The organism is Cognatiluteimonas telluris, from assembly GCF_011320095.1.
GTDB classification, from domain to species: Bacteria; Pseudomonadota; Gammaproteobacteria; order Xanthomonadales; family Xanthomonadaceae; genus Cognatiluteimonas; species Cognatiluteimonas telluris.
This window is the reverse complement of record NZ_JAANOY010000001.1, coordinates 1-57,671: the sequence shown is the minus strand read 5'-3', so window position 1 is coordinate 57,671 and position 57,671 is coordinate 1. Positions and strand designations below refer to the sequence as shown.

General features: G+C 67.4%; 47 protein-coding genes and 3 tRNA genes. 33 read left to right on the top strand and 17 right to left on the bottom strand.

Going from position 1 to position 57,671, the window contains the following annotated elements:
* The first annotated feature begins 124 nt into the window (after positions 1–124).
* The 5 genes from petA to G7B67_RS00230 all read left to right on the top strand — a co-directional run bounded on the left by petA (position 125) and on the right by G7B67_RS00230 (position 4,174).
* Entirely contained in the window at positions 125–760 is a 636-nt protein-coding gene (gene petA / locus G7B67_RS00250) for a ubiquinol-cytochrome c reductase iron-sulfur subunit (RefSeq protein WP_166206015.1), read from the top strand.
* Between the two features lie 3 nt (positions 761–763).
* The gene (locus G7B67_RS00245; RefSeq protein WP_166206012.1) at positions 764–2,035 is read left to right on the top strand and encodes a cytochrome b; all 1,272 of its coding nucleotides are present in this window, start codon (positions 764–766) and stop codon (positions 2,033–2,035) included.
* Positions 2,036–2,042: 7 nt separating this feature from the next.
* Entirely contained in the window at positions 2,043–2,801 is a 759-nt protein-coding gene (locus G7B67_RS00240) for a cytochrome c1 (RefSeq protein WP_166206010.1), read from the top strand.
* A 168-nt stretch (positions 2,802–2,969) separates the two neighbouring features.
* Positions 2,970–3,605, top strand: a complete 636-nt coding sequence (locus tag G7B67_RS00235) for a glutathione S-transferase N-terminal domain-containing protein (protein WP_166206007.1) — start codon at positions 2,970–2,972, stop codon at positions 3,603–3,605.
* Between the two features lie 134 nt (positions 3,606–3,739).
* Complete coding sequence (locus G7B67_RS00230) at positions 3,740–4,174, top strand: ClpXP protease specificity-enhancing factor (RefSeq protein ID WP_166206004.1); 435 nt, start codon at positions 3,740–3,742, stop codon at positions 4,172–4,174.
* Positions 4,175–4,282: 108 nt separating this feature from the next.
* On the opposite strand, the gene G7B67_RS00225 is transcribed toward G7B67_RS00230, so the two are convergent.
* Complete coding sequence (locus tag G7B67_RS00225; protein WP_166206001.1) at positions 4,283–4,639, bottom strand: DUF3301 domain-containing protein; 357 nt, start codon at positions 4,637–4,639, stop codon at positions 4,283–4,285.
* A 101-nt stretch (positions 4,640–4,740) separates the two neighbouring features.
* Between G7B67_RS00225 and G7B67_RS00220 the strand changes: the two genes are divergently transcribed.
* On the top strand, positions 4,741–5,523 hold the full coding sequence (locus tag G7B67_RS00220) for an FHA domain-containing protein (RefSeq protein ID WP_166205998.1): 783 nt from the start codon (positions 4,741–4,743) through the stop codon (positions 5,521–5,523).
* Positions 5,524–5,612: 89 nt separating this feature from the next.
* Here the strand turns inward: G7B67_RS00220 and nadC are convergent, their stop codons facing one another.
* The gene (gene nadC / locus G7B67_RS00215; RefSeq protein WP_243412183.1) at positions 5,613–6,491 is read right to left on the bottom strand and encodes a carboxylating nicotinate-nucleotide diphosphorylase; all 879 of its coding nucleotides are present in this window, start codon (positions 6,489–6,491) and stop codon (positions 5,613–5,615) included.
* Entirely contained in the window at positions 6,488–6,757 is a 270-nt protein-coding gene (locus G7B67_RS00210; RefSeq protein ID WP_166205995.1) for a Trm112 family protein, read from the bottom strand. Before G7B67_RS00210 ends, nadC begins: the two co-directional genes overlap by 4 nt.
* 64 nt (positions 6,758–6,821) lie before the next feature.
* Here G7B67_RS00210 and purE point away from each other — a divergent pair, with 64 nt between their 5' ends.
* Positions 6,822–7,355, top strand: a complete 534-nt coding sequence (gene purE / locus G7B67_RS00205; RefSeq protein ID WP_166205992.1) for a 5-(carboxyamino)imidazole ribonucleotide mutase — start codon at positions 6,822–6,824, stop codon at positions 7,353–7,355.
* Positions 7,356–7,395: 40 nt separating this feature from the next.
* Complete coding sequence (locus G7B67_RS00200; protein ID WP_166205989.1) at positions 7,396–8,541, top strand: 5-(carboxyamino)imidazole ribonucleotide synthase; 1,146 nt, start codon at positions 7,396–7,398, stop codon at positions 8,539–8,541.
* An 89-nt stretch (positions 8,542–8,630) separates the two neighbouring features.
* Here G7B67_RS00200 and G7B67_RS00195 read toward each other — a convergent pair whose 3' ends face one another.
* Positions 8,631–9,209, bottom strand: coding sequence for a superoxide dismutase (locus G7B67_RS00195; protein ID WP_166205986.1), 579 nt, complete (start codon positions 9,207–9,209; stop codon positions 8,631–8,633).
* 207 nt (positions 9,210–9,416) lie between these two features.
* On the opposite strand from G7B67_RS00195, the gene grxD reads away from it, so the two are divergent.
* The 4 genes from grxD to ppnN are packed head-to-tail and all read left to right on the top strand — an operon-like array spanning position 9,417 to position 12,569.
* Positions 9,417–9,737, top strand: a complete 321-nt coding sequence (gene grxD, locus G7B67_RS00190) for a Grx4 family monothiol glutaredoxin (RefSeq protein WP_166205983.1) — start codon at positions 9,417–9,419, stop codon at positions 9,735–9,737.
* Between the two features lie 47 nt (positions 9,738–9,784).
* Entirely contained in the window at positions 9,785–10,516 is a 732-nt protein-coding gene (locus G7B67_RS00185) for an SDR family NAD(P)-dependent oxidoreductase (protein WP_166206811.1), read from the top strand.
* Positions 10,513–11,115 carry a YhgN family NAAT transporter gene (locus G7B67_RS00180; RefSeq protein WP_166205980.1) on the top strand — a complete coding sequence of 201 codons (603 nt, stop codon included), beginning with the start codon at positions 10,513–10,515 and terminating at the stop codon, positions 11,113–11,115. The genes G7B67_RS00185 and G7B67_RS00180 overlap by 4 nt, the downstream gene beginning before the upstream one ends.
* A gap of 56 nt (positions 11,116–11,171) precedes the next feature.
* Positions 11,172–12,569: a nucleotide 5'-monophosphate nucleosidase PpnN gene (gene ppnN / locus G7B67_RS00175; protein ID WP_166205977.1), complete on the top strand. Its 1,398-nt coding sequence runs from the start codon at positions 11,172–11,174 to the stop codon at positions 12,567–12,569.
* A 6-nt stretch (positions 12,570–12,575) separates the two neighbouring features.
* Here ppnN and G7B67_RS00170 read toward each other — a convergent pair whose 3' ends face one another.
* Positions 12,576–13,022 (bottom strand): type IV pilin protein, encoded by a 447-nt coding sequence (locus G7B67_RS00170; RefSeq protein WP_166205975.1) that lies wholly within the window; start codon positions 13,020–13,022, stop codon positions 12,576–12,578.
* A gap of 41 nt (positions 13,023–13,063) precedes the next feature.
* Here G7B67_RS00170 and G7B67_RS00165 point away from each other — a divergent pair, with 41 nt between their 5' ends.
* From G7B67_RS00165 to G7B67_RS00150, 4 genes are read left to right on the top strand one after another with little or no spacing between them, the layout of a single operon-like run.
* The gene (locus tag G7B67_RS00165; RefSeq protein ID WP_166205972.1) at positions 13,064–13,789 is read left to right on the top strand and encodes a prepilin-type N-terminal cleavage/methylation domain-containing protein; all 726 of its coding nucleotides are present in this window, start codon (positions 13,064–13,066) and stop codon (positions 13,787–13,789) included.
* A complete protein-coding gene (locus G7B67_RS00160; RefSeq protein ID WP_166205969.1) occupies positions 13,786–14,595 on the top strand; it encodes a PilW family protein in 810 nt (269 codons plus the stop codon). The genes G7B67_RS00165 and G7B67_RS00160 overlap by 4 nt, the downstream gene beginning before the upstream one ends.
* 12 nt (positions 14,596–14,607) lie before the next feature.
* Positions 14,608–16,407, top strand: coding sequence for a pilus assembly PilX family protein (locus G7B67_RS00155; RefSeq protein ID WP_166205966.1), 1,800 nt, complete (start codon positions 14,608–14,610; stop codon positions 16,405–16,407).
* Positions 16,408–16,419: 12 nt separating this feature from the next.
* Positions 16,420–18,837 (top strand): type IV pilus modification PilV family protein, encoded by a 2,418-nt coding sequence (locus tag G7B67_RS00150; RefSeq protein ID WP_166205963.1) that lies wholly within the window; start codon positions 16,420–16,422, stop codon positions 18,835–18,837.
* 58 nt (positions 18,838–18,895) lie between these two features.
* Here the strand turns inward: G7B67_RS00150 and G7B67_RS00145 are convergent.
* Positions 18,896–18,972 (bottom strand) — tRNA-Asn (locus tag G7B67_RS00145).
* Between the two features lie 47 nt (positions 18,973–19,019).
* On the bottom strand, positions 19,020–19,559 hold the full coding sequence (locus G7B67_RS00140; protein ID WP_166206808.1) for a GspH/FimT family pseudopilin: 540 nt from the start codon (positions 19,557–19,559) through the stop codon (positions 19,020–19,022).
* 373 nt (positions 19,560–19,932) lie between these two features.
* Here G7B67_RS00140 and uvrB point away from each other — a divergent pair, with 373 nt between their 5' ends.
* The 16 genes from uvrB (at position 19,933) to G7B67_RS00060 (ending at position 41,523) form a co-directional block, all read left to right on the top strand.
* Positions 19,933–21,963: an excinuclease ABC subunit UvrB gene (uvrB, locus tag G7B67_RS00135; RefSeq protein WP_166205960.1), complete on the top strand. Its 2,031-nt coding sequence runs from the start codon at positions 19,933–19,935 to the stop codon at positions 21,961–21,963.
* A 186-nt stretch (positions 21,964–22,149) separates the two neighbouring features.
* Positions 22,150–22,224: transfer RNA gene (locus G7B67_RS00130), tRNA-Val, on the top strand.
* 273 nt (positions 22,225–22,497) lie between these two features.
* Positions 22,498–24,402, top strand: a complete 1,905-nt coding sequence (thrS, locus tag G7B67_RS00125) for a threonine--tRNA ligase (protein ID WP_166205957.1) — start codon at positions 22,498–22,500, stop codon at positions 24,400–24,402.
* A 53-nt stretch (positions 24,403–24,455) separates the two neighbouring features.
* Positions 24,456–24,980, top strand: coding sequence for a translation initiation factor IF-3 (infC, locus tag G7B67_RS00120; RefSeq protein WP_207780847.1), 525 nt, complete (start codon positions 24,456–24,458; stop codon positions 24,978–24,980).
* 282 nt (positions 24,981–25,262) lie between these two features.
* Complete coding sequence (gene rpmI / locus G7B67_RS00115) at positions 25,263–25,460, top strand: 50S ribosomal protein L35 (RefSeq protein WP_072756407.1); 198 nt, start codon at positions 25,263–25,265, stop codon at positions 25,458–25,460.
* Positions 25,461–25,471: 11 nt separating this feature from the next.
* The gene (rplT, locus tag G7B67_RS00110) at positions 25,472–25,831 is read left to right on the top strand and encodes a 50S ribosomal protein L20 (RefSeq protein WP_166205954.1); all 360 of its coding nucleotides are present in this window, start codon (positions 25,472–25,474) and stop codon (positions 25,829–25,831) included.
* Between the two features lie 197 nt (positions 25,832–26,028).
* Positions 26,029–27,039: a phenylalanine--tRNA ligase subunit alpha gene (gene pheS, locus G7B67_RS00105; RefSeq protein ID WP_166205951.1), complete on the top strand. Its 1,011-nt coding sequence runs from the start codon at positions 26,029–26,031 to the stop codon at positions 27,037–27,039.
* Between the two features lie 111 nt (positions 27,040–27,150).
* Positions 27,151–29,541, top strand: a complete 2,391-nt coding sequence (pheT, locus tag G7B67_RS00100) for a phenylalanine--tRNA ligase subunit beta (protein WP_166205948.1) — start codon at positions 27,151–27,153, stop codon at positions 29,539–29,541.
* Between the two features lie 45 nt (positions 29,542–29,586).
* Positions 29,587–29,904 (top strand): integration host factor subunit alpha, encoded by a 318-nt coding sequence (locus G7B67_RS00095; RefSeq protein ID WP_166205945.1) that lies wholly within the window; start codon positions 29,587–29,589, stop codon positions 29,902–29,904.
* Entirely contained in the window at positions 29,897–30,253 is a 357-nt protein-coding gene (locus G7B67_RS00090) for a MerR family transcriptional regulator (RefSeq protein ID WP_166205942.1), read from the top strand. The genes G7B67_RS00095 and G7B67_RS00090 overlap by 8 nt, the downstream gene beginning before the upstream one ends.
* Before the next feature lie 117 nt (positions 30,254–30,370).
* A tRNA-Pro gene (locus G7B67_RS00085) sits at positions 30,371–30,447 on the top strand.
* Between the two features lie 251 nt (positions 30,448–30,698).
* Positions 30,699–37,301, top strand: a complete 6,603-nt coding sequence (locus tag G7B67_RS00080; RefSeq protein WP_166205939.1) for a hypothetical protein — start codon at positions 30,699–30,701, stop codon at positions 37,299–37,301.
* A gap of 129 nt (positions 37,302–37,430) precedes the next feature.
* Positions 37,431–38,639: a TIGR03032 family protein gene (locus G7B67_RS00075; RefSeq protein ID WP_243412182.1), complete on the top strand. Its 1,209-nt coding sequence runs from the start codon at positions 37,431–37,433 to the stop codon at positions 38,637–38,639.
* 5 nt (positions 38,640–38,644) lie between these two features.
* Complete coding sequence (locus tag G7B67_RS00070) at positions 38,645–39,109, top strand: EF-hand domain-containing protein (protein WP_166205933.1); 465 nt, start codon at positions 38,645–38,647, stop codon at positions 39,107–39,109.
* A 44-nt stretch (positions 39,110–39,153) separates the two neighbouring features.
* Positions 39,154–39,687, top strand: a complete 534-nt coding sequence (locus tag G7B67_RS00065; protein WP_166205930.1) for a hypothetical protein — start codon at positions 39,154–39,156, stop codon at positions 39,685–39,687.
* 168 nt (positions 39,688–39,855) lie between these two features.
* Positions 39,856–41,523, top strand: a complete 1,668-nt coding sequence (locus G7B67_RS00060) for a M4 family metallopeptidase (protein WP_166206802.1) — start codon at positions 39,856–39,858, stop codon at positions 41,521–41,523.
* Positions 41,524–41,632: 109 nt separating this feature from the next.
* Here G7B67_RS00060 and dxs read toward each other — a convergent pair whose 3' ends face one another.
* The 10 genes from dxs to G7B67_RS00010 all read right to left on the bottom strand — a co-directional run bounded on the left by dxs (position 41,633) and on the right by G7B67_RS00010 (position 54,619).
* Entirely contained in the window at positions 41,633–43,552 is a 1,920-nt protein-coding gene (gene dxs / locus G7B67_RS00055; RefSeq protein WP_166205927.1) for a 1-deoxy-D-xylulose-5-phosphate synthase, read from the bottom strand.
* Positions 43,553–43,619: 67 nt separating this feature from the next.
* A complete protein-coding gene (locus tag G7B67_RS00050; protein WP_166205924.1) occupies positions 43,620–44,723 on the bottom strand; it encodes a hypothetical protein in 1,104 nt (367 codons plus the stop codon).
* 64 nt (positions 44,724–44,787) lie between these two features.
* A complete protein-coding gene (locus G7B67_RS00045; protein WP_166205922.1) occupies positions 44,788–45,459 on the bottom strand; it encodes an HNH endonuclease in 672 nt (223 codons plus the stop codon).
* Positions 45,460–45,601: 142 nt separating this feature from the next.
* Positions 45,602–47,392, bottom strand: coding sequence for an acyl-CoA dehydrogenase C-terminal domain-containing protein (locus G7B67_RS00040; protein ID WP_166205920.1), 1,791 nt, complete (start codon positions 47,390–47,392; stop codon positions 45,602–45,604).
* Between the two features lie 75 nt (positions 47,393–47,467).
* Positions 47,468–47,947, bottom strand: coding sequence for an LEA/WHy family protein (locus tag G7B67_RS00035; protein ID WP_207780835.1), 480 nt, complete (start codon positions 47,945–47,947; stop codon positions 47,468–47,470).
* Between the two features lie 66 nt (positions 47,948–48,013).
* Positions 48,014–48,649 carry a response regulator gene (locus tag G7B67_RS00030; RefSeq protein WP_166205918.1) on the bottom strand — a complete coding sequence of 212 codons (636 nt, stop codon included), beginning with the start codon at positions 48,647–48,649 and terminating at the stop codon, positions 48,014–48,016.
* Between the two features lie 36 nt (positions 48,650–48,685).
* Positions 48,686–49,426 carry a sensor histidine kinase gene (locus G7B67_RS00025; RefSeq protein ID WP_166205916.1) on the bottom strand — a complete coding sequence of 247 codons (741 nt, stop codon included), beginning with the start codon at positions 49,424–49,426 and terminating at the stop codon, positions 48,686–48,688.
* Positions 49,423–52,824 carry a serine/threonine-protein kinase gene (locus G7B67_RS00020; RefSeq protein WP_166205914.1) on the bottom strand — a complete coding sequence of 1,134 codons (3,402 nt, stop codon included), beginning with the start codon at positions 52,822–52,824 and terminating at the stop codon, positions 49,423–49,425. Before G7B67_RS00020 ends, G7B67_RS00025 begins: the two co-directional genes overlap by 4 nt.
* A complete protein-coding gene (locus G7B67_RS00015) occupies positions 52,821–53,696 on the bottom strand; it encodes an FHA domain-containing protein (protein WP_166205912.1) in 876 nt (291 codons plus the stop codon). The genes G7B67_RS00020 and G7B67_RS00015 overlap by 4 nt, the downstream gene beginning before the upstream one ends.
* Before the next feature lie 53 nt (positions 53,697–53,749).
* On the bottom strand, positions 53,750–54,619 hold the full coding sequence (locus tag G7B67_RS00010) for a DUF6689 family protein (protein ID WP_166205910.1): 870 nt from the start codon (positions 54,617–54,619) through the stop codon (positions 53,750–53,752).
* Between the two features lie 234 nt (positions 54,620–54,853).
* Between G7B67_RS00010 and G7B67_RS00005 the strand changes: the two genes are divergently transcribed.
* Positions 54,854–57,340, top strand: a complete 2,487-nt coding sequence (locus tag G7B67_RS00005) for a S8 family serine peptidase (protein WP_243412181.1) — start codon at positions 54,854–54,856, stop codon at positions 57,338–57,340.
* Positions 57,341–57,671 lie beyond the last annotated feature (331 nt).

Here is a 57,671-nt window from a genome sequence, read left to right as displayed (position 1 = left end):
GGGCGCGCAAACATTGTCGGCCGATTCAGCGTTCCGTTACACTTCCCCGTCTTTGCGGCGCTGGCCGCCTGCGCACTGCGCGGGGCCGGTGAACAGTCGAATAGCGGTCTTTGCGGAGTGCCTGATGGGCAGTGATGCGGTCGATGATCATCTGGAAAACCAGGGCCGGCGCCGGTTCCTGACCGCCACCACGGCGGTGGTGGGCGCGGTCGGGGTCGGATTCGTGGCGGTTCCCTTCATCAAGTCGTGGAATCCGAGCGCCAAGGCCAAGCTGGCCGGCGCGCCGGTCACGGCCGACATCAGCGCCCTGGCCGAAGGCCAGCGCCTGGTGTTCGAGTGGCGCGGGCAGCCGATCTGGATCGTCAAGCGCACCAAGCAGATCCTCGACCTGCTGCCGAGCCTGGATCCGCGCCTGCGCGATCCCAAGTCGGCAAATGCCGACCAGCAGCCCGACTACGTCCTCAAGGGCGACTACCACTTCCGCTCGATCAAGCCGCAGATTTCCGTGCTGGTCGGCATCTGCACCCACCTGGGCTGCGCGCCGGAAATGGTCGCCGAGATCAAGCCCGAGCCATTCGATCCGGACTGGAAGGGCGGCTATTTCTGCCCCTGCCACAAGTCGCGCTACGACATGTCCGGGCGCGTGTTCGACGGCGTCCCCGCGCCGTTCAACCTGCTGGTGCCGCCGCATCACTACGCCGACGACAACACGATCGTGATCGGCGTGGATCCGGGCGCCGCCAAGACGGGAGCCGCATAAGCCATGGCGAATATCCTCACGCGCACCGCCACGGACGTGATGGACTGGGTCAACGCGCGCGCGCCCGGCATGATGCCGGCGTACCGCAAGCACATGACCGAGTACTACGCGCCGAAGAATTTCAACGTCTGGTACTACTTCGGTTCGCTCGCGCTGCTGGTGCTGGTCAACCAGATCGTCACCGGCATCTTCCTGACGATGCATTTCAAGCCCAGCGCGGCCGATGCGTTCTCGTCGATCGAATACATCATGCGCGACGTGGAGTGGGGCTGGCTGATCCGCTACATGCACACGACCGGCGCCTCGCTGTTCTTCATCGTCGTGTACCTGCACATGTTCCGCGGGCTGCTGTACGGCTCCTACCAGAAGCCGCGCGAGCTGGTGTGGCTGCTGGGCATGGTGATCTACCTCGTGCTGATGGCCGAAGCCTTCATGGGCTACGTGCTGCCCTGGGGCCAGATGTCGTTCTGGGGCGCGAAGGTGATCATCTCGCTGTTCGGCGCGATCCCGGTCATCGGCCAGGGCCTGACCGAATGGATCATGGGCGACTACCTGCCCAGCGACGCCACCCTCAACCGCTTCTTCGCGCTGCACGTGATCGCGCTGCCGCTGGTGCTGCTGTTGCTGGTGGTGCTGCACCTGGGCGCGCTGCATGAGGTCGGGTCGAACAACCCCGACGGCATCGACGTCAAGAAGGGCCCGAAGGGCAACCGCTGGTCGCCGACGGCGCCGGCGGACGCGATCCCGTTCCATCCGTACTACACGGTCAAGGACCTGGTCGGCGTCGGCTTCTTCCTGCTGCTGGCGGCGTTCATCATCTTCTTCGCGCCCACCTTCGGCGGCATGTTCCTGGAGCACGACAACTTCACCGAGGCCAATCGCCTGGTGACGCCGGAGCACATCAAGCCGGTGTGGTACTTCACCCCGTACTACGCGATGCTGCGGGTGATTCCGTCGTTCTTCGCGATCAAGCTGTGGGGCGTGCTGGTGATGTTCGGCGCGATCGTGATGCTGTTCCTGGTGCCGTGGCTGGACAAGAGCCCGGTCAAGTCGTATCGCTACCGCGGCAAGCTGTCGTGGGCGATGCTGGGGATGCTGGCGTTCTGCTTCCTGTGGCTGGGCAAGATCGGCTCCGGCCCGGGCACGGATCCGTCCGAAGTCATCATCGGCCGCCTGCTGACCTTCCTCTACTTCGCGTTCTTCATCACCATGCCGCTGTGGACCCGGTTCGACAAGACCAGGCCGATGCCGGAACGGGTGACGACGCATGACTAAGTCCGCCATGCCCAAGATCCTTTCGACGTTTGCCCGCCTGTTCGCGACCGGCACCCTGGTCGGTGGCCTGCTGCTGGCCTCGCCGGTGTTCGCGGCGGAGGGCGGCGACCTGCCGCACGCCGGCACCGACCTGTCCGACACCGCATCGCTGCAGCGCGGCGCGGCGTTGTTCATGAACTACTGCTCGGGCTGCCACTCGCTGAAATACCTGCGCTACTCGCGCATGGCCGACGACCTCGGGCTGACCGAGGAGCAGGTGCAGGACAACCTCAACTTCACCGGCGCCAAGTTCGGCGAGCACATCCAGGTCGCCCTCAGCGAGGATGAAGGCAAGCAGTTCTTCGGCAAGATGCCGCCGGACCTGAGCCTGATCGCCCGCGTGCGCGGCAGCGACTGGATCTACAACTACCTGAAGTCCTTCTACCTGGACGAGACGCGTCCGGTGGGCTGGAACAACACGGTCTTCCCGAACGCGTCGATGCCCAATCCGCTGTGGCAGCTGCAGGGCCTGCAGCACGCCGAATACGGCAAGGCCGACGCCAGTGGCGAACGTCCGGTCGAAAAGCTGGTGCTCGCGCAGCCGGGCAGCCAGGACGCCGCGCAGTTCGACCAGACCGCGCGCGACATCACCGCTTTCCTCGAGTACGCCGGTGAGCCGGTCGCCCTCAAGCGCCAGACCATGGGCGTGTGGGTGATCCTGTTCCTGGCGTTCTTCACGTTCCTCGCCTGGTTGCTGAAAAAGGATTACTGGCGCGACGTGCACTAGCACCAGCCTCGCCATCCGGTCGCGTGTTCAATGCAGCGCAACCGGGGGAAGCGCGCCTCTTGCGCTTCCGGGGATGGGCGAGGGTGCCGGGGAAACCGTGGCGACCGTCTGCAAGGGGCAGGCGGCGTCGATGCGATTGGCGGATTCCAATCGCAGGAGATGCCGATGATGGCTACGAGTCCGCGCATGCGTAACGCCCTGACCCTGTTCTCTTCCGTCGACGACGTGTTGTGCCACCGCGTGCGCCTGGTGCTGGCCGCCAAGGGCGTCACCTACGACCTGATCCCGGTCGATCCGCAGAACCCGCCCGAAGATCTCATCGACCTCAACCCCTACCACTCGGTGCCGACCCTGGTCGAGCGCGAGCTGGTGCTGTACGCCGCCTCGGTGGTCAGCGAATACCTCGACGAACGCTATCCGCATCCGCCGCTGATGCCGGTCGACCCGCTTTCGCGCGCGCGCCTGCGGCTGGCGATGCTGCGCATCGAGCACGACTGGGTGCCGCAGGTGCAGGCGATCCAGCTGGGCAACAAGCAGCAGGCCGAAGCCGGACGCAAGCGCCTGAAGGAACTGCTGATCGCGGCGGTGCCGCTGTTCAAGGCCAGCAAGTTCTTCCTCAATCCGGAGATGAGCCTGGCCGACTGCGCGATGGCACCGATCATCTGGCGTCTGGATTCGCTGGGTGTCGGGCTGCCGAAGGACGGCAAGGCGATCGAGGATTACGGCAACCGGATCTTCCGCAATCCCGGGTTCACCCGCAGCCTGACCCCGCAGGAAAAGAACCTGCGCGAAGTCCCGGCCTGAGGCCGCGGCAGCCCGGCTCGCCTGGCTCTGCAGGCCCGCCTTGGCGGGCCTTTTTTCTTGCCTGGCCGTGATCCAGCACCCGGATCGGTACCCGTTTTCCGACGCTGGCCCCGGCGTCCCTTAAAATCCCCCGCATGACCGATGACGTCCCCAGCATGTCCAGCCACCGCCCGTACCTGCTGCGGGCGCTGTACGAATGGATTTCGGACAACGAAATGACGCCGCACCTGCTGGTCGATGCCGGCCAGCCCGGCGTGCAGGTGCCTCCGCACACGATCCGCGACGGCAAGGTCGTGCTCAACATCGCCGCCCGGGCGGTGGCCACGCTGGAACTGGACAACGACGCCGTGCGCTTCACCGCGCGCTTCGGCGGCGTGAGCCATCCGGTGAGCGTGCCGATCTCGGCGGTGCTGGCGATCTACGCCCGCGAAACCGGCCAGGGCATGGCCCTGCCCGAGGACACCGGGCCGACCGACGCCGGCGACGAGCCGCCGATGCCGCCCTCCGGTCCCGACGGCGACGAGCCCGCGCCGCCCAAGCGTGGCGGCCACCTGCGGATCGTCAAATAACCCCGACGTCGCTGCCGCATGGGCCACGGCCCCCGGTAGGAGCGGCTTCAGCCGCGAGCTGTTTCCTGCACCCCCGAGCGCCCCAAACGCTCGCGGCTGAAGCCGCTCCTACGAATCGCTGCCATCCAGGTCGTGACGGCGCTCGAAAGACACCGTCGGGGTCGCCCGCACCGGCCCGCTGAATCCCACCAGCCGGTCCCCGCGCAGCACCAGGCGGCCGATATGGCGGTCGCGGCCGTCTTCCGAGTACTCGAAGCGGAACGTCCGCTCGAAGCCCAGCCGCCCATCGTCATCCCGGCACAGGCGCAGGCCGTTGGCGTGCACGGTTTCGTCCAGCCATTGCACGCCGGCTGCCCGGCAGGCATCCCGGCCCACCTGGTCGGCGCGTTCGGCGGCGGCACGCGAGGCACTCCACAGGGCAAAGCCCAGCGCCAGCAGGATCATCAGCAGCAACATGGTCGGCATGGAAGGTAGGTGCGGGCGCCGCGGCTTGACGGCAAGTAAACTTGCCACGATCTTCACATCCGCGCCCACACCCTCCGCCCGTCTCCTGTCGAGCTTGCCGCATGAAACTCGTCTTCCCAGGTGGTGAACACCCGCAGGTCCTGCTTGGCCCGGGCGTCAACCGCGTCGGCTCCGATCCGCACGCCAACATCGTCATCGACCGCCCGGGCGTGCTGCCGCAGCACTGCGAGCTGCACGTCACCGCGCACGGCGTGACCCTGCACGTGCCCACCGGCACCACGGTGAGCGTCAACGGCCGCGCGGTTGACGGCCTGATCGCGCTGCGCCCGGACGACAGCGTCGCCTTCGACCACGTGCTCGCGCGGCTGGCGTCGATCGAAGCGGCGTCGCCACTCACGCGCGGCGTGGCCCATTTCCCGACCCCTGCCAACGACGATCCCGGCGCCACCGCGGTCCGCCCGGTGCTGCCGAAATTCGTCCTGCGGGGCGTTTCCGGCCAGGGGTTCGGCCGCAGCTATCCGCTGGTCGGCCCCACCGTCGTCGGCCGCGCGCCCGAATGCGCGCTGCGGCTGGACGAGTCCGGCCTGTCCCGCCAGCACGCGCGGCTGGTGCCCACCGACGATGGCGTGCAGGTCGAAGACCTCGGCTCGACCAACGGCAGCTTCATCAATGGCAAGCGCGTGCAGCGCGACCTGGCGCGGCCGGGCGACGAGATCGGCTTTGACACCCTGCGGTTCCGTCTGACCGCGCCGACGCAGCAGGAGTCGCCGACGCCAGCCATCGCGCCCACCGTCGCCAAGCGCCGCAGCCTGTCGCCCTGGCTGTGGGTGAGCGTGGCCGGTGCCGGGCTGGTGGCGATCTGGCTGGTGGCGCTGCTGCGCTGAGGCGGCGTGATGGGCGGTTCCGGGCCACGGAGCGTTCGCGTCCGGGCACCAGGCAAGCCGCCGCGGGATGACCCTCCAGCCACCGACGCTCAGGCGGGTGGAGGACCCAGTTTCATGGACAGGTCGATCGCGCTGACGTGCTTGGTCAGCGCGCCCACCGAGATGTAGTCGACGCCATCCTCCGCGATCGCGCGCAGGCCGTCGAGGTCGACGCCGCCGGAGACTTCCAGCGGGATCGAGCCCGCATGGGGCGCCGCCGCCGCGATGCGCACCGCTTCGCGGCGGGTCGCGATGTCGAAGTCGTCGATCAGGATCCGGTCGCAACCGGCGTCGAGCGCCTGTTGCAACTGCGCGAGCGTCTCGACCTCGACGATTAACGGCAGCGCCGGCCACATCGCGCGCGCCGCCTGGATCGCCGCCGGGATCGAACCCGCGGCGCGCACGTGGTTCTCCTTCAGCATCACCGCGTCGTGCAGCCCCATGCGGTGGTTGCAGCCGCCGCCGGTGCGGACCGCGTATTTCTGCGCCATGCGCAGTCCGGGGATGGTCTTGCGGGTGTCCAGGATGCGGGTGCCGGTGCCGCGCACCGCATCCACGTAGCGGACGGTCGTGGTCGCCGTGCCGCACAGCGTCTGCAGGAAGTTCAATGCCGTGCGCTCGGCGCTGACCAGGGCGCGACTGCGCCCGCGCAGGGTGGCAAGCACCGTCCCGGCGGCGACCCGGTCGCCTTCGGCCACGCGCCAATCGATGCGCACGTCGGGATCCAGCGCGCGATGGCAGGCGTCGAACCACGGCCGCCCGCAAACCACGGCATCCTGCTTGCACAGCAGGTAGGCGTCGTCCGCCGCATCGGGCAGCAGGGCCGCGGTGACGTCGCCGCTGCCGATGTCCTCGGCCAGCGCGCGCAGCACATCCTCGCGGACTGCGTCCGGATCCGGCGCGCCGATGCTGTCGTCGGACGTGCTCACGGCGGGGGAAAATCCGGCACCTGGCCCAGCGCGATGCCTTCCTCGACCAGCAGCACCGGGATCCCGTCATCGATGCGGTAGGCGAGCTTGCGGTCGCGGGTCACCAGGGCCTCGCGCAGCGCCGTCGTCTGCGCGGCACCGTCGACGCGGCGGATGGTGCCGCCGGCGATCGCCTGGTTCAGCGCGCCCAGCCCGCGCGCCTCCAGCAACGCCAGCGGCTGGCGCGTGGCGGGGCAGGCGAGGATGTCGAGCAGTTTGCGATCCATGGCGAGTCAGTACCGGACACGTGCGACAGGCCGGTAGAATACGTGTTTGCGACCGGGGACGACCATGGCTGCCAACTCGACACGCACCGCGCAGGACGGCAACGCCGGCATCACGCCGCGCGTGGGCGTGGTGATGGGTTCGCGCTCGGACTGGGAGACGATGCAGCACGCCGCCGCGATGCTGGACACGCTCGGCGTGGCGTACGAAGTCCGGGTGGTGTCTGCGCACCGCACGCCCGACGTGCTCTTCGACTATGCCGCGTCGGCGCAGGCGCGCGGCCTGCGCGCGATCATCGCCGGTGCCGGCGGCGCGGCGCACCTGCCGGGCATGCTGGCGGCCAAGACGATGGTCCCCGTGCTCGGCGTGCCGGTGCAGTCGAAGTCGCTCAACGGCATGGATTCGCTGCTGTCGATCGTGCAGATGCCGGCCGGGATCCCGGTGGCGACCTTCGCCATCGGCAATGCAGGCGCCAGCAATGCGGCGATCTTCGCCGCCGCGATGCTGGCCGCCGACGATGCCGGCATCGCCGCCGCGCTGGCGGGCTTCCGCGCCCGTCAGACCGCCGATGTCGCCGCCAACGACGATCCGCGCAAATGACACCGGGCACGTCCTTCCGCCGCACGACCCGCGCCCGCGCATGACCACGGTCGGCATCCTCGGTGGCGGGCAGCTGGCCCGCATGCTCGCGCTCTCCGGCGCGCCGCTGGGCCTGCGCTTCCTGGTCATGGACGTGACCGGCGACGCCTGCGCCGGGCAGTTCGCACCGATGGTGGTCGGCGACTACCGCGATGAAGCGGCACTGGCCGAGTTCGCATCGCGGATCGACGTGGCCACCTTCGACTTCGAGAACGTCCCGGCCGAGTCGGCGCAGTGGTTGAGCGCACGGGTGCCGGTATTCCCCAGCCCGCGCGCGCTGGCGACGGCGCAGGACCGGTTGGCGGAAAAGACGCTGTTCCGCGAACTCGGCATCCCGGTGCCGGCGTTCGCCGCGGTCGCCTCGCGCGCGGAGCTCGATGCGGCCATTGCCGGGATCGGCGCGCCGGCGGTCCTGAAGACGCGGCGGCTGGGCTACGACGGCAAGGGCCAGTTCCGCCTCAAGGCCGCCTCCGATGCCGATGCCGCATGGGCTGCGCTCGGTCCGCAGGCCGAAACGGTGGGGCTGATCCTGGAAGCCTTCGTCCCGTTCGACCGCGAGTTGTCCGTGGTCGCCGTGCGCGGCCGCGACGGCGAATTCCGCGCCTGGCCGCTGACCGAAAACTGGCACGTCGACGGCGTCCTCTCGGCAAGCCTGGCGCCGGCGCGCGTGGATCCCGCGCTGGCCGCGACCGCCTACGACTACGCGCGCCGGCTGGCGACCGCGCTGGATTACGTCGGCGTGTTCGCGCTGGAGCTGTTCTGCAAGGGAGGCGGGTTGCTGGCCAACGAACTTGCCCCGCGCGTGCACAACTCCGGGCATTGGACGATCGAAGGCAGCGAGAGCAGCCAGTTCCAGAACCACCTGCGCGCCGTGCTCGGCCTGCCGCTGGGTGATACCCGCATGGTGGGCACGGCGTGCATGCTCAACTGGATCGGCGCGATGCCCGATCCCGATGCAGTGCTTCGCGAAGCGGGTGGCCATTGGCACGACTACGGCAAGTCATCGCGCGCCGGCCGCAAGGTCGGCCATGCGACGCTGCGCGAGGATTCGGCGCCGGCGCTGGCCGAAGCGCTGTCCCGCATCGGTGCGGCGCTCGATCGTCCGGCGCAGGTCGCCCCCGTGATCGCGCGCCTGCGCGAAGGCTGAGCGTCGGGTCGCGGTGCGCCGCGCCGGGCGCCACGCGTTCCAAACGAAAACGGCCGGTTTCCCGGCCGTTTTCGCAACTTCGAAGGCCTTCAGCGCAGGTTCGACGCCGCGAAGTCCCAGTTGACCAGGTTCCAGAAGCCCTCGACGTACTTGGGCCGCGCATTGCGGTAATCGATGTAGTACGCGTGCTCCCACACGTCGCAGGTCAGCAGTGCGGTGTCGTCGCTGGTGAGCGGGGTGACCGCGTTGGGCGTGCTCACCAGCGCCAGCGAACCGTCCTGGCGCTGCACCAGCCAGGCCCAGCCGGAGCCGAAGGTCTTGACCGCCAGGTCGCTGAACTGTTCCTTGAACCTGGCGAAGCTGCCGAACGACTTGGTGATCATCTCGCCGAGCTTGCCGGCCGGTTCACCGCCGCCGGAACCGGTGAGGCAGTTCCAGTAGAACGTGTGGTTCCACACCTGCGCGGCGTTGTTGAACATCGCGCCCTGCGACTTGCGAATGATCTCCTCCAGCGGCATCGACTCGAATTCGGTGCCGGCGATCATCTTGTTGAGGTTGTCGACGTAGGCCTTGTGGTGCTTGCCGTAGTGGAAGTCGATCGTTTCGCCGGAGATGTGCGGCTCCAGGGCGGTGCGTTCGAAGGGCAGGGGAGGAAGCTCGATGGCCATGGTGGGGTTCCTTGTTGGAGGGGCGCCCCAAGCTGCGCGGTGGCTGGAAACGCCGCCGCCGTCGAGCCGTTCCGTGGCCGTGTACCGCGGAAAACAGCCGATCGCCGCTGGGGCAAAGGCTTACAATGACGGGCTTGCAGCGTTCATTCTAACCCCTGCCCGTCACCGGCCGATCAAGCCGCGGCGGGCCTTGCCGGAGATCGTGCGATGGCAGTGCTGGACCAGATCCGCGAACAAGTCGAGAGCCACCCGATCGTGTTGTTCATGAAAGGCACCCCGCAGTTCCCGATGTGCGGGTTCTCCAGCCGCACCGTGCAGGCGCTCAAGGCCGCCGGCGCGACCGGGCTGCATTCGGTCAACGTGCTGGAGGAGCCGGAGATCCGCGCCAACCTGCCGCGCTATTCCAACTGGCCGACCTTCCCGCAGTTGTTCATCAACGGCGAACTGATCGGTGGCTGCGACATCACCCTTGAGCTTTACGAATCCGGCGAGCTGGCGCGCATGATCACGGAGATGCAGAAGGCGTGAGCGCGGCGACTCCGCTTGCAGACGCCGGCGTGCTCGACCGGCGCGTCATGCTGGTGTCCGGTGCGCATGGTGGCCTTGGCCAGGCGGCGTCGCTGGCCTGCGCGCGCGCAGGCGCCACGGTCGTATTGCTCGGCCGCAAGGTACCGAAATTGAACCGCCTGTACGACCGCATCGTCGCCGATGGCGGCCACGCGCTGCTGTATCCGCTGGATCTCGAAGGCGCCTCGCCCGACGACTACGCCGAGCTCGCCCAGCGCATCGGCGATGAACTCGGCCGGCTCGACGGGGTGCTGCATTGCGCGGCCACCTTCCGTGGCCTGACGCCGTTGCTGCACACCGATCCGGCCGCCTTCGCGCGCGCCTTGCACGTCAACCTCACCGCGCCGTGGTGGCTCACGCAGGCCTGCCTGCCGCTGCTGATGCAGGCCAGCGACGCCGCCGTGGTCTTCGCGCTCAACGACCTGGCGCAGGTGCGGCAGGCGTACTGGGGTGGCTACGGGGTCGCCCAGCACGGGTTGTCGGCACTGGTGGCGATCCTGCACGCCGAACTCGCCAACAGCCCCGTGCGCGTGAGCGGCCTGCAGCCGGGCCCGATGCGCACCGGTCTGCGGGCCATGGCCTTCGTCGAGGAAGACGACCAGGTCGCGCGCGAGCCGGCGCTGTATGCCGACGCCTGCGTGCAGCTGTTGTCGCCAGCGGGCAGCGTGCACCGCGGCACGGTTTGGAAGGCCGATGGCGTGGCATCCCCGTTCCCGGTCCTGGGTGCGCGGCCCACGTGACGATCGCGTCCGCCGCGCTGCTGCTGTTCCTGATCCTGGACCCCCTGGGCAACATCCCGGTGTTCCTGAGCCTGCTGCGCACCTTGCCGCCGCAGCGCCAGCGTGTGGTGCTCGCGCGCGAAATGCTGATCGCGCTGGGCGTGCTGATGCTGTTCCTGTGGGGCGGACGTTATGCATTGAACCTGATGCACCTGCGCCAGGAGTCGGTGTCGATCGCCGGCGGCATCGTGCTGTTCCTGATCGGCCTGCGGATGATCTTCCCGCCGCCGGAAGGGCTGATGGGCGAACTGCCGGAAGGCGAGCCGTTCATCGTGCCGATGGCGATCCCGCTGGTCGCCGGCCCGTCGGGCATGGCCGCGGTGATGCTGATGGGCAGCCAGGAACCCACGCGCATGGGCGCCTGGAGCCTGGCGCTGATGATCGCCTGGGTGGCGACCGCGGCGATCCTGTTTTCGTCCACCTATCTCTACAAATGGCTGGGCTCGCGGGTGCTGACCGCGATCGAGCGGCTGATGGGCATGGTGATCGTGGCGATCTCGGTGCAGATGTTCCTCGACGGACTCACCGCCTACATGCGCCTGCCGCCGGTGGGCGGCTGACGCGGCGCACGCCCCGCGCGCGCTAAAGTCGGCGCCAGCCTGCAAGGATCCCAGTCATGGACAGCGCCGCGATCGAAGCCATCCACACCACCTCGCTGCCGACCCTGGACGTCAGCATCTATCCGCGCGGCGGCCTGGACGTGCTTTCGCGCGAGGAAGTCATGCGCCTGCGAGACGCCTCCGCCGGCGGCATGCACGACCTGCTGCGCCGCTGCGCGTTGGCCGTGCTCACCACCGGCAGCACCGCCGACGATCCGCGCGCCGCGCGCGAGCTGTACCCGGATTTCGACATCCTGGTCACCCAGCAGGACCGTGGCCTGCGGCTGGATCTGAAGTCGGCACCGGCGATGGCCTTCGTCGATGGCCAGATCATCCGCGGCGTCGCCGAGCTGCTGTTCGCCGTCGTGCGCGACCTGGTCTACACCTCGGTCGAACTCGCGCCGGACTACGCCAGCGAACTGGGCACCTCGGCCGGCATCACCGACGCCGTCTTCCGCCTGCTGCGCAACGCGCGCGTGCTCAAGCCGCAGGAGCCCAACCTCGCCGTGTGCTGGGGTGGCCACTCGATCAACCGCGACGAGTACAGCTATACCAAGCAAGTCGGTTACGAACTCGGCCTGCGCGGCCTGGACATCTGCACCGGCTGCGGGCCGGGCGCGATGAAAGGCCCGATGAAGGGCGCGACCATCGCGCACGCCAAGCAGCGTCGGCACCCGCGCCGCTACATCGGCATCACCGAGCCCGGGATCATCGCCGCCGAGTCGCCCAACCCGATCGTGAACCACCTGGTGATCATGCCGGACATCGAGAAACGGCTCGAATCGTTCGTGCGCATGGGCCACGGATTCGTGGTGTTCCCCGGCGGCGTCGGCACCTGCGAGGAGATCCTCTACCTGCTCGGGATCCTGCTGCGCGACGAGAACGCGCACCTGCCGTTCCCGCTGGTCTTCACGGGCCCGACGTCAGCGGCACCGTACTTCGAGCAGATCGACCGCTTCCTGCGCCTGACCCTGGGCGAAGCCGCGACCAGCCGCTACCGGATCGTGACCGGCGACGCCGGCGAGGTCGGCCGGCTGATCAAGGAAGGCATCCAGAAGGTGCGCGAATACCGCGTCGCCCAGCGTGATTCGTTCTACTTCAACTGGTCGCTGGACATCCCGCTGCCGTTCCAGCAGCCCTTCGTCCCGACCCATGAGGCGATGGCGGCGCTGGACCTGCACCACGGCCGCAAGCCCTCGGAACTCGCCGCCGACCTGCGACGCGCCTTCTCGGGCATCGTCTCGGGCAACGTCAAGGAGGAAGGCATCCGCGAGATCGAACAACACGGCAAGTTCCGCATCCACGGCGACGCCGACATGATGCAGGCGCTCGACGCGCTGCTGCGCGCCTTCGTCGACCAGCGCAGGATGAAGATCGCGGGGGATTACAAGCCGTGTTACGAGATCGTCGCCTAGCGGGAATCAGTTCCAGCAGCGATTGGTCGTCGGCGTCTTGGCGATGCTCCCGCAGGTGTTGGTCAGGACCATGCTTGCGCAGTCGCCGTCGGCGGTCTGGGTGCCCTTCGCCGCTGCGGTCAGCTTGAAGCAGGATGCCGTGGTGCACGTACACGTCGCGGTAGTGGTCGCCACGTTGGTGACCGTGAAATTGTAGTAGGGGCTGGCACTGTTGTAGGAAGTGGCGGCCCCGGCGCTGCCCAGCAGCGTGCCCAGCGTGGAGGCATAGGTGGCGTTGCTCGCCCGCCAGCGTTCCTGCCTGAGCTGGAGATCGCTCAGGCTCTTGACGGCATCAGCGCGGTGGCTCCTGCGGATCTGCTTGGTGAACGCCGGAATGGCGACAGCGGCGATGATCGCCACGATCGTCACCACGATCATCAGCTCGATCAGGGTGAATCCTCGGACACGGCGCATGGCAGACTCCCCGGGTTTGCGGGAGGATGCTATCACCATGGGTGGACGCCGCCAGGGGCGGCGGGGGGCCACCTGTCCCGGGGATGCTTCCGTTGGTCATGTTTCCGCTTGCGGCCTGGGGGCCGTGCTTGTCCAATCGCTGGGCCGACAGGAGGCAGCAGATGCGCGGTTCGCCAAAAAACGTGACCGGGGTAACACTCATCGAATTGATGGTGACGGTGACCGTCCTCGCGATCCTGGTGGCGCTCGCGATTCCTTCGTTCGTCGACTTCCGCGAGCGCGTGGCCGTCCGGGGAGCAGGCGACCAACTCGTGTCGTTCTTCGCCAATGCCAAGCTGGAAGCGCTCAAGCGGGACCGGCCGATCACCGTGAACATCCGCAAGTCCGGCACCAACATGTGCATCGGAGCGACGACGGTCGCCGCCGGCTGCGACTGTTTTGCCAAGACGGCGGCCGCGGCGTGCGACGTTGGCCAGTTTCCGACCAGTTCGGATGCGTCCGACCAGGCCGAATGGCGCGGCATCACGATGGTCGGCCAGCCGACCCTCGGCCCGACCGATGACGACGACGTCGGGCTGGCCACCATCGATCCCAAGCGCGGCTACCTGACCGACGGCATGGATGTCGGTGGTGCCACCATCCAGTCTTCCGCCGGCCATTTCCGTCTGCGCCTTTACGTCGATCGCTGGTCACGGCCCTACCTGTGCGCGCCGACCGATTCGCCCCGGATTCTGTCCGACTACACCACCAGGACCTGCGCGCCATGAATCGATCGCCGAAGCGGATGGGCGGATTCTCGCTGCTGGAGATGATGGTCGCGCTGGTGGCCGGGATGATCGTCGTCGGTGCCGTGCTCGCATTCACCGTCGCCAGCGTCCGCGCCAACTCCGATTACGTCCGGGCCACGCGCCTGATGCAGGAGCTGCGCAACATCACCAATTTCATCACGACCGAGCTCAAGCGCGCCGGATACGACGAGGATGCGATGAGCTACGTTGGCAATCCCACGTCCACTGCCGTATCGGCGTTCGCACCCATGCTGATCGACACCACCGCGGGCGCGAACTGCATCATCTACGCCTACGATCGCGATCCTGGCAGCGCCGGTGTGATCGACGTGGGGAATGCCGAGATCAGGGGCATCAGGCGCAAGACCGCCACTGTCGACGGCGCGACGGTAGGCGTCATCGAGGTGGCGGAAAGCAGCGACGCGGTGACGCCTGCCTGCGATGGCGACCAACCGGACTACAGCGAATATCCGGTGACCTGCAACACGGATAGCGGTTGGTGCCCGCTCAGCGATCCCAAGATCATCGACATCACCGACACCAACGGGGCCGAGGCATTTGCGATCAACATCGCCGGCACCGCGAACCAGTCCAACGGCAGGCGGACATCCATCGGCGGCTCCACGTTCAATGCCCTCGAGCAGCGCGAGTTGCAGATCACGCTGATCGGACGGCTGCGCAGCGATCCCACGACGTCCAAGACGGTGCGCTCCAACATCAAGGTGAGGGCGGACTGCCTGCGCCCCAACACCACCGCAAGCTGCGATGTCGCACCGGCACCCTGACGGGAACAGACCATGAAGCCCACAGTCAAATCGCTCCTCTCGCGCCTGCCCCTGCGACAGAAGGGCATGGCGACCCTGACGGTCACCATCATCCTGCTGGTGATCGTGACCATCCTGGTGCTGTTTTCGGCCAATGTCGGCTTCTTCGAACAGAAGACCACGACCAACGAGAACCGCGCGCGCATCAGCCAGCAGGCGGCCGAATACGCGCTCAACGTCGCTGGCGAATACCTCAAGGCCAATCGAGCCAAGATCATCGCCAACGACACCGCGAAAGGCGGCTGGCTGCCGCCGAGCACGGCCGCGCACTGGGTCAAGTGTTCGGATGTCGGCGCCGTGCTGGCCGATTTCCCGGCGGGGCATCCCTGCAGGTCAGAGCGTGTCGACTCGCGTCGTGCGCAGCTGTACTTCTGGACCAAGGACGGGACCAAGACTGGATCGCAGCTGCTCGCGGACGATCCGTCCTACGCCGCCATGATCCCCGCCGCCGTCCGGGTCGAGAACGGGATGGGTGGCACGTCCGCATTCGCCGCCACCTCCAACGTACGCGCGCTGCTGTGCCGGCTGGATACGAGCCTGACGCCGGCGGAGTGCAGGATCACGCCGACCGCCGGGAACCGCGTGGCGCTGACGCTCATCGCGGATGCGTCGCTCACCAACGAGGATGGCGCCACCGGCGCGGTCAAGGCGACCTGGGCCAGTTACAGCGCGTTCGTACCTTCGGCATCGGTGCCGCTGGTTGCGAGCGGGTTGGTCCAGGGCCTGGGTAACGGCCAGATCGTCGCGAACTCCGATTCGGCGTCCAATGGGACCAATGTGGTCGCTTCCATCTGGTCGCCCAACAACGTCAGTGTCGATGGGTCGGGCGGTGGAGCAGGCAGTTTCATCACCTGCCAGTTCAGCGAATTCACCGGGCAGCTGTCCGGCCTGCCCGAAATGACGATGCTGGACGTCAAGAATGATTGCCCCTCGGCGACCGGCAACAGTCCGCCCTGTAATTGCCCAAAAGCACCTAATCCAAACCTGACTTCAAAGGAGGACTGGTCAGGACATGGTACCGGCGGCGGCAGCACCTTGCACAAGGGCAACGACATCCTGGATGTCGCTGACTGGACCAAGGAAGTGAAGTGCGATTCGAGCAAGAATGAAATCACCGACAAGTGCAGGACGCTTCCGGACATCACCTTCTTCCCGGGCCTCAATAGTGCCGGCGTGCGAATGGATGATGCCGACGTCGACTCGGACGACTCGATTTTCGAATACATCTTCAACGTCGATTATGAAGTCGTCTGGGACAAGAAGACGGACGGATCTGCCGGCACAAATCCCGACGGCGCGACGATGCAGAACTGCGGCACGACAGCCGACCAGAATTGTGTCGAGTACGCGATGACCGAGGAATTCGCCGCCACGGAACTGACCGATTGCTCATCGCTCGGCAGTGGATCCAGCGGCATCTACTATGTGTCTGGCCCCTGTGCGTCGCTCGCCACGCAGATCGGCAGCCCCGACAACCCGGCGATCGTCGTGATCAACCAGGGCGGGACCAGCATCGACCTCAAGAAAGGGCTCGTGATGTATGGAATGCTGTTCCTGCATAGCGACAACCCCAAGACCAACCCCGTGGATGTCGGTGGGACCAACGCCCAGGTCTACGGCGCGCTGGTGGTTGAAGGGAACATCAAGATGACGGGTGGTTTCACCATCGTTTACGACAGCACGTCGTCGAGCGCCAATACCAACGAGATCCCGAGCAGTGCCAAGTTCGGTCTCGTGCCGGGTTCGTGGCTGGACGCCAAGACTTCCTTCTGAGGACGTGACGCCATGAAGACCCATTCGCGATCGACGCGTCCATCCGGCTTCAGCCTGCTCGAAGTGCTGGTTGCGGTCGTCATCCTCAGCTTCGGTCTGCTGGCGCTGTCCGCGCTGCAGGGCTCGTTGTTCAAGAACTCCTCCGAGGCCAAGGCGCAGTCGGCCGGGCTTGCGCTGGCGCAGGAGAAGCTCGAATACCTCCGTGGCTTCCAGGACATGGCCACCTACCTGGCCATCGACACCAGTGCGGCCGCGGAATCGATTCCCGAAGGCGGGGTCACCTATAGCCGCACCTGGACGGTCGATCGCTGCGCGTTGAAGACCGCCACCTCGGTCTTCGATTGCGATGTTGCCAATACGGGTGCGCTGGATTCGAAAACCTATACCCAGAACAACGAGTTCAAGAAGATCACCGTCAACGTCACCTGGTCCGACGCGCAGGGTGTTGGCCAACGGGTGTCCCTCGAGGAGGCCGTGGCCGCCCTGGATCCCAGCGACAGCGCCAAGATCGGCAAGCTGACGACCGGGACGCTGCCGCGTGGCCCGCAGGTGCGCATCTATGACCCGTCCAAGCAGCAGCAGGGCGTAATCCCGATCGCCATCAGCGAGGGGACGGACACCGCCGCGACCAACCCCAAGCCGCTGGTCAATGGCAGCAGCGCCATCGAAACCCGCTTCGACGTCCTGACCTACACCGATGCGACCGACGATGGCACGGCCCTTGCACAGGCCCGTACGGAGACCTCGCTGGTGGGCTGTTCGTGCAACACGGCGACGGCTGCGACCAGCGGCGCCAAGCGTCCCAGCTACTGGGATGGAACCCGCTATACCGAGCCGGAAGATGCCACCGCGGTGATCGGTGCCAGTTATGTGCCCCCGGCAGGCGCGGATTCCTCCGCCACCACGCAGAGTGCCCTGTGCACGATCTGCTGCCGTGACCACCATGATCCGTCCAGCCTCCCGGCGGGTGCCGCGAAGTTCGACCCGCGCCGCAGCACGCACAGCCATTACCTGCTGAATTCGACGACCGGCGCGTTGACCGGTCCCGTGACCAGCGGCAAGTACACCGAGGCATGCCGCGTCATCCGCGTGAACGGCCTGTTCCGAGTTGCCGCCGACATGTACGACGACTACCAGAACTTCCTCGCGACCAAGAACGACAACTCCACCACGGGCTACCTGCCGACCACCACGGCCACGACCAATTACCAGAACTTCGTCAAGGCGTACCTCGACCTGCGCATCGTCAACCAGGCTTCGCAGTCGAACTGGAACGACGTGCTGCCGATCAGCAACGGCGCGGCCGTGACCAACCTGGAGACCACGAATTCCATCTATTACACGCAGCCCGATGCGATCGACTTCCAGGCCTCGGACACCGCCAAGTGGCTGCACCTGCGTGGCCTGTACATCGATTACCTCGAGGACAAGGCCAGGCAGGCCATCGCCGACGCCAAGTCCACCTGCACCGCGGCGGACGGATCCGCGCCAAGCACCTCGGACCTGGAGTCATGCGTCCTCAAGGTGCTGCCGTTCACCTCGATCAACCTGACCGAGCTTGGGAAATACACCCCCAAGGAAGGCGACCAGATCGTCGTGGCCAACAACAACTTCCTCGACACCCTGTCGTCCAGCGCACCGGTCCGAGGCAAGGTCACGCGCGGCACCAGTCCGACGGCAAACCAGGTCACCAACGCGCTGGGCATCCTGCGCCGCTCGAATTCCGGCTTGACGACGCTGATAGGCGGCATCGATTCTGACGATGCAACCGCGGATGCCGACTCGGACGGCATCGGGGATACCCCGGCGACCTGGACGGCGACCCAGCCATACAAGATCGTGGGTTCGGGCTCGTCCGGCGGCTCGACCGGCGGCACGTTCTACGGCAACTTCTATGTCGGATCCAGCACGACCGCCTATCCATTCACCGCGAACGTGCTGACGCCATTCATCAACAGCAGCCTGTCGGGCGTGACCTGCAACCCGGCAACGGCGGGGAATACCTATACCTGCACGTCGTCCAGCGCCCTGGGTGTCGGCCAGACGTTGACGGTCGGCAACTACAACTACCAGACCGCCGGCACCAGTTCCGACGCGCTCAGCTGCTTCGATGGCACCACCACTACGGCGTTGCCTGACGCGCAGAAGCCTTACGCAACAAAGGTATGCCGCAATTACGCGGTGACCAGCGTGACGCTGAACGGAGCGGTGATTTCACCGACCTTGACCCAGAACGGAACGGATGGATCCAAGGCTGAAACCACGACGATCAGCTCGCCGCTCATCAACAACACGGATGTCGTTGGTATCATTTTCGGCACGCCGGTCGACACCACTCAGCCATCGACCTGTTCTTCCTCGAAGGTGTGCAAGGGGAACAGCAGCAATTGCACGATCACTTACAGCGTGACGGCGGACGACTGCCCCTGATGAGGCCGGACCAAACAAAAAGCCCGCCGAAAGGCGGGCTTTTTGCTGGATCCTGATCTGGCGCCCGAAGTTGGACTCGAACCAACGACCCCCTGATTAACAGTCAAGTGCTCTAACCAGCTGAGCTATTCGGGCGGGGGCGTCATTGTGCCGAGGCCGCCCGCGTCACGCAACCGGCGGCATCACATCGGCTGCATGCAGGCGTCCGCGGCGGCGGCGCTGGGCACGCCCGTGCGCAAGCGTCCGTCGTTGGCCAGCACCAATGTCGTGGCCCTGGCCCGGCCGCGCCCGTCGCACAGGGTGAAGGTGACGTTGGATCCGGCGTTGCCGCCATTGGGCTGGAACACCAGCCGCGTGCGCCCGGCCGTGCTGCGCAGGTGGACCTTGCCATCGAGCGGCTTTTCAAGCTGCAGCAGCGTCTCGTTGGCCCCGCGCTGGCGGTTGCCGTCGATATCGGCATAGGCGATCCAGCCATGGCTCCAATCCGGGGTGCCCCGGCAGCCGCTGGCGTCTCCGGGACAGAGGACGACTTCGCTGCCGGCCAACGTCGCGTGGGTGATTGAGCGCGTCAGGGTGGTAGCCAGGTCGGCCTTCGCGGAGATGGCATGGGCGCTTTCCAGGGCGGCACTCCACGCCGGGACCGCGATCCCGACCAGCAGGCACCCCACGACCAGCACGATCATCGCTTCGATCAACGTGAATCCAGCATTCCGGCCCGGCATGTCGCGCTTCCTTGCGCAGATGGAGGGCACACCTTAGGCAGCCCACGCGATCGCCGCGATCGGCGGCCTGGTGTGTTCCCGGTAGGAAACCACCGCGCGAGCGCGTGGGGGGCGGCGGCGACAGCCTGGAAGATGCCTGCAGCGCCGGCGACGATCACGGCAAGGACATGGGTCCGGCGACGGGTCCATGGCGGGGTCCATGCGGGCGGCTCCGGGGGGCAGGCCGCGCCGGTCGGCTTCGCCATCACCTGGCCCGGCCGAGCCGAGGGTGGACGGATCGAGCGCGCATTCGCATCCCCCTTGCCGACAGCACCCAGTCAGGCTGCCCCGGCCGGTCGGGATAAACTGACCGATCCCCCATGTTCCGCCGCCGATGACCGACCTCATCCACCCCGCAGGCTTCCAGCTGGTCTCGCCCTATTCACCGGCGGGCGACCAGCCGCAGGCGATCGAAAAACTCATCCGGGGTTTCGAGGCCGGGCTGGCGCGGCAGACGCTGCTCGGCGTCACCGGCTCCGGCAAGACCTACACCATCGCCAATGTGATCCAGGCGGTGCAGAAGCCGACCCTGGTGATGGCGCCCAACAAGACGCTGGCGGCCCAGCTCTATGGCGAGTTCCGCTCGTTCTTCCCGCACAACGCGGTCGAATACTTCGTCAGCTATTACGACTATTACCAGCCCGAAGCCTACATTCCGTCGTCCGATACGTTCATCGACAAGGACAGCTCGGTCAACGAACACATCGAGCAGATGCGGCTGTCGGCGACCAAGGCGCTGCTGGAGCGGCGCGACGCGATCATCGTCTGCACGGTGTCGGCGATCTACGGCCTGGGCGACCCCGGCGAATACCACAAGATGGTCCTTCACATGGTGCGCGGCGAGCGCATCGACCAGCGCGAACTGATCCGCCGCCTGACCGAGATGCAGTACACGCGCAACGAGATGGACCTGACGCGCGGCACCTACCGCGTGCGCGGCGAGACGGTCGACATCCATCCGGCCGAATCCGACGCCGAGGCGCTGCGGATCGAACTGTTCGACGGCGAGATCGAGAAGCTGACGCTGTTCGACCCGCTCACCGGCGAGACCCTGCGCACGCTGCCGCGCTACACCATCTACCCGAAATCCCATTACGTCACGACCCGGCGCACGGTCCTGGATGCGGTCGAGGCGATCAAGATCGAGCTGCGCGAGCGACTGGAAGTGCTGTATTCGCAGAACAAGCTGGTCGAGGCGCAGCGGCTGGCCCAGCGCACCCAGTTCGACCTCGAGATGATGGCTGAGGTCGGCTACTGCAACGGCATCGAGAATTACTCCCGCCATCTCACCGGGCACATGCCGGGCGAGCCGCCGCCGTGCCTGTTCGACTACATCCCGCCCGATGCGCTGCTGGTCGTCGACGAGTCGCACGTGACCGTCCCGCAGATCGGCGCGATGTACAAGGGCGACCGCTCGCGCAAGGAAACGCTGGTGGAGTTCGGATTCCGGCTGCCGTCGGCGCTGGACAACCGGCCGCTGAAGTTCGAGGAATGGGAAGGACGCGCGCCGCGCGCGATCTTCGTCTCGGCGACGCCGGGGCCGTACGAACTGCGGATGTCGGAAGGCGAGATCACCGAGCTGGTCGTGCGGCCAACGGGGCTGATCGATCCGGAGGTCGAGATCCGGCCGGTGGCGACCCAGGTGGACGACGTCCTCGGCGAAATCACCCTGCGCGTGGCGATGGGCGACCGCGTGCTGATCACCACGCTCACCAAGCGCATGGCCGAAAACCTCACCGAATACCTGTCCGAGCACAACGTGCGCGTGCGCTACCTGCACTCGGACGTGGACACGGTGGAGCGCGTGGAGATCATCCGCGACCTGCGGCTGGGGAAATTCGACGTGCTGGTCGGCATCAACCTGCTGCGCGAAGGCCTGGACATGCCGGAGGTATCGCTGGTGGCGATCCTGGATGCGGACAAGGAAGGCTTCCTGCGCTCGACCGGATCGCTGATCCAGACCATCGGCCGCGCGGCGCGCAACCTGCGCGGCAAGGCCATCCTCTACGCCGACCGGGTCACCAACTCGATGCAGAAGGCGATCGAGGAAACCGACCGCCGGCGTGCGAAGCAGGTCGAGTACAACACCGAGCATGGCATCACGCCGCAGTCGATCGCACGCACGCTGGTCGACATCTTCGAAGGCGCACGCAGCGAGCCGGGCGAGAAGAAAGGCCGCGGCAAGGCGCGACGGGTTGCCGAAGGCGGCGAGGACTACGCCGTGATGTCGCCGTCCCAGCGCAGCGTGCGGTTGCGCGAACTGGAGCAGCGCATGTACCAGCATGCCCGCGACCTCGAGTTCGAGGACGCCGCCAGGATCCGCGACCAGATCCGGCGCCTGAAGGACGCCAGCCTCGCCGGTTGAGCCGGCGCGCCGCGCGGGCAGGTGCCCTGGATTGCGCCGGATGCGGGATGCCCGCGCGACCGTCGCCGCGGCATCGGGATGTCGACTGTGTGCCCGCCAGACCCCGGAAGGGCGGGCGGCGCCGTCGGCCTCGGTTGTCCGCTGCCGCCGCCATCGGCTAGACTGCGCGCCCGCAAGGGGATCTGCGGGCGGTTAGCTCAGCGGTAGAGCACTACCTTGACATGGTAGGGGTCACAGGTTCGAACCCTGTACCGCCCACCACGCAGCGATGCGTGGCGGCTTCGGCAGACATCAATCCAGACAGGTGGCCCGCGGAAACGCCGGCCGAGCGTGCGACATGAGCACTACCACGGCCCACTGCTGATCCGTCCACGAAGGCTGAACTGTCCAGGCGCCCTCGTGGCGCTTTTTTGTTGTCTCGCTGCCGGCGATGACGGGTGCGATGAGTCGATGGCCGCGCCGCCGCGCGCCAGGACAATCCAGGCTCAACGCACCGTCCGCTGCCCACGTCGATCCCATTAGAACATCGGACCCATGATCGCCATCACGCTCCCCGACGGCTCGCGCCGCGAATTCGACCAGCCCGTTTCCGTTGCCGAAATCGCCACGTCCATCGGCCCCGGCCTGGCCAAGGCCGCGCTGGCCGGCAAGGTCGACGGCAGGCTCGTCGACACCAGCTTCCGCATCGACCAGGACGCGGCGCTGGAGATCGTCACCGACAAGCATCCCGACGCACTCGACGTGCTGCGCCATTCAACCGCGCACCTGCTCGCGCAGGCCGTGCAGCGGCTGTACCCCGGTGCGCAGGTCACCATCGGCCCGGTGATCGACAACGGCTTCTATTACGACTTTGCCTTCGAGCGCCCGTTCACGCCGGAGGACCTGCCGGCGATCGAGGCGGAGATGCAGAAGATCGTCAAGGAAGCCATGCCGGTCTCGCGCAGCGTGAAATCGCGCGACGAGGCGACGCAGTTCTTCCGCGGCATCGGCGAGGAGTACAAGGCGCAGATCATCGAGTCGATCCCCGCCGACCAGGAGCTTTCGCTCTACACGCAGGGCGAATTCACCGACCTGTGCCGCGGCCCGCACGTGCCCGGTACCGACAAGCTGCGCGCGTTCAAGCTGATGAAAGTCGCGGGCGCGTACTGGCGCGGCGACCACAACAACCAGATGCTCAGCCGCATCTACGGCACCGCCTGGTTGAATGACAAGGACCTCAAGGCGTACCTGACGCAGCTCGAGGAAGCCGAGAAGCGCGACCATCGCAAGATCGCCCGGCAGCAGGACCTGTTCCACCTGCAGGAAGAAGCGCCGGGCCTGGTGTTCTGGCACCCGAAGGGCTGGTCGGTGTGGCAGGTGGTCGAGCAGTACATGCGCAAGGTGTACCGGCAGACCGGCTATGGCGAGGTCCGCTGCCCGCAGATCCTCGACGTCGAGCTGTGGAAGAAGTCAGGGCACTGGGACAACTACAAGGACAACATGTTCTTCACCGAGTCGGAGAAGCGCACCTACGCGCTCAAGCCGATGAACTGCCCGGGCCACGTGCAGGTGTTCAACCAGGGGCTGCACAGCTACCGCGACCTTCCGATCCGCTACGGCGAGTTCGGCGCCTGCCATCGCAACGAGCCATCGGGCGCGCTGCACGGGATCCTGCGCGTGCGCGGCTTCACCCAGGACGACGGCCACGTGTTCTGCACCGAGGACCAGATCGAGTCCGAGGTCACCGCCTTCCACCAGCAGGCCATGAAGGTCTACGCCGACTTCGGCTTCACCGACGTCCAGCTCAAGCTTGCGCTGCGTCCGGAGCCGCGACTGGGCGACGATGCGACCTGGGACAAGGCCGAGGCGGCGCTGCGCAATGCCCTGCGCGCCTGCGGCGTCGAATGGGAGGAGCTGCCGGGCGAGGGCGCCTTCTACGGGCCGAAAATCGAATACCACCTGCGCGACGCCATCGGCCGTACCTGGCAGCTGGGCACGATGCAGGTCGATTTCATGATGCCGGGCCGGCTGGGCGCCGAATACGTCGACGAGACCAGCCAGAAGCGCCACCCCGTCATGCTGCACCGCGCCATCGTGGGCTCGATGGAGCGCTTCATCGGCATCCTGATCGAGCACCACGCCGGCAATTTCCCGGCCTGGCTGGCACCGGTCCAGGCCGTGGTCCTGAATATCACCGACGCCCAGGCCGATTGGGCCGAGGAGGTCCGGAAAACCCTTGCAAATCAAGGCTTCCGCGTCGCCGCCGATTTGCGGAACGAGAAGATCGGCTATAAGATCCGCGAGCACACGCTGCAGCGGGTGCCATACCTGCTGGTGGTCGGGGATCGCGAGAAGGACAATGGCGCAGTGGCCGTGCGCTCGCGTTCGGGGGAGGATCTGGGGACGATGTCCGTCTCCGATTTCGCCGCGCGTTTACATGACGAGCACGTCCCTAGCTGAACACTTGGCCCGGCCGCGTCGCGACCGGCACGTTCCACTCCGGAGATCGCAACATCAGCACCCCTGAAAAGCAGAACCGCAAGAACAACGAAATCCGCGTACCCCGTGTGCGCGTGATCGGCAGCGATGGCGAAATGGTCGGCGTGCTGTCGCGCGACGAAGCCCTCGCCAAGGCCGAGGAGGAAGGCCTGGACCTGGTTGAAATCCAGCCCAATGCCGATCCGCCGGTCTGCAAGATCATGGACTTCGGCAAGTTCCGCTTCGAGCAGCAGAAGAAGGCCAACGAAGCCAAGAAGAAGACCCGCCAGGTCGAGATCAAGGAAATGAAGTTCCGCCCCGTCACCGACGAGGGCGATTACCAGATCAAGCTGCGCAACATGCGCCGCTTCCTGGAAGAGGGCGACAAGATCAAGGTCAACATCCGCTTCCGTGGCCGCGAGATGAGCCACCAGGAGCTCGGCCGCGAGATGGCCAACCGGATCGAGGCCGACCTGGGCGAGGACATCGTCATCGAATCTCGTCCGCGCCTGGAAGGCCGGCAGATGGTGATGATGATCGCCCCCAAGAAGAAGACCTGACCTGGGCGGCTCCCTCCTCCGCGCAGCGGGGGAGGGTTGGGGTGGGGGCGGCGACATGCGACAAACCCCGGCAAACCCGCTGATTCCCAAGGTTTTATTTGCAACCTGGCCGTCTGGCCCGCATAATGCGCGGCCCGGTTCGCCGGGTGCTGTACCCGCACTACCAGGAACCTGTCGTCAATCCTTGGGGATCAACGACTTACGACCGGCAAGGGCAGGACGGAAAGCGTGGTCCATGACCACCGCCCAGCCAGTGACAGAAACGACAAGGACCCTCCCGCAATGCCCAAGATCAAGACCAATCGGGCGGCGGCCAAGCGCTTCCGGAAGACCGCTTCCGGCAAGTACAAGTGCGGCCACGCCAACAAGAGCCACATCCTCACGAAGAAAGCGACCAAGCGGAAGCGCAACCTGCGGCAGACGAACCATGTTCGTCCCGAGGATGCAGGCCGTCTGGACCGCATGCTTCCGTACCTGTGAGGAGATAAGACATGGCACGAGTCAAACGTGGTGTACAGGCGCGTCGGCGCCACAAGAAAATCCTGAAGCAGGCCAAGGGCTACTACCACGCCCGCCGCAAGGTCTTCCGCGTCGCCAAACAGGCGGTGACGAAGGCCCTGCAGTACGCCTACATCGGCCGCAAGCAGCGCAAGCGCCAGTTCCGCACGCTGTGGATCGCGCGCATCAACGCCGCCGCCCGCATCAACGGCATCAGCTACAGCCGCTTCATGAACGGCCTGATGAAGGCCGGCATCACCCTCGACCGCAAGGTGCTGGCGGACATCGCCGTGCACGACGCCGCGGGTTTTGCGGCGCTGGCGGAAAAGGCCAAGGGCGCGCTCGCAGCGTAAGTTCGTTGCCGCCCACGGCGTTCGCGTCGTGGTCGTGACAATGCAGTACACGCATGGGGAAGGGCGCAAGTCCTTCCCCATGTTCGTTTTCGGGGGCCATGGCTTGATCGACCGGGCCATGGATCCAGTTGCAGGGAATGTTTGCCGTCATTCCCGCCTGCGCGGGAATGACGATCTCGTCGCCGGAGATCGTCGCAATGAGTGACATCGAGTCATTGATCCAGCAATCGCTGGCGGACATCGCGGCAGCGACGTCGCCTGACCTGCTGGAATCCCTGCGCGTCGCGCTGCTCGGCAAGAGCGGCACCGTCACCGCGCAACTCAAGGCGCTGGGCACGCTGCCGCCCGACCAGCGCAAGGCCGCCGGCGAGGCGATCAACCGCGCCCGCGACACCCTCGGCGCCGCGCTCGCCACGCGCAAGGCCGAGCTCGACGCCGCCGCCCTCGACGTGCGCCTGGCGACCGAATCCATCGACGTCACGCTGCCCGGCCGCAACGCCGCCCGCGGCGGCATCCACCCCGTCAGCAGCACCCTGGCGCGCATCGTCGACATCTTCGCCCGCCTGGGCTACGAGCTCAGCGATGGCCCGGAGATCGAGGACGACTGGCACAACTTCGAGGCGCTGAACTTCCCGCCGCACCACCCGGCGCGTGCGATGCACGACACCTTCTACTTCGAGGATGGCCGCCTGCTGCGCACGCACACCTCCGGCGTGCAGGTGCGCTACATGCAGGACCTGCTTGCGCGCGGCGGCCAGCCGCCGCTGCGCATGATCGCGGCCGGCAAGGTCTATCGCAGCGACAGCGACCAGACCCACACGCCGATGTTCCACCAGGTCGAAGGCCTGCTGGTCGACGAGCACGCCAACTTCGCCGACCTCAAGGGCACGCTGGCCGAATTCGTGCGCGCGTTCTTCGAGCGCGATTTCGCGATGCGCTTCCGTCCGAGCTACTTTCCCTTCACCGAGCCTTCCGCCGAGGTCGACATCGCGTGGCAGCAACCCGACGGCAGCATGCGTTGGCTTGAGGTGCTCGGCTGCGGCATGGTGCATCCGAGCGTGCTGCGCAACATCGGCATCGACCCGGAACGCTACACCGGCTTCGCGTTCGGCCTTGGCGTGGAGCGCTTCGCGATGCTGCGCCACGGCGTGGATGACCTGCGCAGCTTCTTCGACAACGACGTTCGCTTCCTGCGCCAGTTCGCCTGACCGATCGCCACGTTAGCCCGGGTAAGCGCAGCGCACCCGGGGGTTGTTCCGCACGCTGCTGCAACGCCCCGGATGCGCTGGGCTTATCCGGGCCACGCGAGATGGACATCGATGAAATTCCCTGAAAACTGGCTCCGCGAACATGTCGCCATCACGGCCGGCCGCGATCAACTCGCGGCGACGCTGACGGCGATCGGGCTGGAGGTCGAAGACATGACCGTCGTCGGCGCCGGGCTCGATGGCGTCGTCGTCGCGCGCATCGTCGAGTGCGCCAAACACCCGGAAGCCGATCGCCTGCAGGTCTGCCAGGTCGACGCCGGGGCAGGGCAACGATTGCAAATCGTCTGCGGCGCGCCCAACGCGCGGCCCGGCCTGGTCGCGCCGCTGGCGACGATCGGCACGCGCATCGGCGATCTCACGATCAAGGCGGCCAAACTCAGGGGCGTCGAATCCAACGGCATGCTGTGCTCGGCCAGGGAGCTGGGCATCGACGCCGACGCCTCCGGGCTGCTCGAACTGCCGGACGATGCGCCGATCGGGGAACCGCTTGCGGCGTACCTCGGCCTTCCCGACGCCAGCATCGAACTCAAGCTCACGCCCAATCGCGCCGACTGCTTCAGCGTGCGCGGCATCGCCTACGACGTGGCCGCCGCCTGCGGGAGCCAGGTCGCCATTTTCGACGCGGCGCCGGTCCCAGCGGCGAGCGACGCCAGCATTGCGATCGAGTTGCGGGCCGGCGCCGATGCACCGCGTTACGTCGGCCGCGTCATCGAAGGCGTCGACGCCTCGCGCGCGACACCGGCGTGGATGGCCGAGCGCCTGCGACGCAGTGGCATACGCCCGGTCAGCCTGCTGGTCGACGTGACCCAGTACGTGATGCTCGAACTCGGGCAGCCGATGCACGCGTTCGACCGCGACCTGCTGCACGGCCCGGTCGGCGTGCGCCATGCGCGCGCTGGCGAGGCGCTGAAGCTGCTCGACGGCCGCGACGTGGCCTTGCAGGCCGGTGACCTGCTGGTCGTCGATGGCGCCGCTGCGGAAGGCCGGCCGCTGGCGCTGGCCGGGATCATGGGCGGCCACGACACGCGCGTGACCGACAGCACTCGCAACGTCTTCCTCGAAGCCGCGCATTTCGCGCCGGCCGCCATCATCGGCCGCGGCCGGCGGCTGGGCCTGCACACCGACGCCGGGCATCGCTTCGAGCGCGGCGTGGATCCCGAGTTGCCACGCGTGGCGGTCGAGCGCGCGACGCGATTGATCCTGGACATCGCCGGCGGCGTGCCGGGGCCGGTGACCGAAGCCGTGCTCGCCGCACACCTGCCCACGCCGCGTCCGATCCTGCTGCGCCGCGCGCGCCTGCAGCGCGTGCTCGGCGCCGCCATCGCGGACGGCGAGGTGCAGCGCATCCTCAGCGCGCTCGGCCTGGCGGTCGACGCGATCGCCGAGGGTTGGCGCGTGACGCCGCCGACGCGCCGCTTCGACCTTGCGATCGAGGAAGACCTGGTCGAAGAGGTCGCCCGCATCCATGGCTACGACGCGATCCCCGCGACGTTGCCGGGTGGCGCCACGCGCCTGTCGGCGCCGAGCCAGACGCGGGTGGCCGATGCCGCGCTGCGCGGCCAGCTGGCGTCGCGCGATTTCCTGGAGGCGATCAATTACGCCTTCGTCGACGCCGGCCTGCTCGCGACATGGACGCTGGGCGATGGCGCGGTGGCGCTGGCCAATCCGCTGAGCGCCGAACTTGCCGTGATGCGCACCAGCCTGCTGCCGGGGCTGGTGGCCTCGCTTGCGCGCAACCTCGCGCGCCAGCAGCCGCGGGTGCGCCTGTTCGAGCTGGGGCGCGTGTTCGCCGCCGCGGCTGGGGCCGGCGCGGCGCCGCTGGAGACGACGCGCGTGGCAGGCGTCGCCTGCGGCGATGCCGCAGCCGAGCAATGGGGCATCGCCGCGCGCGAGGTCGACTTCCACGACCTGCGCGGCGACCTCGACAGCCTCGCGGCGCTGTCCGGCGCGACCCTCGAGTACCGACCGTCGCAGGCGCCGTGGGGGCACCCGGGGCGTTCGGCCGATGTTTTCCGCAACGGCCAGGCGCTGGGCTGGATCGGGCAGTTGCACCCGCAGCTGCAGCAGGCGCTCGGGATCGACGCGACGGTGGTCGCCTTCGAACTCGATCTTGAGCCGCTCGCGCAGCGCTCGGTCGCCCGGGCGCAGCCGCTGTCGCGTTATCCGTCCGTCCGCCGCGACCTCGCGTTCGTCGTCGCCGATGCCCTGCCTTGGGCCGCGGTGGAGGCGACCGTGAAAGCGGCTGCTGGCGGCGCCCTGCGGGAGTTGCGGCTGTTCGACCGCTATGCCGGCAAGGGGGTGGAAACGGGGTTCAAGAGTCTCGCTATGGGCTTGATTCTGCAGGAGGATTCGCGCACCCTGACCGACCGCGACGTGGACGTGGTGGTGGCCGGGGTGACCGCCGCCCTGCAACGCGAACATGGCGCGCGGATCCGTGAATAGCGGATTCCCAAGCAACCAATGGCGGATCGTTTACAGGGGAACGATGTGGCGTTGACCAAGGCGGAAATGGCTGAGCGCCTGTACGAGGACGTCGGCCTCAACAAGCGCGAGGCGAAGGAATTCGTCGATGCGTTCTTCGATGCCCTGCGCGAGGCGCTGGAGGCTGGCCGCCAGGTCAAGCTGTCCGGGTTCGGCAACTTCGACCTGCGCCGCAAGAACCAGCGACCCGGCCGCAATCCCAAGACCGGCCAGGAGATCCCGATTTCCGCGCGCACGGTGGTGACCTTCCGTCCGGGGCAGAAACTGAAGGAACGCGTCGAAGCCTTCGCCGGCGTCGGCGCGGCCGGAGGTGTCCATGCTTGATCCGGGCAGCAACCGCGAACTGCCGGCGATCCCGGCCAAGCGCTACTTCACCATCGGCGAGGTCAGCGAGCTGTGCGACGTCAAGCCGCACGTGCTGCGTTACTGGGAAACCGAATTCCCCTCGCTCAAGCCGGTCAAGCGCCGTGGCAACCGCCGCTACTACCAGCGCCATGACGTGCTGATGGTGCGCCAGATCCGCGGCCTGCTGTACGAACAGGGCTACACCATCGGCGGCGCGCGCCTGCGGCTGGAAGGCGAGGGCGCCAGGCAGGAATCCGCGCTGAGCTCGCAGATCGTGCGCCAGGTGCGGATGGAGCTGGAAGAAGTGCTGCTGTTGCTGCGGCGCTGATCAAGCCGGTTTTCCAGGCCGGCGGCGCGCTGGAGCGCATCGATCCGTGGGCGAATCCTGAAATCATCACGCGCGGCTCCCGTCGAACGGCCGATGCCGGCTATACTTTCCCGATGTCGGGGCGTAGCGCAGCCTGGTAGCGCATCTGCCTGGGGGGCAGAGGGTCGTCGGTTCAAATCCGGCCGTCCCGACCAATTTCACGCCCGGGCAATCCGGGCGCGGGCCATCGCCGATGGCCGTCGTGGCAAGCGGCAGCGCATATATACGATTCAGCCAGACTGCGCCCTGTTCAATGCGGGATCGCCGTCAAGGAATTGCATTCCCCCTTCACGCCGTGTTTATACTTCAGGTGCATGCGGGCCCATGTGGCCGGCACGCTGAAGTAACAGGGGGCGCCGCGCATCCATCGGAAGCGCGGACAGTACTTTCATTCCGTGGGGATCCAATGAGCGACTCGAAGAACCGGGCTGGTTTGGCCAAGCGTCGGCATGCGCGCGTCATCAAGGTTGCACCTGTCACCCGTGCCATCCGCAGCGCCCTGGCCATCTCGGCCACCACGCTGGCCCTGACCGCCAGCGGCGGCGTGCTTGCAGCCAATCTTGCGATCCCCGCAACCACGGCCATCCATTACGACCTCGCCAGGCGCGATGCATTGCAGCCGGTCGTCGATCTCACGACCGTCCATGACGACTTCGCCCCGACCAGCGTCTACGCATCCAGCGCGAGCGAGGGCTGGTCGCGGGTTGCAGCGCCGAACGCGATCATGCTCCACGCCGGGTCGATGCCGGTCTCGGCCTCCGCGGGTGATGTCGCCGACCTGACCACCGTGGTCGCGGCCACGCCGGGCCCCGGCGGTGTCTCCGGCTCCGATGACGCCATCGGCTGGTATGGCAGCTACCCGGGCGTGACCTACGGTTTTTGGGTGGGCGCGAACACGGTCACCTCGACCGATGGATTGGCCGATGGCGCGTTTTTCACCGCCGGTAATGTCTGGACCGGCTACACCACGGGCGACATCAACGCGACCGGTTACACGTGGGCGGCAGGGATCGAGGTCGAGTCGGCCGGCTATATCAATGACGTCCGCAACGACCACACGATCACGTCGACGGCGACCGGTGACAATGGCCAGTCCTGGGGCATCTACGCCTTGGGCGGCGGCGACGTGTCCATTGCCAACAATGGTGCGATCAACGCGCAGGCCACCGGAACGTATGGCACGGCCACCGGGCTTTACGGCGCCTCGACCAACGGCGACGCGACCGTTACGAACAACGGGTCGATCAACGCGGGCGCCAGCGGTACGTACGGCTTGGCGGTCGGCATCGAAGCGACGGCTTACGGGCAGGCGGCGGCCGTCAACACCGCCGTCATCGACGCCTCGGCGAGCGGCGAGTACGGCACCGCGGTTGGCGCCATCGCGATTTCGGCCTACGGGGACGCCTACGCCCAGAACACCAGCGCCATCACGGTCGATGCGACTGGCTATTCCGGCCTTGCGATCGGCATCGAGGCGGACGCCTATGCTTCGGCGGTGGCGAACAATGCGGGGGGCATCGACGTCTCCGCCGCGGGTTATGGCACTGCGATCGGCGTGCTTGGCTATTCCACCACTGGTAATGTCAACCTCGACAACAGTGGCGGTATCGCTGCCAGTGCCCAATACGGCACCGCAACCGGCATGTACGGCTACGCAGCCGCAGGCACAGTCTTCATCAGCAACGGCGGCTCCGTGACGGCAACGTCCAGCGATGGCATCGCGGACGGGATCTTCGCCAGCGGCCTGGATGTGGGAGTGGCAAATACTGCTGGCATCACCGCCACGGGGGGCACCTGGGCGGCGGGCATCGAGGCCCAGTCCACCGACCTCACCACCGTCGTCAACAACGGTGGAATCTCGGTAGCGGCCACGGGGTATTACGGCCAGGCGTTCGGCATTTACGCGACGGGTGGCCAAGGCGGCGTTGCCGTCACCAATGCGGGCGGCATCACCGCGACCGGCTATTACTCCACCGGCATCCAGGTGATGGCCGATGGCGAAACCGATATCACCAACACCGGCGGCATCAGCGCTGGTAATGGCTCGGCCGGTTTGGCGACCGGGATCTACGCCGCCACCAACTATGGCGCGGCAGACATCACCGTCGTCAACGATGGTGGCATCACGGCCATCAGCAACTACGGTTCGTTCGGGATCAGCGTCTCAGCAATCGGGGACGCGAGCTCCGCCAGCGTCAGCAATTCCGGCGGGGTGACGGCGGTTGCGTATACCCCGTACGGTTATGGCGCAACCGGCATCCTCGCTTCGGGCTACGACGACGCCAGCATCGGCAATTCCGGCAGCATCTACGCTGCCACGAGTGGAACGGCGTATGGCGTGCAGGCGCTTGCCTTCAATGGCGAAGCCAGCGTCAGCAACAGCGGCGGTATCGAGGCACTCGGCTACAACGCCTTTGGAGCCGTGGCTTCATCGTCCAATGGCACCGCCGTGCTCGACAACAGCGGCGGCGTGAGCGTGTACGGGAATTATTTCGGCCAGGCGCTCGTTGCAAACGGCGTCGCCGGGGCGACGCTCACCAATAGCGGCAGCGTGTATGCAAGAGCCGCATTCGCCTACGGTGCGTTCGCGGAATCGGGGAACGGGCTGGCCCAGATCACCAACGCCCAGACGGGCGAAATCGTCGCCAATGGCTATTACGGCATCGGGGTGATCGGCATCTCGACCTATGGCGACGTTTCCATCAACAACGCCGGCTCGAGCAAGGGCTATGGATTCGCCGAGGGGGTTGGAACATTCGCCAGCAGCAGTAACGGCGACGTTTACTCTCTCAATACCGGCACCGCTTACGGCTATGGCTACGTCGGCCCCGGCATCGGGATGTTCGCGCGGGCCGCTTCGGGTGATGTTTCGGTAGTCAACGGGAAATACTCCGCGGGGCTGTCGCAATACGGCGATGGCATCGGCATCCTCGCGACGGGTGCAACGACCACCGTGACCAATTACGGGGTCGCCATTGGCGGGACGAGCTTCGGCTCCAAGGCCGTCGGCATCCAGGCCTACGGTGGCGATTCGCTCACCATTTCCAACGAGGGGCTGAGCGCTGGCGTCAACAAGTACGGCCAGTACGGACACGCCTATGGCATCTCCGCGACGTCTGGCGGCGATATTTCGATCACCAACGGCAGCGAAGGCCTGATTGGAGCAGTGGCACCCAGTGGCTATGCCATGGGGTTGTACGCCTTTACGTCCGGCGGCTCGGTCGATGTCGACAATGCGGGCGAAATCCAGGCTTATGGCCAATATGGTGCGATCGGCGCGTTCGTCGGTGCCGATGGCGCCGGTTCGGCGACGATGACCAGCAGCTACTCCGTGGACGCCCGATCCAAGTACGGTACCGCCGTTGGCATCGCGCTGGTCACCGAGGACGGCGCCCTTAGCCTGAGCAACACCGGTTCGATCGACGTCACCGCGGACTATGGCGTCGCCGTGGGCATGGCCGGCTATTCGGCAAGCGGCAACGTCAGCGTTTCCAACAGTAGCGACATCAATGTGTACTCGGGCGGCTACTACAGGGCCCTTGGCCTGGTGGCGTCCTCGGGTGATGGCGATGCGACGGCCGTCAACAGCGGATCGATCTACGCAGGTGCCTACGGCGGCGATGCGATCGGCATGCAGGGTTATTCGGGGGGCGGTTCGGTCTCGATGACCAATAGCGGCTCGATCGAGACGTATTCCTACGGTGGCCACTCGATCGGCATGTACGGCTACGCGTCCGCGGGCGACGTCGGAATCGACAACACGGTCGACGGGGACATCAGCGTCTATTCGTATTACGCGCCGGCCGACGGCATCTTCGCATCGGGCAGTTCGGTCCATGTAGCCAACGCCGGCAGCATCTATGCCAATGGTTACCATTGGGCGGCGGGCATCGAGGCGCAGGGATCGGACCGCGCCAGCGTCACCAACACCGGTTCGATCGATGTGGTTGCCTACTATGGCAGCACCGGCTACGGCATTTTCGCCACCGGCGGTGCAGGCGGAACAACGGTCGCCAATGGCGGCACCATCAATGTCGTCGGCACCTATGCCACCGGCATCTACGCCAGCGGCGACGGATCGGTCTCGGTCAGCAATACCGCCGGCATTTCGGCGGGCGGTGCGGACAACAGCTACATCCTGCTCGCAACCGGCATCCGTGCCGCAAGCGAACACGATGGCGCCAACGTCGCCGTGACCAACAGCGGCGACATCGCCGCGATCGCCTACTACGGCGCCACCGGCATCGACGTGTCGTCCAGGGGCGAAGGCGGTTCGGCTTCGGTCGCCAACAGCGGCAGCATCTATGCCCAGCAGGGCAACATGTACGGCTACAACGCGATCGGCATCGTCGCTGCGTCGGACGGCTACGCGAACATCAGCAATGCCGGATCGATAACCACGGTTTCGGCGGGAAACAGCTACGGTGCGATGGCGCTTGCCTTCAACGGCGATGCCAACGTCACCAACTCCAGCCACATCGACGCATCATCCACGGCCATGCGTTACTACAGCGCGATCGGCATCGTGTCCGCTTCGGCCAACGGAGCGGCCTTCGCAGGCAACACCGGATCGATCGTCGCGACGGCGCCCATGTATCTGGCCACGGGCATCCAGGTGAGCGGCAACACCGGTGCGATGGTGACCAACAGCGGCTCGATCTCGGTCGAAGCAAAGTATGCCTACGGCATCTCGGCAACGTCCGGCCAGGGCGACGTGGGGATCAGCAACCTGGGATCCGGCGATATCGAGGCCGTGTCGGCCTATGATTTCGCGGCTGGCGTGCTGGGGATTTCAATCGCCGGCAACGTGGTGATCGACAACGCCGGCGGCGTACAGGCGCAGGCTTACGGCTCCGGTTTCGGTGCGTTGGCCATCACTTACGCAGGCGACGCCACGATCAGCAACAGCGGCACGATTCATGCCTACAGTTCGGACGGCAAGGCCACGGGCGCCAAGGCGGAGGCCACCGGCGGCATTGCCTCGGTCGTCAACATCGGCAACATCGATGCCTCCACCGCGTACGTGGGCGCCACGGCGACCGGCGTCGCAGTGGAGAGCGACGGTGCGGCCCAGGTCCACAACGGCGGATTGATCACTGCCGAATCGGTCGACGGCGCCATCGCGATCGGCGTCAGCGCACAGGCTTATGGCGACGTCCTGGTCGAGAACTCCGGCCAGGTCAACTCCACCGATAGCGACTATGCGGTCGCCATCCGGGCCGATTCGGCCACGGGCGTGGCCACGGTGGTCAACAGTGGCCTGCTGCGCAGCTTCTCCACGCTCCAGGGCAAGGTGGCGATCAGCGGTGGCGATGGCGTGCAGCAGGTCGCCAACTACGGAGACGTCTTCGGGGCGATCATCACGGCCGGCGGCGACGACGCCATGTTCAATGGCGATGGCGGCGTCTGGCATGTCATCAATCGCACGACCGACTTCGGCGCCGGCGAAGATGCCATCACCAACGGCACGGGTGGCACGATCCTGCTCTCCAATACCAGCGAGCTCCACACTGGCGCCGGCGACGACGCGTTCGTCAATGCGTCGGGTGGCACCATCGTGCTCGCGCATGGCGCGATCGACCTCGACGCCAGTGGCGGTGCGGGCAACAGCTTCGTCAACGACGGCCGCATCCTCGTCAAGGGCGCGGGCGTGATCGACATGGGCTACGCGGTCGCACTGGTGGCGGGACCCAACGCGCTGCCGCTTGCCAACAACGGCGTGCTCGACATGGTCGATGCGGCGACCGACGACGCACTGACCATCAATGGCAATCTTGGCGGCACGGGTTCGGTCGCGGTCGACATCAATCCCGTGACCGGATCGGCCGACCAGTTGATCGTCAATGGCAGCGTGGTCGGGTCGCAGTCGGTCGATGTCGGTCTGAACGGCGTGCCGCTTTCCGCGCACGTCGATCCGATCCAGTTCGCGCAGATCTCGGGCGATTCCAGCGAAGCGTCCTTCGTCGGGGGGCATGTCGTCGGTTATGACGACAGCAGCTTCCTGGACCTCACGGTCAACGTCATCAGCCAGATCGATCCGAGCAATGCCGATGCCGACATCTTCTCGGTGGGCCTGGACGTCAATGGCCTGAACGACTCTGGTTCACTGGGTGCCTCGGTGGCCGCGGTGGCGCACGGCCTGATCACCAGCCAGACCGGGACTTGGCGCCAGCGGATGGGCGTGATGCCAGCCAGACGCGACGACCAGATCGGGCTGAGCCCGTGGGTGCGTGCGTTCGGCGACAGCGGTTCGGTCAAGCTGGCGCACCAGTCGTCCAATTTCGGCTCGAATGGCTCGTTCGGTTACGACCAGAGCAACGACGGAACTGAGTTCGGCTTGAACGTGAACATCTTCAGCGACCTCAACATCGGCCTGCTGACGGCCAAGACGACGGGAACGCAGCGCCTGACGGGCGCGGGGGCGGGTACCGACCATCTGGAGAGCAACGCATTCGGCATGTACGCCACATGGATCGCGCCGAACTTCTACATCGACGCGTCCTATCGCTGGCTGGACTTCGATGCCGACTTCCAGTCGGCGGGCGGAGCGCAGGACACCAAGGGCAATGGCGGCTCCTTCAACCTGGAGGCGGGCTACACGGCCTGGAATGCCGGCGGGATCGCGATCACGCCTGAGGTCCAGTACACCCGCAGCCGCGTCGGCGATTTCAGCGCGATCCAGGGTGCGGGAATCAGCTTCCAGCCCAACGGCGGAGCTTCAACCCGCGGCCGCCTCGGCGTCCAGTTCAGCAAGGCGATGCAGGCGGGAAGCTGGTCGTTGACTCCATACGGTTCCGTGAATGCCGTCCGCGAGTTCGACGGCGAGAGCAACTACACGGTAGGCCCGTTCAGTGGCTTCACCAGCACCAAGGGCACCAGTGCGATGGTGGAATTGGGCCTGGGCGCGCAGCAGGGCGGGTTCTCCGTCACCGGCGGCGCGAACTGGACCGACGGCGGTGCCCTCCAGGGCGTCGTCGGCGGCCAGCTGGTCATGCGCTACAGCTGGTAACCCGTCGCAGGTCGACGGGACATGCAGGCATGACATCTTCCAGCGGCAAACCGCCGCTGGAAGTCCGATGTGCCATCGTGCGTTTGCAGGTAGGCTTGGGCTGCATCGCCCGGGCGGTTGGAGCCAGTCGTGTCAGTTGAGAAAAATCCCGAAGCCGGTTCCATCGATGAGGTCGGCGACAAGGCGCAGTTGGAAACCGGGTTGGACGCGGTTTCCGCCGGGCAGGCGGCACCCGGTCCGCAGGCTCCGGCCGCGGGCCCGGCGGCACCGAAGAACCTTACCCAGCTGAAGGTGGAAAAGACCTGCTCGCGTGGCCTGGCCGGGTGGCTGGCCAGCAATCGCATCTCGCTCGCGATCTCCTCCTACCAGACCGGGCGCGTGTACCTGGTCGGTAGCGACAAGCAGGGACGGGTATCGTTCTTCGAGCGGATCTTCGAGCGCGCGATGGGCATCGTCGGCAACGCCCAGCGCATCTACCTTGGTGGGCTGTACCAGCTGTGGCGTTTCGAGAACGTCCTGCGTTCGAACGAGGTGATCCACGGCCAGTTCGACAAATGCTATGTGCCGCGCAATGCACAGACCATCGGCGACCTCGACATCCACGAGCTGGGGATCCGAAGCGACGGCAAGGTGGTCTTCGTCAACACCAAGTATTCGTGCCTGGCCGAGTTGAGCCAGACGCACAGCTTCAAGGCGATCTGGAAGCCGAAGTTCATCAGCAAGCTCGCGCCGGAGGATCGCTGCCACCTCAATGGCCTGGCGATGGTCGATGGCCGCCCGAAATACGTGACGGCCGTTTGCCGGAGCGACGCGGTCGATGGCTGGCGCGACCGCAGGCACGATGGCGGCGTGGTGATCGACATCGAGACGGACGAGATCGTCTGCGAAGGCCTCTCGATGCCGCACTCGCCGCGTTGGGCGAACGGCCGGCTGTGGGTCCTCGAGGCCGGTAGCGGCCACCTTGGCTGGGTGGATTTCGAGAAGAAGAAGTTCGTGCCGCTGGCATTCTGCCCGGGGTTCCTGCGCGGGCTTTCGATCATCGGCAACGTTGCTGCCGTTGGCCTGTCGAAGCCGCGCAACCAGCGGTTCGAAGGCCTGCCGCTGGACGAAGAGCTTCGCAAGCGCGACGCCGATCCGTGGTGCGGAGTGCAGATCGTGTCGCTGACCAATGGCGATGTACTTAACTGGATCCGGTTCGAAGGCGACATCAGCGAGATCTTCGACATCAGTTTCCTGCCCAACGTGCGCAACCCGATGATGATCGGGCTGCGCACGCCCGAAATACGCGACCTGATCACCTTCGAATCCGATATTGCCAGCGAGGTTCCGACACCATGATCCGGATGGGCGCACCTGCAATGGTTGCTTCCGGCGCGCTGTGCGTGCTGCTTTGCGCTCCCGCTTTCGCCCAGGCTCCAGCGCCCGCCGCCGCGACGGCGAAAGCGCCGCAGGGCGGAGCGGCCAGCAGTGAAGCGGGGGTTGTCTTCGGCAGGTGGGACAACGACCACAACCACGTGCTGTCGCTTGCCGAATTCCAGCAGGGCTGGAAGGCATTGCGGCGGGCGGGTGAAATCCAGGCCCGCCTGCATGGTCAATTCCAGGCGGTCGATGCCAACCACAACGACGCCATCGATGCCGGCGAGTACGCAAGCCTGGCGCTCGTCAAGCGCGCCGGCGCCTCGGCGCAGCCCTTGTCCACCTTCGATCGCAACCGGGACCAGCGCCTGGAGTTCGACGAATACGTGGAACTGGTGCGCCGCATGGTGTCCTCGCAGGCGGCGACGCCTGCCCCACGCAAAGCACCGTGACTTCGAGCATGGCTCGCAGTCCCGAACCGAGGTCAGCCGTGGCAATGGAGATCATCCCCGTCTGGAAGCAGGTCACCCCCGAGCTGAAGGCAGAGCTCGTGGCGATGTGGCAGCGGGGCCAGGCCATGCCCGACCCAGCATCGGCCGCCACGCGCGCCGACCAGGCCGTCTGTGTCGCCCGCGGCACGAATGGTGCGCTCTGCGGCGTCGGGACCGCGGTGTTGCGGGTACTGCCGCGGTTGCGCCAGCCGATGTACTACTACCGGCAGTTCTTCACGCCCGAGGTCCGGGGACAGAACCAGACGCGGCCGTTCTTCGAATCCGCGAAAGGCGTCCTGCAGGCCTATAACGCTTCACTGGCCGCGCCGGAGAGCCTTGGCATCCTACTGGAGTTGGAGAACGCGCAGCTCGCGGCGCGTTACAACATGGCCCAGAGTGCCGCCACGACATTCATCGGTTATTCGCCGCGGGGCCTGCAATTGCGTGTCTCGTACTTCGAGGGCGCACTGCTGCTGCCGCCGACCGTCATCCAAAGGCGCGCGGCATCGCCGGGCGGGCGCCAGGCAGTGCGGGGTTAGCTCGGGAGGGAAGCGTTCAAGCGAAATTTCGTGGAAGCGGAGCCGGCGATGGCATCCGCGGAGTCAAGGATCGCCAAGTGGCCTGGCAAGGGTCATCGCCAATTCGCGTCAAAGCCGTCTCGCTCCGCCTTCGGGGCATCATCATTCACTGGGGGAAAATCCATGCAACTGCAGTCCCGTTTGTTAACCATTGCGATCGTGTCCGCGCTCGCTGCTTCCGCGCCGGCATTCGCCGGCAACGCGCTGCATTCCTCGGCGGTGGTTCGCGCGAAGGCGCTGATCGACGGGCCCGCGGCGAAGGTCGTGCGGCGTGCCTCGGCGGATGCATTCCGTGCCTCCGATGCCGATATCGATGCCAAGGGCACGGAACACGTCAGGTTCCAGCGCACCTATCGCGGCCTGCCGGTGATTGGCGGGGATTTCGTCCTGCACTCGCGCAACGGCAAGGTCGTCGGCGTCAGCCAGACCCTGACCACCACCGCGCGTCCCGGGCTGGTGCCGTCCATCGACGCCAACCACGCCATCGTCGAAGCCGGGACCCGGTTTGGCGCCGGCTTCAAGGGTGCGCCCAAGGCACACCTGGTTGTCTACGCGCTCGGCGCGAAGCCGGTGCTGGCGTATGAAGTCGTCTTCTCGGGGATCAAGCGCGACCAGACCCCGACCGACATGCATTATTTCGTCGATGCCACCAGCGGCCGGGTCCTGAAGCAATGGGATACCGTTGAAACGGCCATCCCCGGTCCGGATGGCAGCTGCATCTCGAGCGTGACGCAGCAGACCCGCAACGTAGCGGCCACGGCGGCCGTCGGCAGTGGCAAGACCCTCACCGAAGGTGCCGTGGCATTGAACACGACCAACTGTGGCGGTCACTACGAGCTGATCGACCAGACGCGCGGGAATGGCTATACCACCAACATGGCAATGCGCACCGCCGGCATGGGTTCCACCTACAAGGATGCCGACAACAAGTGGGGCACCGGGACGTTGACGAGTTCAAAGACCGTCGCCGCCGACGCCCATTACGGCGTTGCCATGACCTGGGACTATTACCTCGATGTCCACGGCCGCCATGGCATTGCCGACAACGGCCAGGGCGCCCTGAGCCGCGTGCATTACGGGCGCAACTATTTCAACGCGTTCTGGTTTGACGGCTGCTTCTGCATGACCTTCGGCGATGGCGACAACGGCGTGACGGCGAACCCGCTGATCGCGCTGGATGTCGCCGGCCATGAAATGTCGCACGGGGTCACGTCCAATACCGCTAATCTCAACTATGAAGGCGAGTCGGGCGGACTGAACGAGGCCAATTCGGACATCATGGGCACCATGGTGGAGTTCTACGCGAACAACGCCAAAGACCCGGGCGACTACATGATCGGCGAGAAGATTTTCACGCACAACGACGGCACCAAGGCACTGCGCTACATGTTCAAGCCCAGCCTGGATGGAGGTTCGCGGGACTGCTACTCCAGCGATATCGGCGACCTGGACGTGCATTACAGTTCTGGCGTCGCCAACCACTTCTACTACCTGCTCGTCGCGGGCGCGACGGTGCCGAGTGGCTTCGGAGCGGGCACCTGGGCCAACCTGAAGGTGGCCGACCTGGTGTGCAACGGGAATACCAGTCTGGTCAAGATCGGCCGCAAGGCCGCGCAGCAGATCTGGTACCGCGCAATGACCCATTACATGACGTCGAATACCGACTACGCGGGGGCACGTGCGGCGACGCTCGATGCGGCAACCGAGCTGTACGGCTTCGGTTCGGCCAAGTACGCCGCGGTGGCGGCAGCGTGGGATGCGGTTGGAGTCGCGGCCCCCGCGCCGACGCTTCGCTGAGCTTCCGGCAGCAGTGAATGAAACGGCCCGCGCAAGCGGGCCGTTTTTCTCGGCGACATGGCCCAAGCCAGGGCGGAAGATCCATCGAGCGGCCATAAGACCGGCTTGGTCAGCCAACCGCACTCATCGAGGGCATGCTTGCGAGCGCGGGCCAGCGCGCCGACAGCGCTGCGCGGATGCCGTCGGCGTCGAGTCCTGCTTCGGCCAGCAACTGCTCCCGGCTGGCATGGTGCTGGAATGCGTCGGGCAGCCCCAGGTGCAATATCGGCATGGCGATGCCTTCGGCCGCCAGCAGCTCGGCCACGCCCGAACCGGCGCCACCGGCAACGACATTGTCTTCCAGCGTGACCAGTCCCTCGTGCGAAGTCGCCAGCTCCAGCAACAGCGCGCGATCGAGCGGTTTCACGAACCGCATGTTCACAACGGTCAGGCCCAGTGCGGCACCTGCCTGCTCGGCGGCCGGAACGATCGCTCCGAATGCCAGCAGCGCGATGCGCGTCCCACGCCGGCGAATCTCGGCCTTGCCGACCGGAAGCGTTGCCAGTGAGGGCTCGATCGCCACGCCAGGGCCGCTCCCGCGCGGATAACGCACGGCCGCCGGCCCATCGATCGCGAAGCCGGTGCTGAGCATCTGCCGGCACTCGTTCTCGTTGGATGGAGCCATCAGCACCATGTTCGGCACGCAGCGCAGGAAGCTCAGGTCGAGGTTGCCGGCATGGGTCGCGCCGTCCGGGCCGACCACGCCACCGCGATCGATGGCGAACAGCACATCCAGGTCCTGGATCGCGACGTCATGCACCAGCTGGTCATATCCGCGTTGCAGGAAGGTCGAATAGATCGCGACGACCGGTTTGGCTCCTTCGCAGGCCATGCCCGCCGCCAGCGTCACCGCGTGCTGTTCTGCGATCGCGACGTCGAAATAGCGGTCGGGGTATTCCCTGCTGAACCGCACCAGCCCGGACCCCTCGCGCATTGCCGGCGTGATCGCCAGAAGCTTCGGATCAGCCGCGGCCATGTCGCACAGCCAGTCGCCAAACACATCGGTATAGGTCGGTTTCCTTGCCGCCGCCTTGCTGACGACACCTTGCTCCGGGTCGAACGGCGACACCGCGTGGTAGCCGATCTGGTCGCCCTCGGCAAGCTCGTAACCCTTGCCCTTGGTGGTGATCACGTGCAGCAGCTGCGGCCCCTTGAGCGTCTTCAGCGTGCGCATCGTGGCCACCAGCGCTTCGACGTCATGGCCGTCGATCGGGCCGGTGTAGTGGAAACCCATTTCCTCGAACAACGTCGAGGGCACGAACATGCCTTTCCAGTGTTCTTCCCAGCGACGGACGAACCGCGCGGTCGGGTTGTTCTTGTCCCCGAGCAGCTTCTTGCCGCCTTCGCGCAATGCGTTCAGCGCACGGCTGCCGGTCATGCGGCCGAGCATGCGCGTCATTCCGCCGACGTTTTCCGATATCGACATGCGATTGTCGTTGAGCACCACCAGCAGGTTGGGTTCGGGGTCCATGCCGCCTGCGTGGTTGAGCGCCTCGTAGGCCATGCCCGCCGTCATCGCGCCGTCGCCGATCACGGCCACGACCTTGCGGTCGTTGCCCGCGTGGGCATTGGCGATGGCCATGCCGAGCGCTGCGGAGATCGAGGTCGACGAATGGCCGACCCCGAAGGTGTCGTACGCGCTTTCCTCCCGTTTCGGGAACGGCGCAACGCCATCCTTCTGCTTCACCGTGCGGATGGTGTCGCGGCGGCCGGTCAGGATCTTGTGCGGGTAACTCTGGTGGCCGACGTCCCAGACGATGCGGTCTTCCGGCGTGTCGTACAGATAGTGCAGGGCGATCGTCAATTCGATCACGCCCAGTCCTGCGCCGAAATGTCCGCCGCTCTTGCCCACCGACTCGATCAGGTACGTCCGCAGTTCTTCCGCGACCGCTGGCAGTTCTTCGATCGGAAGCTGGCGCAGGTCGGACGGCGAGTCGATTCGCGCCAGGCGCGGGTAGCGCGCGGCGTCGATCGGGAAGGTTTCGGTCATCCGCCCATTTTCGCCGCCACCGGCGTGACGGGCAAGGAAAACGGCGGGCGGCGCCTGCCCGGCGTGCCTATTTCCCGCGCAGGCGGCCGAACAGCCCAGCCGGCTTCGGCGGCTCCGTGGTCTCGGCGGCGGTGTCGGGCACGTGCTCGGCATAGCCGCTGACCAGGCTGGCATTGACGAAATCGGCCACGTCCGCGGCCGGGACGCCGCTGGCCGAAGCGATTTCGTCGATCGTCGCGGGGCCTTTCATCATCGCGGTCGCGATCCGGAAGTGCTTGGGAAACTCGCGTTCTGTCTGCGGCCACTTGCCCAGGCGGTAGCGGCCAGCGGGATCGAATTCGGACAGCAGCGAGCCCTTGCCTGCGACCAGGCCGCCGAACCACTGCAAGCGGTTCAATGGTTGCGCCGCACCCAGCGGGGCGGACTCCCGGGCCCAGGTGGCCGCATCGACCGGCTGGAAATCATCGCGCGCCACCACGCCGTCCAGGGATTCCGCCAGCGGCTTGAGCGAGGTGGTGGAAAAGTACTGGCGCGCGTCGGCATCGATCAGCACCGGATGCGCGGTGGCACGGCGATAGCGGAAACGCCCATGCAGCAGTCCCGGTGCCAGCCAGTCGGCGAAGCAGCGCTCGCGCGGCGGCGGCGCGGGCGGCGCTTCCGGTGGCGGGCTCGTCACGGCGGCGGTCGGCGGTTCGATGGTCGCCGGAGCGAGGGTTCCGGCCTCGACCGAGCGCGGCAATCGCGGCGCGGGGGCAGGAGCCTCGGCTTCCTCGTCGACGGGCAGCGGGTGTTCCTCGGGCAGGACATCCTGCGGGACCGGCGAGGGCGACATGCCCGAGGGCGTCGGGTGCGGGGCGACGGCGGGCTTCCCCTCGGCCAGGGAAGCAAGCAGCGCCGCGACGCTGTCGGCGTCGAACGGACGCGCGAGATGGAAATCCGTCTGCGTGCGCGGCGCGGAGGTCAGGCCGATCACCTGCTTGCCCGCCGCATGCAGGCGCAGCCAGCTCATGGGCCCGTACATGCTGTCCATGTCGACGATGACATGGTCGGCCTCGCTGTCCGGCTTGACCTGCCACGCGTTGCCCGCGCGGGCATTGGCTTGCTGGAAGGCGGCCGTGAGGGCAGCCTCCGTGGACGAGTCCATGCCGGTAAAGCCAAGCGTCAACGCCATTGCCGTGATCCCGTCGGGAAGAATTCGAGTGTAGCGAAGTTGATCGCGCCAGCGGGCCGAGCAGTCAGGCCAGGCAACGACTGCGCTTGGGCAGGTGGTTCCTCAGGAACGCCATCTGGTCGGCCAGGATGTTGCGGTTGGACAGGATCAGGTGCTCCACCCAGCTCGGCCGGTACGGCACCGCCAGCAGCGGCATCGACGCCTGCTGCGGGGTACGTCCGCCCTTGCGCGAGTTGCAGTGGAAGCAGGCGGCCACCACGTTTTCCCAGACATCGCGGCCACCCCGCGACAGCGGCACCACGTGGTCCCGGGTCAGGTGCTGGCGCGCGAAATCGCGCCCGCAATAGAGGCACAGGTGCTGGTCGCGGGCGAACAAGGCGGCATTGGTCAACGCCGGCGTGGGATCCAGCGCGCGCGGGCTGGCGTGGCCGCGCGCGGCCACGATCGGATGCAGCTCGAGCACGCTCTGCCGGCCGCTCTCGCGGCTGGTGCCGCCATGCACGCTCAGGCAGGGATCGCCCAGCGTCCATGCCACGGCGCCGCGGACGTACAGGCAGGTGGCGTCCTGCCAGCTCATCCAGTCGAGGACGCGGCCGTGCGCGTCCAGCGACAGCAGGCGGACGGCATCCAGGCGGGCCGGCGCGGCGGGGAGCAAGGTGGGGGTGACCGGCGCGAGGCCGGGATCGGCGAGCGTCCCGGTGCGGACCAAGCGAAGCTTCGCTGTGTCGGTCTCCATCAACTCCCGTTTATACCGGGTCGCCGGTGCTTTGGGTAGCGAAGGACCGGTCGGGGCTGCGTGCCGGGACGTGGAGCACGCGAGGCCTGGCTGCCGCAGCGCCTGCCAGCCGGTTCCAACCCGTGCGTCAGCCCGAGGCCGGCTAGGTGCCGAACTCCGCCGCCTGCAGCGACATCAGCGACGCCGCGCCGCTTTCGATCGCCTGCCGGTGCACCAGCGTGCGCGGCAGGATGCGCGCGAAGTAGAAGCGGGCGGTTTCGCGCTTGGCCTGCTTGAACGACTCCGGCTGCGAGGACGCTTCGGCCGCCGCCACGCTGCGGGCCCACCAGTAGGCCAGCGCGACGTAGCCCGAATGGAACAGGTAATCGTAGGCGGCGGCGCCGATCTCGTCGGCATCGCCCTGCGCGCTTTGTGCGATCGCCAGCGACAGCTGCTGCCATTCGCCGGCCTTGTCGCGCAGCGGCGCGATGAATTCGGCCACGGCGGCATTGCCCTGCTGCTCGATGCAGAACTGCTCGATCATCGCCAGCATCTGTTTCAGCCCCGCGCCGCGCAGCTGCAGCAGCTTGCGACCGACCAGGTCCAGCGCCTGGATGCCGGTGGTGCCTTCGTACAGGGTGGTGATGCGCGCATCGCGCGCCAGTTGCTCCATGCCGTGCTCGGCGATGTAGCCATGGCCGCCGAAGCACTGCAGCGCGTGGTAAGTGCATTCCACGCCCCACTCGGTGAGGCAGGCCTTGACGATCGGGATGAGGAAGCCGAGCAGCGCTTCGGCGCGCTCGCGTTCGCCGGCATCGTCGGCATGCGCGGCGATGTCGAGCAGCGACGCGGCGTGGTAGGCCAGCGCGCGACCGCCTTCGACCAGCGCCTTCTGGGTCAGCAGCATGCGCCGCACGTCGGGATGGACGATGAGCGGATCGGCCGGCTTGTCCGGCGCCTTGGCGCCCGACAGCGAGCGCATCTGCAGGCGTTCGCGGCTGTAGCGCAAGGCATTCTGGTACGCGCGGTCGGCCAGCCCGAGCCCCTGCAACCCGACCGCGAGCCGCGCGGTGTTCATCATGGTGAACATCGCCGCCAGTCCCTTGTGCGGCTCGCCGATCAGCCAGCCCTGGGCGCCGTCGAAATTCATCACGCAGGTTGCCGAGCCGTGGATGCCCATCTTGTGTTCGAGCGCGCCGCAGCGCAGCGCATTGCGTGCGCCAACGCTGCCATCGCGGGCGATCTGGAACTTCGGCACGATGAACATCGAGATGCCTTTGCTCCCCGCGGGCGCGTCCGGCAGCCGCGCCAGCACCAGGTGCACGATGTTGTCGGTGAAATCGTGCTCGCCGGCGGTGATGAAGATCTTGGTGCCGGTGATGGCATGGCTGCCGTCGTCGTTGGGCGTTGCCCGGGTGCGCAGCAGCCCGAGGTCGCTGCCGCAATGCGGCTCGGTCAGGCACATCGTCCCGGTCCAGCGGCCTTCCACGATCGGGCCCAGGAATGCATCGCGCTGCCAGTCCTCGCCGTGGTGCAGTAGTGCTTCGGTGGCGCCATGGGTGAGCAGCGGGAAGTTGCCCCACGCCAGGTTGCCCGCGTCGATCATTTCCTTGACCGGGACGCCGACGGTCTGCGGCAAGCCCTGGCCACCGTATTCGACCGGCGACACGAGCCCGGCCCAGCCGGCGTCGACGTAGTGCGCGTAGGCCTGGCGGAAGCCCGGTGGGGTGGTGACGTCGCCGGTCGCCGGGTCGAGCTGGCAACCGGCCTCGTCGCCCACGCGGTTGAGCGGCGCGAGCACGGTTTCGGAAAACCGCGCGCCTTCCTCGAGCACCGCATCGACCACGTCGCGGGTGGCCTCGGCAAACCCCAGGCGCGCGAACAGCGCATCGGCCCCGAGCAGGTCGAACAGGACGAAACGCATGTCGGACAGGGGCGCGCGATAGGTGCTCATGGAGGCAGCTTGATCCGTTGGCGGGGTACAGATGGACGGTTGATTTGTAGCCCCAGGGCTACGGGAATGCGGGGTTCAGCGCAGGACGCCGGCGATGCCCGGCACGGCGGACAATGTGTTGTTGCGCTCGACGTCGTAGCTGCGCGCGCGGCTGTCCTCGGCGGCGGCATCGAGCGTGCCCTTGAGCGCATAGGCGATGCTGCCCTTGCGCACCAGCGCATCGGCGACCGCGATCTTCGCCGCCGGCGTCGGTGCCAGCGAAACGGTGGCGACATCCGCGGATTCGGGACCGATCGACAGCGCGGGCTCGCCCTGGAGCGTGCCGGCCGCTTCGCCACCGACCGTCAGCGCCAACGCCATCCGATCGAAGCGCATCGGCACGTTGCTGAAATTGTTGATGCGCAGGTCCACCGACCAGTTGCCGTCGGCGCGCACGGTGAGCTGCTGGATGTTGACCGCAGGCTCCGACACGCGCCGCACGGGGCCGGTGCGGCAGGCTGTCAGCAACAGGCACGCAGTCAACAGCGCGGTGGCCACCATCGGGAAACGCGTCATCCGGACTCTCCGCGGGAAGATGGGTCGAGCATACAACCGCGCCGCGGACGCCTGCATCGCCCGACCTCAATCCAGCAGGCCCTTGCGCAGCGCGTAGCGCACGAGCTCGGCGGTGTTGCGCATGTCGAGTTTCTCCAGCACGTGGCCACGGTGGTTCTCCGCGGTCTTGGCGCTGATGCCCAGGCGGCGCGCGATTTCCTTGGTGGTCATGCCCTCGGCGATCAGGTGCAGGACCTCGCGTTCGCGGGTGGTCAGGCGGCCATAGGGGTCGTCGAGGGTGCGCTCGGGATGCTGCAGCTGTACGGCCATCGTCCGCGCCGCCTGCGGGCCGAAATGTCCGTGCCCGGCATGCAGGCTGCGCACGGCGGCGAGCAGTTCGGCCGCCGCGCTGTCCTTGACCAGGTAGCCCGACGCGCCCGCGCGCACGGCCTGCAGCACGTACTCGTCCTCCTGGTGCATGGTCAGCACCAGCACGCGCGTGGTGGGCAGCTGCGCGCGCAACCTGCGCACCACTTCCAGCCCGCCGAGGCGCGGCATCGACAGGTCGACGACGACCACGTCCGGGCGCAGCTGCAGTGCTTTTTCCAAGGCCTCGACGCCGTCGCTGGCCTGCGCGACGACCTGCACGTCGCCGTCGGCCTGCAGCACGCTCACCAGGCTTTCGCGGACCATCGTGTGGTCGTCGGCGATCAACACGCGCATATGGACAGCCCCCTTGGGCCAACGCTGCGCGAGCAGTCAGCCGGCGTCAAGCGGCACCGTCGCCTGCAACCGGGTTCCCTGCCCCGGCGAGGAGTGCAACTCCAGCTGGCCGCCATACAGCCGCAGCCGTTCGCGCATGCTGCCCAGGCCGCTGCCGCCGGAACAAAGCGCCTGCTGCGGATCGAAGCCACGCCCGTCGTCGAGCACCTGCAGCTGCAGTTCGCGTTCATGCGCCACCAGCCGCAGCAGCAGGCTGCGCGCGCCGGCGTGCTTGGCGGCGTTGGTGAATGCTTCCTGGGCGACGCGGAACAACAGCGTCTGCAGTTCGTCGTCCAGCGGCGGCAGCAATGCGATCTCGACCACCACCGCGGCGCCGGATGCTTCGCCGGTGCTGCGCGCGAGCCAACGCAGCGCCGGTTCCAGGCCCAGGTCGTCGAGGATCGGCGGGCGCAGCAGCCGCGAGAGGCTGCGCGTGTCCTCCAGTGCGCCGGAGCACAACGCGAGCGCGGCATCGAGCTTCCCGCGCAGCGCGGACTGCTCGGGCAGCAGTTCGCTGCCGAACTGCCCGAGCCGATGCTTGAGCGCGGTGAGGTTCTGCCCCAGTCCGTCGTGCAGCTCGCGGGCGAGTCGCCGACGCTCGTCTTCCTGCACCCGCCAGACGGCGCGACCCAGGCGGCGGAATTCGCGCTCGTTGGCTTCCAGTCGCCGCAGCAGGCCTTGGTACTGCTCGCGGACGGCGGCCATGGCGGCGTCGATGTCGGGCGGCGGCGTGGTCATGGCGTGGCGGGCTGCGCGCGTGATGTCATCGCGGCACCCGGTGGCGCTGTCGCGGGTGCGGGCGGCGCCATCGTCGCCGGCGTGGTACTCGCGGCGTCCCATCGCGAACGCAACGCCGGTGGCAGCGTCGAGCGCAAGCGCGACGTCGCCTCCCGCGCGCGCAATGTCGCGGCGCGCGCGCCAGCGGCGTCGCCAAGCCCGGCGCGCGCCCTGGCGCCGAGCGCATGCAGCGCGGGTGCCTGCAAGGCATCGCCGTTGCGCAGCAGTGCGGCCGCTTCGTTGTACAGCGTCGCCGCACGCGCGGCGTCCTGCGACGACAGCGCCAGCTGCATCGCCAGCTGGAGCCATTGCAGGCGAAGGCCGATATGGCCCAGCGATGCGATCGCATCCCCCAGCGCCGGCGCCAGCGTCCCGTCGACACGTGCCTGCAGCAGATCGATCCGCAACAGCAACTGGCGGATGCCGGAACCACTGGCGGCGTGCCGTGCATCGCGCAGCGCCTGCGCCGCCCGCGGCCGATCCCCCGCGTCGAGCGCGATTTCCGCGTCGAGCAGATGCGCGGTCGCGCGCTGCTCGCTCGGCGCGTCGGCCAGGGTCGGGGCGAGTGCCGCCAGCGCCGCGCGGGCCTCGGGCAACGCATGCGCGGCCACCAGCGCTTCCACGTGCAGCAGCCCGGCGTCGCTGGCGCCACGTGCGTCATCGCGGCTCCGGAACGAGGCTTCCGCTTTTCCCGCCTGGTCGATGGCGGCCTGCAGGTGGCCCTGCCGCAACTCCAGTTCGGACAGGTGGCGGCGGCTGACGGCGGCTTCCTCGGGCATCTGCTGGCGTTCGGCGGCCGCAAGCGACTCCTGCAGCCGCCGGCGCGCTTCCTCCCAGCGCCCGCGCGCGATCGCCAACAGTCCCAGGTCCTGGTCGCTGCGCACGCGCCCGGTTTCGTCGCCGAGCTTCTCGTAGGCAGCCGCGGCCTGCTGCAGGTAGACCTGGGCGTCGTTGTAGGCGCCGAGCTGGTATTGCGCGAAGCCGATGTCGTTGAGCGCCTGCGCACTGCCGAACGCGTCGCCCACATCCTGCCAGGCCTGGAGCGCGCGCTGGAAGGCCTGCAGCGCCTGCGGATAGTTGCCGCGTTCCTCGGCGAGCAGTCCCAGGTCGTTCTCGACCGCGGCCAGGCCGTCGCGATCGCCAAGACGGGTGTACAGCGCGCGGGCCTGCAGCAAGTCCGCCTGCGCGTCGTCGTATTTACCGGTCAACGACAACGCGTTGCCCAGGTTGCGCAGGCTGGTCGCTTCGCCGCGCAGGTTGCCGACGGCATGCCGCAGCCGCACGGCCTTGCCGTATTGCTCGGCGGCGTCGTCGCTCTGGCCCAGGCGGCCGTAGCCGATGCCCAGTGCGTTGACGGTCTCGCCTTCGCCGAACAGGTCGCGGCTGCGCTTGTACTGCACCAGCGCGCGCACCAGGTAATCGTCGACCGCACGCTGCGCGTCGCCGCTGAGGATGGAGAACTTGCCCAGTTCGAACCAGACCCGCGGATCGTTGCCATCGCGCTGCGAGAGTGCCAGCAGTTCCTTGACCGCGGTGGCGAAGTCGCCGCCGGCGCCGCGGGCGCGCGCGAGGTTGAGCGCGGCTTCGGTGTCGTCCGGCGTGGCCGCGACCAGCGCGCGCCATTGCTCGATCGCCGCCGGCGCATCGCCTTCGATCCCGGCGCGGAGCGCGGCGAAGCGCTCGCGCAGCGGCAGCGGTGCCGTGGCGGCGACGCGCTGGCCCTGCTCGATCGCATCGGAAGCGACGTCCTGTTCCCCGATCATCAACGCGGTGTCGGCCTGCGCCAGCCACGCCGCCGCATACGCCGGCGCCGCGCTGGTAGCAGCCTGGAAGCCCACCAGCGCCTCGGCCAGGTGCCCTTCGCGGCGGGCGATCAGCGCCGCGCCGTAGCTGTCGAGCGCCGAGCGGGGCTGCGGCAACGCCAGGTCGAGCGTGCGGTCCTGCAGTCCAAGCGCGTCGAGCACCACGGGTTGCGACGCCCAGGCCTGCACCGCGCCGATGGCGTCATTGGCCTGTGGCCCAGGAAGCGCGCGCGGCGGCCGGCCTTCGGCGTCGAGCGTCGCCAGCAGTTGCCAGCGTCCCCCGGAGCCGTGCAGCCCCAGTTGCAGCACGCGTTGCGCCGCCGCCACGCGCCGCAACGCACCCGGATCCGGGCGGGCGTTGCCATCGGGATCGAGCTGCCGCACGGCCTGCAAGCTGCGATCGCCGTCGACCACGGCGTAACCCGGGACCTGCGCCAGCGCGTCGCGCACGTGCGCCGACAGTGCGGCCACGCGCGCATCGGATGCGCCGCCGGCCTCGATCGGCAAGACCAGCAACCGGTCCAGGGGCGGCGAGGCGATCAACGGCGGCAGGTGCGCGCGCCAGTGCCACCATGCCGCGCCACCGCCAGCGAGCAGCAGGACGGCCGCCGATGCCATCCACGCGCCGCGGTGCCGCGCGAACATGTCGGCCCAACGCCGCGGCACTTCGCGCGTGTCGATCGCGGTGATCACCTCGCGCGCGGTCTGCAGCCGATGCGCCGGCTGCGGACGCAACAGGCGGTCGACCAGGCGCGCGAGCCAGGGCGGCGTATCGCCGCGTCGCTTGGTTACCGGCTCGGGTGCGCGCAGCATGCGTTGCGCCAGCACCTCGGCCACGGTGCCGCCGGCGAAGGGCGGCTGGCCGGCGAGCATCTCGTGCAGGATCAGCCCCAGGGCGTACAGGTCGCTGCGCGCATCGGCGGCTTCGCCGCGCGCCTGTTCCGGTGCGAGGTAATCCGGCGTGCCGACCACCGTGCCGGTGCGGGTGTTGCCGCTGGTGGCCAGCGAGCGCGCGACGCCGAAGTCGCTGATGTAGGCGTCGCCGTGCGCATCGAGCAGGATGTTGGCGGGCTTGAGGTCGCGGTGGACCACGTCGCGCGCGTGCGCGGCGGCGAGGCCTTCGGCGATCTGGCGCGCGATCCGCACCGCCTCGTCGATGGGCAGCGCGCCGGGGTGGTCCAGCCGCTGGTCGAGCGACTGCCCGTCGACCAGGTCCATGCTGATCAGCCAGCGCTGGTCGTGCCGCGCCAGGTCGTGGATGCGCACCACGCGGGGACTGGAGACCTGCCGCGCCAGCAGCAGTTCCTGGCGGAATCGTTCGAAGGCGTCCGCGCGGTGCGCCAGTTCCGGACGCAGCAGTTTCAACGCGACCGGCACGCCGAGGGCGAGGTCGGTCGCGCGGTAGACCACGCCCATGCCGCCGATGCCGAGGATGGACTCGATCCGGTAGCGCTCGCCGATCACGCTGCCGACGGGGATGTCGGCCTGCCCGTGGACACCGGTGGCGGTGGCGTCGCTGGCCGGCCCGCTTTCGTCGTCGTGGCCGGGAGGCGTCATGGCGTGGCCTCGTGCGCGGCGACGATCGCATCCCAGTCCAGGCCGGACTCGACGCTGGCGAGCAGGTCGCTGGTGCGGCGTGCCGCAAGCCACAACGCGGCGGTCTCGGCGAAGGCTTCCAGCAGTTCGAGATCCAGCGTCGTGATCGCCGGTCCCGGTCGCACCCGGTCGGCGTAGATGGCGCCCAGCGCCTGCCTGCCTTCGAGCAACGGCAGGCACACCACCGCGCTGATCTCGCCGGCGACGACGGACGCGCGCGACGCGAGCCAGGGATCCAGGCCGATGTCGTTGACCACCACGCTGCGGCGCTGGTCCAGCGCGCGCCGGATCGCGCTGACGCTGCCCGAGAACGCACTGGACGACAATTGCGCCGGGGTCAGCGCCAGGCTGGCGCGGACGGCGAAGCGGTCGTCGTGCGCGAGCAGCACGAAACCGCGTTCGCATTGCGCCAGCTCGACCACCCCACGCAGGCTGGCCTCCAGCAGGTCGTCCAGTTGCGCCAGCCCGTCCAGGCGCGCCGTGCGGGCGCTGACGCGCCGCGCCCGCTGGCCGCGTTCGGCGGCTTCGGCTTCGGCGGCGCTGATCGGGCTGAACTCCAGGTAGATGTCGCCTAGCCGCAACCAGCAGGCGCGCGCCAGGGGCATGTCGTGCACGCGGATGCCGTCGACGAAACTGCCGTTCTTGCTGCCCAGGTCACGCAGGCGCCAGGCGCCATCGCGATAGGCCAGTTCGGCGTGGTGGCGCGATACCGACGGGTGGTCCAGCCGCAGGCCGTCGCCGACGGCGCGACCGATCCGCAGCGCGGCGGCTGGATCGAGCGGGCACGCGATGGCGGCTTGGTCGGGTGGATACGCGGTCAGGCGCCCCTGCATCCGGGCATCTTAGCGCGCGCCCGGTGCCGCCCGGCAGGCATGCCGGGCGTTGCTTATTGGCCGAAATCGCGCAGGTAGCCGAGGCTGAACTTCAGCGTCGCGGCACCCGCGATCAGGTCGCCCGCCTGGTTGTCGGCGCCGCCGGCGCGCCAGGTATCGAGCAGCGCACTGCCTGCGCGTGCCTGCGCGCGCGCGCTGATGGCATCGGTGGCGGCGATCGCGGTCGCGTAGTCGTCGCGGGCCAGCGCGGACTGCAGGGCGTCCAGCTGGGCCGAAAATGCAGGCTGCTCCGTGGCCGGCAGGGTTGCGACGCGGCCGCGCAGCCAGTCGATCTTTGCGTCCACCACGGTCCCGGTCTCGCGCAGGTCGGTCGCGACCAGGAACTGCGAGAAGCCGCCGTAGCGGCTGCGCGCACGCACGCTGCCCTGCGCGATTTCCTCGGTCGTATCGCGGAACGCGCCGCCGACCGGCGCCTTGAACACGCGCAGGTTGCTGCCGACCGCGTAGGGCAGCAGGTGGGTGTGCAGCTCATAGCGTCCGGTGCGGCGGAAGTTGAGCCCGCCCGCCAGTGGCGGCTGAACCGTCACCAGCAGCGGCAACGCGGAATCCAGCTGCACCTGGCTCGCATTGGGCAGGCGCGACAGCAGCGCGGGATCCTGCAGGTCCACCAGGCGCGCGCTCAGGCCCAGGCTGGCGACGTTGAGGTTGCTGGCGTCGTCGAAAGTCAACGTCACCTCGGCGATCGGCTGCGATGCCGGTCCGATCTGTGCAACCGCGACATTCCCGGCCACCGAGAGGTTGATCGGCAGGTCGACATTGACCGGTAGCCCGGACACGCTCTGCGCCGAGGCGCTGCCGAAGGCCAACAAGCCATAGAGCAGCACGGCGCTGATCAACCGCTTCGGGGAGGCGAATCGACGCACGGCAGGCTCCTGCATGGCGGAAGACGGATCGCGATGACGATAACGACGCCGCATGTTAAGGCCGTGTGGTGATCGTGGCTTGTTTTTCGGGTTAGGTGAACGGCTTTGCAATACGCCACGGCACTGGGGGTTTTCCCCGACCGCCCTGATGGGGGTTCCGGATGGGCGGCGGGACGGACACGGGGGACAACGGGGGTGTCCGCAAGTCCCGCGGCTACCCCACGGAGTCCCACGATGTCCGCCTCCCGCCCACGTAACGGTTTCCGCATCACCGCGATGGCCGCCGGCCTTCTGCTCAGTGGCGTCGCGCTCGCCGACGCGCACCTGGATCCGCAACTGCTCAGCCGCCTGGCCAAGGCGGCGCCGACCGACCAGCTGCAGGTCGTCATCAGCTACGAGCAGTCCGGCCCGGTCACCAGCAACCAGGTCGCCGCGCTCAAGACCCTCGGCATCACCCGCGGCATCACCATGCGCACGTTGCCGATCGCCGGCGCGCTCGCCACGCCGTCCGAAATCCGCGCGCTGGCCCAGCGTTCGGACGTCGCCTCGATCTACTACAACGCCCCGGTCCGCTACATGGACGAGGAAGCCAATGCGCTCTCGGGCGTGACGAAGATGTTCCAGAACCCGATGGATTACGGCCGCCCGATCCCCTACAGCGGCGCCGGCGTGACCGTGGAGATCAACGACTCGGGCATCGACGCCACCCACGCCGACCTGCAATACGGCAACCACGTGGTGCAGAACACGCAGGGCGTGACCAACCTGGCCGCGGTCGACAGCATGCTGCCGATCACCTATGTCGAAGGCGTGCCCAACACCGACTGGGGTTCGGGCCACGGCACCCACTGCGCCGGCATCGTCGGTGGCACCGGCGCGCGCTCCAACGGCAAGTACCGTGGCGTCGCGCCCGGCGCGAGCCTGGTGGGATATGGATCAGGCGCGGTTCTGTTGATCCTGGACGCCGTCGGCGGGCTGGATTACGCCGCGACAAACCAGTTCAGCTACGCGCATCCGATCCGCGTGGTCAGCAATTCCTGGGGCAGCTCGGGCACCTTCGATCCGCTGGATCCGGTCAACGTCGCCAGCTACGAGTTGTACAAACGCGGCATCGTCAGCGTGTTCGCGGCCGGCAACGACGGCCCCGGCGAGGACACGCACAATCCGTACGCGCAGGCACCTTGGGTGATTTCGGTTGGCGCCAGCGAGAAGGACGCCGTGCTGACCTCGTTCTCCTCGCGTGGCAAGCGCGGCGAGTCCGGCACCTTCACCATGCCCGACGGCAAGAGCTGGACCTACGTCAACGAACCCACCGTGGTCGCCCCGGGCGTGGACATCGTCTCCACCCGCGATCTCGAAGGCGTGCTGCCGCCGCTGGAAGCGCAGAACGACGCCGCCACGCTGGATCCAGCCTACCTGCCGTTCTACACCCACATGAGCGGGACCTCGATGGCGACGCCGCACGTGGCCGGCATCGTCGCACTCATGCTCGAGGCCAATCCCAACCTGTCCCCGGCGCAGGTCAAGGACATCCTCAAGCGCACCGCCACCAACATGACTGGCCGCATCAGCTGGGAAGCCGGCGCCGGCCACGTCAACGTGTATGAGGCGATCGCCGCGTCGGCCGGCCTGCGCACCGATTACGGTGCGACGGTCAATTCGCTGCACGGGTTCAACAGCAACGCGTTGCTGGTCAAGGGCGCGGATCCGATTCCGTTCTCGGTCGATTTCGCACCGGTCGGCACGGTGGGCGAACAGAGCTTCACCGTCGGGTCCGACGTGGCGTGGGTGAGCGCGAAGGCCACCATCGATGCCAACACGCTGGCGCTGGTGCTGATCGATCCGGATGGCGTGCAATATGGATCGGCGATTGCGTTGCCGGTGCTCGGCGACACCGTGACCACCGGTGCGCCGGCCAAGCCTGGCGTGTGGCGCGTCACCGTGCGCGGCATCGGCTCGGTGTCGGGGACCGATGTCGATCCGCTCAGCGTCACCAACGGCTACGCCGCGCCGGGCACGGTCACCGGCACGGTGAGTTTCCTCAACAGCGGGGGCTATACCGGGCTCAATGACGTCGCCAACCATCCGGCGCGCCAGGCGATCGAATTCGCCGTCGCCAACCGGCTCGTCGATGGCTACTCGGACAAGAACTTCCGTCCGGACCAGTACCTCAAGCGCAGCGAGCTCGCGCGTTACCTGCTGATGGGCACCAGCGTCCGCCAGCACCTGCCGTTCGACCACAAGCCGTCGTTCACCGACCTGTCGACGTCCGATCCGGCGTATCCGTTCGCGGAGTCGGCGGTGGCGCGCGGCGGGGCGCTGCGCGACCTGACGCAGACACAGGATCCGGTGATGGGTCTGCTCAATGGCGCGTTCCGTCCCCACGACAACGTCAGCCGGGTCAGCCTGGCCTACTCGCTGGTGCAGAGCCTGGCGCTGCAGGACCAGGCGCGTGCGTTCAGTGGCACGTTGACCGCGTTCTACCAGGGGCAGCGGATCCCGCTGGCCGATGCGGCGCTGATACCGGTCGCCCTGCGCGGCTACGTGCAGCTCGCGTTGGACCAGGGCCTGATCAATGCGCGCTTCACCGTCACCCAGGGTCCGTACGACCTGCAGCCGACGCTGCATGCGTATTTCGACCCGGGCAAGCTGGTGACGCGCGCCGCGTATGCGGTCGCCGCCGGGCGTTACCTGGCCGACTACCAGAGTGCGCAGGACTGATTGGTAGAGCGATGCGTTGCACGAGGACGGCCCCGGATGGGGCCGTTCCTTTGTGTGTGGTTACAGGGCGCGGACGCCCCGGGTGCGCTGCGCTTGCCCGGGCTACGGCGAGCGGCGGGCGAGCGGTGGGTGGTTGAGCGATCGATGGCCAGCGACCCCGGGTGCGCTGCGCTTGCCCGGGCTACGGCGAGCGGCGGGCGAGCGGTGGGTGGTTGAGCGATCGATGGCCAGCGACCCCGGGTGCGCTGCGCTTACCCGGGCTACGGCGAGCGGCGGGCGAGCGGTGGGTGGTTGAGCGATCGATGGCCAGCGACCCCGGGTGCGCTGCGCT

Coding starts and splice junctions, on each gene's coding strand:
- petA (WP_166206015.1), top strand. CDS start 125: ATGGGCAGTGATGCGGTCGATGATCATCTGGAAAACCAGGGCCGGCGC.
- G7B67_RS00245 (WP_166206012.1), top strand. CDS start 764: ATGGCGAATATCCTCACGCGCACCGCCACGGACGTGATGGACTGGGTC.
- G7B67_RS00240 (WP_166206010.1), top strand. CDS start 2,043: ATGCCCAAGATCCTTTCGACGTTTGCCCGCCTGTTCGCGACCGGCACC.
- G7B67_RS00235 (WP_166206007.1), top strand. CDS start 2,970: ATGGCTACGAGTCCGCGCATGCGTAACGCCCTGACCCTGTTCTCTTCC.
- G7B67_RS00230 (WP_166206004.1), top strand. CDS start 3,740: ATGACCGATGACGTCCCCAGCATGTCCAGCCACCGCCCGTACCTGCTG.
- G7B67_RS00225 (WP_166206001.1), bottom strand. CDS start 4,639: ATGCCGACCATGTTGCTGCTGATGATCCTGCTGGCGCTGGGCTTTGCC.
- G7B67_RS00220 (WP_166205998.1), top strand. CDS start 4,741: ATGAAACTCGTCTTCCCAGGTGGTGAACACCCGCAGGTCCTGCTTGGC.
- G7B67_RS00210 (WP_166205995.1), bottom strand. CDS start 6,757: ATGGATCGCAAACTGCTCGACATCCTCGCCTGCCCCGCCACGCGCCAG.
- purE (WP_166205992.1), top strand. CDS start 6,822: ATGGCTGCCAACTCGACACGCACCGCGCAGGACGGCAACGCCGGCATC.
- G7B67_RS00200 (WP_166205989.1), top strand. CDS start 7,396: ATGACCACGGTCGGCATCCTCGGTGGCGGGCAGCTGGCCCGCATGCTC.
- G7B67_RS00195 (WP_166205986.1), bottom strand. CDS start 9,209: ATGGCCATCGAGCTTCCTCCCCTGCCCTTCGAACGCACCGCCCTGGAG.
- grxD (WP_166205983.1), top strand. CDS start 9,417: ATGGCAGTGCTGGACCAGATCCGCGAACAAGTCGAGAGCCACCCGATC.
- G7B67_RS00185 (WP_166206811.1), top strand. CDS start 9,785: ATGCTGGTGTCCGGTGCGCATGGTGGCCTTGGCCAGGCGGCGTCGCTG.
- ppnN (WP_166205977.1), top strand. CDS start 11,172: ATGGACAGCGCCGCGATCGAAGCCATCCACACCACCTCGCTGCCGACC.
- G7B67_RS00170 (WP_166205975.1), bottom strand. CDS start 13,022: ATGCGCCGTGTCCGAGGATTCACCCTGATCGAGCTGATGATCGTGGTG.
- G7B67_RS00160 (WP_166205969.1), top strand. CDS start 13,786: ATGAATCGATCGCCGAAGCGGATGGGCGGATTCTCGCTGCTGGAGATG.
- G7B67_RS00155 (WP_166205966.1), top strand. CDS start 14,608: ATGAAGCCCACAGTCAAATCGCTCCTCTCGCGCCTGCCCCTGCGACAG.
- G7B67_RS00150 (WP_166205963.1), top strand. CDS start 16,420: ATGAAGACCCATTCGCGATCGACGCGTCCATCCGGCTTCAGCCTGCTC.
- G7B67_RS00140 (WP_166206808.1), bottom strand. CDS start 19,559: ATGCCGGGCCGGAATGCTGGATTCACGTTGATCGAAGCGATGATCGTG.
- uvrB (WP_166205960.1), top strand. CDS start 19,933: ATGACCGACCTCATCCACCCCGCAGGCTTCCAGCTGGTCTCGCCCTAT.
- thrS (WP_166205957.1), top strand. CDS start 22,498: ATGATCGCCATCACGCTCCCCGACGGCTCGCGCCGCGAATTCGACCAG.
- rpmI (WP_072756407.1), top strand. CDS start 25,263: ATGCCCAAGATCAAGACCAATCGGGCGGCGGCCAAGCGCTTCCGGAAG.
- rplT (WP_166205954.1), top strand. CDS start 25,472: ATGGCACGAGTCAAACGTGGTGTACAGGCGCGTCGGCGCCACAAGAAA.
- pheS (WP_166205951.1), top strand. CDS start 26,029: ATGAGTGACATCGAGTCATTGATCCAGCAATCGCTGGCGGACATCGCG.
- pheT (WP_166205948.1), top strand. CDS start 27,151: ATGAAATTCCCTGAAAACTGGCTCCGCGAACATGTCGCCATCACGGCC.
- G7B67_RS00090 (WP_166205942.1), top strand. CDS start 29,897: ATGCTTGATCCGGGCAGCAACCGCGAACTGCCGGCGATCCCGGCCAAG.
- G7B67_RS00080 (WP_166205939.1), top strand. CDS start 30,699: ATGAGCGACTCGAAGAACCGGGCTGGTTTGGCCAAGCGTCGGCATGCG.
- G7B67_RS00070 (WP_166205933.1), top strand. CDS start 38,645: ATGGGCGCACCTGCAATGGTTGCTTCCGGCGCGCTGTGCGTGCTGCTT.
- G7B67_RS00065 (WP_166205930.1), top strand. CDS start 39,154: ATGGAGATCATCCCCGTCTGGAAGCAGGTCACCCCCGAGCTGAAGGCA.
- dxs (WP_166205927.1), bottom strand. CDS start 43,552: ATGACCGAAACCTTCCCGATCGACGCCGCGCGCTACCCGCGCCTGGCG.
- G7B67_RS00050 (WP_166205924.1), bottom strand. CDS start 44,723: ATGGCGTTGACGCTTGGCTTTACCGGCATGGACTCGTCCACGGAGGCT.
- G7B67_RS00045 (WP_166205922.1), bottom strand. CDS start 45,459: ATGGAGACCGACACAGCGAAGCTTCGCTTGGTCCGCACCGGGACGCTC.
- G7B67_RS00040 (WP_166205920.1), bottom strand. CDS start 47,392: ATGAGCACCTATCGCGCGCCCCTGTCCGACATGCGTTTCGTCCTGTTC.
- G7B67_RS00035 (WP_207780835.1), bottom strand. CDS start 47,947: ATGACGCGTTTCCCGATGGTGGCCACCGCGCTGTTGACTGCGTGCCTG.
- G7B67_RS00030 (WP_166205918.1), bottom strand. CDS start 48,649: ATGCGCGTGTTGATCGCCGACGACCACACGATGGTCCGCGAAAGCCTG.
- G7B67_RS00025 (WP_166205916.1), bottom strand. CDS start 49,426: ATGACCACGCCGCCGCCCGACATCGACGCCGCCATGGCCGCCGTCCGC.
- G7B67_RS00020 (WP_166205914.1), bottom strand. CDS start 52,824: ATGACGCCTCCCGGCCACGACGACGAAAGCGGGCCGGCCAGCGACGCC.
- G7B67_RS00015 (WP_166205912.1), bottom strand. CDS start 53,696: ATGCAGGGGCGCCTGACCGCGTATCCACCCGACCAAGCCGCCATCGCG.
- G7B67_RS00005 (WP_243412181.1), top strand. CDS start 54,854: ATGTCCGCCTCCCGCCCACGTAACGGTTTCCGCATCACCGCGATGGCC.